The sequence below is a fragment of the Falsihalocynthiibacter sp. BN13B15 genome, assembly GCF_041205415.1.
GTDB lineage: Bacteria > Pseudomonadota > Alphaproteobacteria > Rhodobacterales > Rhodobacteraceae > Falsihalocynthiibacter > Falsihalocynthiibacter arcticus.
The window spans coordinates 1-57485 of the sequence record NZ_JBGFCE010000010.1 but is presented as its reverse complement, the minus strand read 5'-3'; the positions used below and the strand labels follow the sequence as shown (position 1 = coordinate 57485).

Sequence of the window (57485 nt, the reverse complement as noted above, 5' to 3'; positions counted from 1 at the left end):
ATGAGGCGTTGGAGGCCGCTGGTGCGATGCCATTGCCGCCCTATATTGCCGCGAAACGCCCCGCCGACGCGCAGGATCACTTGGATTATCAAACGGTTTTTGCCCGTCATAAGGGGGCTGTTGCCGCACCGACCGCGTCGCTGCATTTAACGACAGAGATGCTGGAGGCATTAGCGAAAAAGGGCGTGGATGTAACCTATGTGACGTTGCACGTTGGCGCAGGCACGTTTTTGCCCGTCAAGGTTGACGATATTTCCGATCATAAAATGCATGCGGAGTGGGGCGAAGTGACGGCGCAAGCCGTGGCGGAAATTGCGGCCACCAAGGCGGCGGGGCATCGGGTTATTCCGGTTGGTACCACGGCTTTGCGGTTGATCGAAACGGCGGCGCGCGCGGGGGAACTCTCGCCTTGGGTTGGCCCAACGGATATTTTCATCACGCCCGGATTTGAGTTTCGCGTGGCGGATGGGTTGATGACGAATTTCCACCTGCCGAAATCGACTTTGATGATGCTGGTGTCGGCGTTTTTAACCCCAAAAGCCATTCGCGACATCTATGAGCATGCAATCGCCGAGGGGTATCGCTTTTTCTCCTATGGCGACAGTTCGCTCTTGTGGCGCTGACGTTTCTCAACGAAGACGGATGCTTCATAGTTCGACCGTTCTAGACTCTCTAATGTCGTTTTTGTCGCACTAACTTCATTGGCTGCACATATACGTAGCCGAGATTAGAATAGGAGAAACGCATGTTTCAAGTCTTGGGTAGTAGCTGGGCGCTGCTTTTGGGGATGATGTTGTTGATGGTCGGCAACGGTCTTCAAGGCACCCTTTTGGGCGTGCGTGGCGGGATGGAAAATTTCTCGACCTTCTCGATGTCGATCATCATGTCCGCCTACTTCCTCGGCTTCTTGGGCGGGTCAAGAATGGCGCCGTGGATGATCCGTCGGGTTGGGCATGTGCGGGTTTTTGCGGCCTTGGGCTCGTTTATTTCTGCGGTTTTGATCCTGTATCCAACGGTGCCACATCCTGCGGCGTGGACCATCGGACGTGTGGTCATCGGTTTCTGTTTCTCGGGGGTTTATGTGACGGCGGAAAGCTGGCTCAACAATTCTGCCAGCAATGAAAACCGCGGCAAGGCCTTGAGCCTTTATATGATGGTGCAAATGTTCGGGATTGTCGCCGCGCAGGGCTTGCTCGCGTTTGGGGAGCCTTCAGGGTACATCCTTTTTGTGATCCCATCGGTGCTCGTTTCGATTTCGTTTGCGCCCATTCTTTTGTCAATCAGCCCAACCCCCGCTTTTGAGCGCACCAAGCCCTTGTCCCTCTTAGCTCTGTGGAATATTTCTCCCCTTGGCTGTGTCGGTATGTTTTTGTTGGGCGGCGTCTTTGCGGCGCAATTCGGGATGTCAGCGGTTTGGGGCTTTCAGGCCGGTCTAAGTATTAAAGAGATCTCGTTTTTCGTCGCTTCGGTCTATGTGGGGGCGTTGGTTTTGCAGTACCCCATTGGGTGGGTTTCCGACAAAATGGATCGTCGTCGCCTCATTTTGATTGTTGCCTTTATGGGCGGAACTGCGGCGGTTTGCGGGTATTTCTCAGGCGATAACTTCGTTCTATTGACCATCGCGGGCGCTTTGATCGGGGGAACTTCAAATCCGCTTTATGCGCTGCTGATCGCTTATACCAACGACTTTTTGGAGCACGAAGACATGGCCGCGGCCTCTGGCGGGCTGCTTTTTGTCAACGGAGTGGGGGCCATTTCTGGTCCGCTTATCGTGGGTTGGATCATGGGCGCGATTGGCCCGTCGGGGTATTTTGCCTATCTCGCAGTCCTGATGTTAGGCCTTTCTGCATACGCAGCTTGGCGGATGACGCGCCGTCCGAGTTCCCATTTGGAGGGCACGGGCCACTACACGCCGGTTTTCTACTCGGCAAGCCCTGTTGCGGTGGAATTAGCCCAAGAAGTGTTCATTGAGACAGCATTGCGCGAAGAAGAAGAGGCTGAACGCTCAGTATCGTAGTTTTGGCTTGCGTAATGTAGACAGGTTTGCAACGCTTAGGGCTCGGGGGACTGGTTCAAAGCAATGGAGGTTTTACCATGCTGAGCTCTGAAGAAGTACTGGCCTTTTGGCTTGACGACATTGGCCCAGAGGGCTGGTATGCGGGTGGCGATGAGTTGGATGTGAGCATTCGTGATTTCGCCCTTGAAGCTTGGGAGTCTGCGATGAACGGCGGACTTGGGCTTTGGCTTACCTATCCGACGGGCGCCTTGGCTTATGTCATTCTAACCGATCAGTTTTCGCGCAATATGTTTCGCGGAACGGCAAAGGCTTTTGCCTCGGATCGGTACGCGCATGCAGCAGCAAAACGTGCGATTGACCGCAAGTGGGATTTGAAAATTAACGAACCCGCGCGCCAGTTTATGTATATGCCCCTGATGCATTCGGAATGCCTGACTGATCAAGACCGCTGTGTGCGGTTGATGGCGGAACGGATGCCCGAAACGGGTGGCACACAATTGTTGCATGCAAAAGCACATCGTGAAGTCATTCGTCGCTTTGGCCGATTCCCATTCCGCAACCTCGCGTTGGACCGTCCAGAATTCAAACAGGAAGCAATCTTCCTTGAGCAGGGTGGTTATTCCTCGGCTGTGGAAGCGGTAAGCGCTTGATTTGACGGGGCTTTGATACAGTTAACCCTCTGCGTTTGTACGGCGCGGAGTTGGGAGTATTGATGTGTTTTGGAAAATAGTTTAGCGTTGAACTACATTTTAAAACGGAGTGACCCCACATGTCTTCTAAGTCTTTTGATATCGTTGTTATTGGCTCTGGTCCGGGTGGGTATGTCGCCGCAATCCGTGCCGCGCAACTTGGCCTCAATGTGGGACTTGTTGAACGTGAAAATCTCGGTGGGATTTGCCTGAACTGGGGCTGTATCCCGACAAAAGCTTTGCTGCGCTCAAGCGAGATTTTCCACCAAATGGAACGGGCCAAGGAATATGGCCTGTCCGCCGAGAAAATCGGCTTTGATCTTAAGGCAATAGTTAAACGCTCGCGTGGCGTGGCGGGCCAGATGGCTGCTGGCGTTAAAGGCTTGATGAAAAAGAACAAAATTACCGTTGTGATGGGCGAAGCGACGCTCTCCAAAGGTAAAGTCATCGTGAAAACCGAAGCGGGCAACGAAGAATTGGTCGCCAAAAATATCATCATTGCGACAGGCGCGCGGGCGCGTGAATTGCCAGGCTTAGAGGCTGACGGCGATCTGGTTTGGACCTACCGCCATGCCCTTGATCCGGTGCGGATGCCCAAGAAGCTTTTGGTCATTGGGTCGGGTGCGATCGGCATTGAGTTTGCAAGCTTTTACAACACGTTGGGCGCGGAAACTACGGTTGTCGAAGTGATGGATCGCGTGTTGCCCGTTGAAGATAAAGACATCTCGGCCTTTGCGAAAAAGCAATTCGTAAAGCAGGGCATGAACATCATGGAAAAAGCCATGGTCAAAAAACTTGATCGCGGCAAAGGCACCGTGACCGCCCATATCGAAGTCGGCGGCAAGATTGAGAAACACACGTTTGATACGGTGATTTCCGCGGTGGGTATCGTCGGAAACGTCGAAAACCTTGGTCTTGAAGACGCGGGCATCAAAGTTGATCGCACCCACATCGTGACCGACGAATATTGCCGTACCGGCGTTGAGGGCGTGTTCGCGATTGGCGATGTCGCAGGCGCCCCTTGGTTGGCGCATAAAGCGAGCCACGAAGGCGTTATGGTCGCCGAATTGATCGCGGGCAAAAAAGTGCATTCGATCAAACCCGAGAGCATCGCGGGCTGTACCTATTGCCATCCACAGGTCGCCAGCGTGGGTTATACCGAAGATAAGGCAAAAGAGCTTGGCTATGACGTCAAAGTTGGCAAATTCCCATTTGTTGGCAACGGTAAAGCGGTCGCATTGGGCGAGGCGCAAGGGCTGGTAAAAACCGTATTTGATGCGAAAACGGGCGAACTTCTGGGCGCGCATATGGTGGGGGCCGAGGTGACGGAACTGATCCAAGGCTATGTCATTGGACGCACGCTTGAGACCACGGAAGAAGAATTGATGAACACGGTCTTCCCGCATCCGACCCTAAGCGAAATGATGCACGAAAGTGTGCTCGCCGCCTATGGGCGTGCCATCCATATCTAGCGAGTGGTTTAAATTTTAAAGACAAAGGGCCGGGGGATTACCTCCGGCCTTTTGAGCTTTGTGGTGCAAATCCTATGTTTTTGCGAGTTTCGTTCGCCTTCTGTTCTCAAAGCCTCTTGGAACCGGCGCAACTTTGCCCTATCTCTTAAACAAGTCTTAAGAGGTGGATCATGGCCGAGCAGAAATACATCGAAGTTCGCGGTGCGCGCGAACATAATTTGAAGTCAATTGATGTCGACATCCCACGGGATCAACTGGTTGTAATTACTGGTCTTTCTGGGTCTGGAAAGTCGAGCCTCGCCTTTGATACGGTCTATGCTGAAGGGCAGCGCCGCTATGTCGAATCGCTCTCGGCCTATGCGCGGCAGTTCCTTGATATGATGGAAAAACCGGATGTGGATCACATTTCCGGACTGTCCCCCGCTATTTCCATTGAGCAAAAGACCACAAGTAAAAATCCGCGCTCCACTGTCGGGACCGTGACGGAAATTTACGACTATATGCGCCTGCTCTTTGCGCGCGCTGGGACACCGTATTCTCCAACAACTGGCCTGCCGATTGAAGCACAGCAAGTGCAAGATATGGTCGACCGTGTGATGACCATGGAAGAGGGGACGCGTGGCTATCTTTTGGCACCGATTGTGCGTGACCGTAAAGGCGAATATCGCAAAGAATTCCTCGACTTACGCAAGCAGGGCTTTCAACGCGTGAAGGTTGACGGCGAATTTTATGAACTCGATGAACCACCGAAGTTGGACAAGAAATATCGCCATGATATCGATGTGGTTGTCGACCGTTTGGTCGTGCGCGAAGGCATGGAAACCCGACTCGCAGACAGCCTGCGCACGGCCCTTGATTTGGCCGACGGCATCGCCATTTTGGAAACCGTGCCTGCCGAGGGGTTAGAGCCAGAGCGCCACACCTTTAGCGAGAAATTCGCCTGTCCCGTGTCGGGCTTCACCATTCCCGAGATAGAGCCACGGCTTTTTTCCTTCAACACGCCGTTTGGGGCCTGTCCGACCTGTGACGGGTTGGGGATGGAGCTGTTTTTTGACGAACGTTTGGTGGTGCCTGATAGCACGTTGAAGGTTTACGACGGCGCACTTGCCCCTTGGCGCAAAGGGAAATCGCCCTATTTCCTTCAAACGATCGAGGCCATCGCCAAACACTACGAGTTTGACAAAAACATCGCGTGGAAGAACCTGCCTGAGAAGGCGCAGCAGGTGTTTTTATTCGGCTCTGGCAAAGAGGAAATCCCCTTCCGCTATGACGAAGGTGGTCGCGTTTATGAGGTTACCCGTACTTTTGAGGGCGTGATTCCAAATATGGAACGCCGCTATCGCGAAACCGATTCCAACTGGATTCGTGAAGAATTTGAACGCTATCAAAACAATCGGCCTTGTGGGGCATGCGGGGGATTCCGCCTGCGGGAAGAGGCTCTGGCGGTCAAAATTGGGGGCGCACACATTGGGCAAGTCGTTCAGATGTCGATCCGCGAGGCCTTTGCATGGTGCGAGGACGTTCCTGCGTCTCTTTCGAAGCAGAAAAACGAGATCGCACGGGCGATCTTGAAGGAAGTGCGCGAACGGCTTGGGTTTCTCAACAATGTTGGGCTGGATTACCTCACTTTGAGCCGCAATTCCGGCACGTTAAGTGGCGGGGAAAGCCAGCGTATTCGCCTTGCCAGTCAGATCGGGAGTGGGTTGACTGGGGTGCTTTATGTGTTGGATGAGCCTTCAATTGGGCTGCATCAGCGCGACAACGGGCGCTTGCTAACGACGCTTAAAAACCTGCGAGATCAAGGGAATACCGTGATTGTCGTGGAGCATGACGAGGAAGCCGTGCGCGAGGCCGATTACGTGTTCGATATTGGTCCTGGGGCGGGGATTCACGGCGGACGTGTTGTGGCCGAAGGGACGCCTGCGGAGATCATCGCCAACGCAGCCTCTCTGACAGGGCAGTATCTTTCGGGAACGCGCGAAATTCCAATTCCAGCAGTCCGACGCAAGGGAAGTGGCAAGAAAATTAAGGTCGTTAAGGCCACGGGGAACAACCTCAAAAGTGTGACAGCCGAGTTCCCGTTGGGAATGTTTGTCTGTGTCACCGGCGTGTCGGGCGGCGGTAAATCGACACTGACGATCGAGACCTTGTTCAAGACGGCCAGCATGCGTTTGAATGGCGCGCGCCAGACGCCCGCACCTTGTGAAACGATCCAAGGGTTGGAGCATTTGGATAAGGTGATCGACATTGATCAACGGGCAATTGGCCGTACGCCGCGCTCAAATCCGGCGACTTATACGGGGGCGTTTACGCCGATCCGCGATTGGTTTGCGGGGCTGCCCGAGTCGAAAACACGTGGGTATAAGCCGGGACGGTTTAGCTTTAACGTGAAGGGTGGACGTTGTGAGGCCTGTCAGGGGGACGGGTTGATCAAGATCGAGATGCACTTTTTGCCCGATGTTTACGTCACCTGCGAGACCTGTCAGGGCGCGCGGTATAATCGCGAAACGCTGGAAGTTAAGTTTAAAGGCAAGAGCATAGCGGACGTTCTTGATATGACGGTTGAGGACGCGCAGACGTTTTTCCAAGCGGTTCCGCCCATTCGCGACAAGATGGATGCGCTGGTGCGTGTGGGGCTGGGCTATATCAAGGTCGGCCAGCAGGCGACGACTCTTTCGGGCGGCGAGGCGCAACGGGTGAAGCTATCTAAGGAACTGGCTAAACGCTCGACGGGACGCACGCTTTATATTCTGGATGAGCCGACGACGGGACTGCATTTTGAGGACGTGCGCAAACTGCTTGAAGTGCTGCATGAGTTGGTGGATCAGGGCAATTCGGTTGTGGTGATTGAGCATAATCTCGACGTGGTGAAAACGGCGGATTACATCATTGATATCGGGCCTGAAGGCGGCGATGGCGGGGGTGAAATTGTGGCCAAGGGGACGCCGGAGAAGGTTGCCCAAGTTGAGGCGAGTTATACGGGGCAGTACCTAAAGCCGATGCTTGAAAAGCGCAAAGTTGCAGCCGAATAGGCAAGGGGCCGATGACGAGGGCATCGAGCCCTCGACATCGGCGGCGCTTAGGCGAGGTTAGCTCGTGCGGCCACGTTTTTCAAAGCGCGGCAACATAGCGGAGAAATCTTGGCCGCGACCGCCTTCATTTTCGACGAATTCCGCATAGAGCGCCTTGGCGAGGGCGCCCATCGGGGTGTCGGCGTCGATATTTTCGGCGGCTTGTTGGGAGAGGCCCAAATCCTTGAGCATCAGTTCCGCTGCAAAGCCAGGTTTATAACCGTTGTCGGCGGGGCTTTGGGGGCCAATACCAGGCGCGGGGCAATAGGTGTTCATGGACCAACTTGAGCCGGAAGAAGTACTGACCACATCGAACATTTTTTGCCGATCGAGACCCAATTTGTCAGCCATTGCAAAGGCTTCGCAGGTGGCAATCATGGTCACGCCGAGGATCATGTTGTTGCAGATTTTGGCGGATTGACCCGCGCCTGACTCGCCACAATGCACCGCTTTTTGGCCCATGATATTAAAGAGGGGGGCTACCATTGCAAAGCCCTCGTCTGTGCCGCCAGCCATGAAGGTGAGCGTGCCCGCTGAGGCACCTCCGATGCCGCCGGAGACGGGTGCATCGACGGCCAAGAGGCCTGCCGCTTGGGCTTGATCGGCGACGGCGCGCGCACTTTCGACATCCACGGTGGAGCAATCAAGAAAGCAGCTGCCTTGGGCCATGGCGGGGATGATTTCCGCGGCAACAGAGCGCAGAATTGCGCCGTTGGGCAGCATGGTGATGACGACGTCGGCACCTTGAGCGGCGGCTAGCGCATTGTCAGCTTTTGCGACGCCTTCAGGGCAAGGGGTGACCAGATCAAAACCGGTAACGTCGTGGCCCGCTGCGGATAAATTGGCAGCCATGGGACCGCCCATGTTGCCTAGTCCGATAAATCCGATTTTCATAGGTTAGCCTCGCTATCTTTGGTGAATTTGTCGCGGCCCAGTGGCATCAAAAGCTGTGAAACGAGCATCGGGGGGACGGCTTGGGCGTCGGCGTGTTGCCACTTCGGGGCGTTGTCTTTGTCGATTATTCGGGCCCGCACGCCTTCGAGGAAATCGGAGTCTGTGATCGCGCGGTGGGTGAAGCGATATTCCAGTTCCAGCACGTTCCAAATTGTGTGATTGGTACGGCGCTGACGGTGGATCAGTTCGGTCGTGGCGCACATTGAGAGGGGCGAATTTCCTGCGATGATTTTGAAGGATTTCTGGGTGAATTCAGTGTCTTCGGATAAAAGGCTGCGGAGGATATCGCCCATGGTTTCGCCGCCAAAATGGGCATCGATATCGCGTGCCATCGCTTTGAATTTGCCTTCGGGGGCTGACTCAAATGCTGCCTCAACCAGTGTGTAGTCGCCGGATTCTGCGAGGCGTTCGATCAGGGCGGGCCAGTTTTTGCGCGGAATGTATCCATCGGCAAAGCCAGCGTAAATTGCGTCAGCGGGGCCCATACGTGCACCCGTTGCGCCGAGGTATTCGCCAAGGCGACCGGGGGCTTGGCCGAGGAGCCAGCTTCCGCCGACGTCAGGCACCAAACCGATGACGGATTCGGGCATGGAAATTTGGGTGGATTCGCAAACGACGCGGTGGGAGGCGTGGCAGCCAAGGCCGACGCCACCACCCATGACATAACCGTGCATGAGGCTGATCAGGGGTTTAGGGTATTCGAAAAGTTCGGCGTTTATTTGGTACTCATTGCGCCAGAAGGTTTGGGCCTTTTCGACTTGGTCGCTGGTGCCCCAGTTGTAGATTTCGGCGACGTCGCCGCCAGCACAGAAAGCCTTGTCGCCCGCAGCATCTAGAACCACCAGCGCGATACTGTCGTCCTTAGCCCATGCCCGCATGACGGGGGCGAATTCTGCGAGCATATCGGCAGAGAGGGCGTTCAAAGCTTCGGGTCGGTTCAGGGTGATGTGGCCGATTTTGCCCACCACGCGTGCATGAATGAGGCTCATGAGTTGCGCTCCGTCAGAAGGGCGCGGGCGACGATCATGCGCATAATTTCATTGGTCCCTTCGAGGATTTCATGCACGCGCAGGTCGCGCACAATTTTCTCGATGCCATAGTCGGAAAGATATCCATAGCCGCCGTGAAGTTGCAGACATTGGTTGGCGGTTTTGCTGCCTACTTCGGTTACAAACCGCTTGGCCATGGCGCAGAATTTCGTGGCATCGGGCGCGCCTTGGTCGAGTTTCCACGCGGCTTGGCGCAGGAAAATACGGGCTGCTTGCATCTCGATTTCCATGTCCGCGAGGCGAAATTGCAGGGCTTGAAATTGATCGATCGGTTTACCGAAAGCCTTGCGTTCGCCCATATATTGCAGGGTAGATGTAAGGGCAGTTTGCGCCGCGCCAAGGGAGCAGGCGGAAATGTTCAAACGACCACCATCAAGCCCCGCCATCGCATATGTGAAACCTTTGCCGCGCTCACCGAGCAGATTTTCGGCGGGAATGTTGCAATTGTCCAACTGCACTTGGCGGGTGGGTTGGCTTCTCCAGCCCATTTTTTCCTCTAGGGCACCGAAACTTAACCCCTCGGTGCCATCCTCAACAATCATTGCGGAAATGCCCTTGGGGCCGTCACCGTCGCTGCGGGCCATGACGATAAAGGCGTCGGCATAGCCACCGCCCGAAATGAAGGCTTTGGTGCCGGTGAGGGAAAATCCATCGGCGGTTTCGACCGCGCGGGTTTTGAGCGCGGCGGCGTCGGACCCTGAGGCGGGTTCTGTGAGGCAATAAGCGAACACGCGTTCCATGGAAATTGCGGAGGGGAGGTATTTTTCGCGCAGTTCTTCAGAGCCGAATTTGTCGATCATCGCGGCGCACATATTGTGGATCGAGAGCATCGCTGCAACTGAGGGGCAGGCCGCCGAAAGGGCCTCAAACACCAAGGTCGCGTCGAGGCGGGACAGGCCGGTGCCGTCGTTTTCTTCGCGAACGTACAAGCCACCAAAACCGAGTTCGGCCAGTTCGGGCCAAAGGGATTTCGGGATGTCTCCTGCGGCCTCCCATTCGCGCGCAAAGGGCGCGATGCGCTCTTGGCCAAAGGCATAGGCCATCTCAAATATTGTCGATTGCTCGTCCGTCAAAGCAAAATCCATGGGGTTTCCTCCGTACCGCTTGAATTGAACGCTTGTTTAGTTTTTCAATGTTGCAAGAGTATTGCAAGGTCAATCGTCGCAAGAAAAAGGCCGGCGATTGCGCGCCGGCCTCTGTGATTTAATCGAACGCTTTGAAGTTGAATTCGCCGCCTTCTTTGAGGCCTGAGGGCCAGCGCGAAGTCACCGTTTTGGTGCGCGTGTAGAACTTGAACGAGTCAGTCCCGTGTTGGTTCAAATCGCCAAAGCCGGATTTTTTCCAGCCGCCAAAGGTGTGGTAGGCGAGCGGCACAGGGATTGGCACGTTGATGCCGACCATGCCGATGTTGATGCGGTGCGCAAAGTCACGCGCCGTGTCGCCATCGCGGGTAAAGATCGCGGTGCCGTTGCCGTATTCGTGGTCCATGGCAAGGCCGAGAGCCTCTTCATAGGACGCCGCACGAACGGTGCAAAGCACGGGGCCGAAGATCTCTTTTTTGTAGATGTCCATGTCGGGTGTGACGTGGTCAAAGAGGTGGGGGCCGACGAAAAATCCGTTTTCGTAGCCTTGCAGCGAGAAGCCACGGCCATCAACCGCGAGGGTCGCGCCTTGGGCAATACCCGATTCCACGAGGGCTTCGATATTGGCTTTGGCGGCGGCAGTAACAACAGGACCGTAATCAACGTCATCGCCTGATGTGTAGGGTCCAACTTTGAGGGCCTCGATGCGGGGGATCAGTTTTTCGATGAGTTTATCTGCGGTTTCTTCGCCCACGGGAACAGCCACGGAAATCGCCATGCAGCGTTCGCCAGCCGCGCCAAAACCAGCGCCGATCAGGGCGTCGGCAGCTTGGTCAAGGTCAGCATCAGGCATGATGATCATGTGGTTTTTCGCGCCGCCAAAACACTGAACGCGTTTGCCGTTGGCACAGCCGCGCGAGTAGATGTAGGAGGCGATTGGGGTGGAACCAACGAAGCCAATGGCTTGGACGGTTTCATTGTCGAGGATAGCATCGACGGATTCTTTGTCGCCGTTGACGACCTGAAGGATGCCGTCAGGAAGGCCTGCTTCTTGGAATATTTCAGCAAGCATCAAAGGCACGGATGGGTCGCGCTCGGAAGGCTTGAGGATGAACGCATTCCCACACGCAAGGGCGGGGCCCATTTTCCAGAGCGGGATCATGGCGGGGAAGTTGAAAGGGGTGATGCCTGCAACAACACCAAGAGCTTGGCGCATGGAGTACATGTCGATACCAGGGCCAGCGGCGTCGGTGAAATCACCTTTGAGGAGGTGCGGTGCGCCGATGCAGAACTCGATAACTTCGAGGCCGCGTTGCACGTCGCCTTTGGCGTCAACGAAGGTTTTGCCGTGCTCGCGCGAAAGGGCTTCGGCGAGTTTATCCATGTCGCGGTTGATCAGGCCAACGGCCGCCATCATCACACGTGCGCGGCGTTGTGGGTTGGTCGCGGCCCATTTTGGCTGCGCGGCAGCGGCGGAAGCAACAGCGGCATCAAGTTCGGCTTTGGAGGCCAAAGGAACTTTGGCTTGAACTTCGCCAGTCGCAGGGTTGAAGACATCGGCAAAACGTCCTGATGTACCTTTGACGTGTTTGCCGTCGATGAAATGGGTGAGTTCGTTCATGGGGGCTCCTTGTTTTACGTTACCTGTAACTTAGTCTTGCATTAATGCGAAATATATAGGTATTTATCCAAAGAGGTTTTGCATTTTTATAGGTATCGGGGCGGCATGGAAATTAAGTGGGACGACTTGCGGATTTTCCTCTCAGTGGCGCGCAGCGAGAGCATTTCGGGGGCGGGGAAAAGCCTGCGGATTGATGCGGCGACGGTCGGACGCAGGATTGCGCGACTTGAGCGCGACCTCGAAACGCCGCTGTTTGCGAAATCCCCGCAAGGGTATGCGCTGACGGATGCGGGGCAACGTTTGGTGGACCACGCGGCGCAAGCAGAGCAATCCGTGGGGGCGGCGGTCGCGGACTTGCGCGGCGCGGCGCAGGGCTTGTCGGGGGTGATCCGCATTGGCGCGCCTGATGGCTGTGCGAATTATTTGTTACCCCAGATTTGTGCGCAGATATGTGCGGATCATCCGGGTTTGGATGTTCAAATCGTGGCTTTGCCGCGGGTGTTTAACCTTTCTAAACGCGAAGCGGATATGGCGATTACGGTAAGTCCCCCAACGGCGGGGCGGCTAACGGTTCAGAAACTTTCGGATTATCACCTGCATTTGGCGGGCAGTGAGACCTATCTTGCGGCCCATCCCAAGGTTGAAGAATTGAAGGATATCAAAGGGCATCGGATGATCGGCTATATTCCGGATATGATTTTTGACAAGGAACTCGACTATCTGGCCGAAGCAGGCGCCGAGCGCGTGACGCTGGGATCAAATTCGGTGTCGGTGCAGTTTAATTGGGTGCGCACGGGGGGCGGCCTTGGGATTGTGCATGATTTTGCCATCCCCTCGGCGCCGCATGTGCGAAAAATTCTCACCGATCATATTTCGTTAACGAGAAGTTTTTATTTGGTCCGCCATATTGATGATCGGCGCGTCACGCGGCTCAATACGTTTGCTGATTTACTGTCCCAAGGGGTGCGTCGAGAAATTGCGCATCTTGAAGCGCAATCTTGACAGCGCGTGAATTGGAAGCGAACGTGAGATTATATAATTTAACTTTAGGAGGTGCTGCCCATGCTCGTACAACAGATTTTGAAATCCAAGGCGACGGATGGCGTGATTACCCTCACTGTGGACGCTACATTGAGTGAGGCCGCAGCGCTTTTGTCGTCCAAGAAAATCGGGACGATTGTGGTTTCTAACGATGGTAAATCCGCCGATGGGATTCTTTCGGAGCGCGATATCGTGCGCGAATTGGGGCGGCGCGGTGCCGGATGTATGACGGACAAGCTCGAAGACGTGATGACCAAAAAGCTGGTGACCTGTACGTTGACGGATCGCGTTGACGATATTTTGCAAAGTATGACAGACGGGCGTTTTCGCCACATGCCAGTGTTGGAGAATGGCGAACTTGTAGGGCTTATTTCGATCGGTGACGTTGTAAAGGCCAAGCTCGCGGAGCTTTCGATGGAAAAAGACGCGCTTCAAGGGATGATTATGGGGCATTAGCCTTGCAAAGAAAAAGGGGTGCAAGTCGGTTGAGGGCTTGCATTCCGTGGCGCAATAATGTTGCGTGCCCAAAACATTGGCAATGGAGGGCCGCACATGCGGATTGGTCTTTACCCCGGAACTTTTGACCCGATTACCTATGGGCATATTGATATTATTCGACGTGCGAGTGCATTGGTTGATCGGCTGGTCATCGGGGTTGCAATCAACCGCGACAAGGGGCCGTTGTTTGACTTGAACGAACGGGTCGCGATGATCGAGGCGGAATGCGCGCCATTGGCCAAGGAGGTCGGCATCGAGATTGTGGTGCATCCGTTTGAAAATCTGTTGATTAAATGCGCAAATGACGTGAATGCGCAGATTATAGTGCGCGGCCTTCGCGCGGTGGCCGATTTTGAATATGAGTATCAAATGGTCGGGATGAACCGCGCCTTGGACAGCCGAATTGAAACGGTCTTCCTGATGGCAGACGCCAAACATCAAGCAATTGCCAGCAAGCTGGTGAAAGAGATCGCGCGGCTTGATGGCGATGTGAGCAAATTCGTAACCCCCGCCGTGAATGCGGCGTTGCTGGCGAAGTATTAAGTTTTAAATATTTGTTTTATAAAGAAAAAAAAGCCGCCCTTTAAGGCGGCTTTTTGTGTTTGGATTCTCAGCACGACGTGCTTAGATAAGTTTGCCCATCGCAACGGCCGTGTCTGCCATACGATTTGAGAAACCCCATTCGTTGTCATACCAAGTGAGGATGCGGCAGAGGTTGCCGTCCATAACTTTGGTTTGATCGGTCGCGAAGATCGAGGAACGTGGGTCGTGGTTGAAGTCCATCGACACGAGTTTCTCGTCGGTGACGCCAAGGATCCCTTTGAGGGGACCAGAGGCCGCCGCTGCGGAAATCGCGGCGTTGATTTCTTCGACCGTTGTGTCGCGTTTGGCTTCAAATGTGAGGTCAACAACCGAAACATTCGGCGTTGGAACACGGATCGCAACCCCATCAAGGATGCCGTTCAATTCTGGAAGCACGAGGCCCACAGCTTTGGCAGCGCCGGTCGACGTTGGGATCATGTTACAAGCTGCGGCGCGAGCGCGGTACAGATCGCTGTGCATCGTGTCGAGTGTGGGTTGATCGCCCGTATAGCTGTGGATCGTCGTCATGAAACCACGTTTAATGCCGATAGCATCGTTCAACACCTTCGCAACGGGCGCAAGACAGTTGGTCGTGCAGGACGCGTTGGAAACGATGATGTCGTCTGCGGTAAGAACACCATCGTTCACACCATAAACGATTGTTTTATCGGCACCTGCGGAGGGGGCGGAAACCAGAACGCGGCTCGCGCCGTTTTCAAGGTGTATCGCTGCTTTGTCGCGCGCGGTAAAGATACCGGTACATTCCAGAACGATATCCACGTGTCCCCACGGCAATTCGGCGGGGTTACGGATCGCGGTAACTTCAATCGGGCCACGGCCAACGTCGATGGTGGAGCCTGTGGTTTTTACGTCATGGGGGAAGCGTCCGTGAACCGTGTCGTAGCGCAAAAGATGGGCGTTTGTTTCGACAGGTCCAAGATCATTGATCGCGACAACTTCGATATCAGTGCGGCCGGATTCGATGATTGCGCGCAGGACATTGCGCCCAATCCGTCCAAAACCGTTGATCGCTACTTTTACAGACATGTGTGAGTCTCCTTGGACATCAAATCAAGTGAGTGGGGGCCACGTGTGTGTTAACGCTAACAAGCTTCTGTTGCAAGTGACGCCCTGCAAAATGCGGTGAGAATATTGTGATGTATACGCTGTCAGCGCCAGAAGGCGATGTAATCCGTTAATTCCCAAAATTTTTGGCAAAGCACAATCGTCATGGCCCAGTCGAAAAAAGTATAATCGACGGCCAGAAAAATAAAAATACAGACGCCGAGGCTGATTGCGAGGGTGTTGTTCATAGGTCTCCGGCTCGTCTGCGCCAGAAATGACGCCTGTTTAGTGCAACAGACGCCCCATTGCCGCCGCGACATCGGCCATACGGCAGGAGAATCCCCATTCGTTATCGTACCAAGCAAGCACACGCACAAGGCGTTTGCCCACTACTTTTGTTTGGTCTGGGGCAAAGATAGACGAATGTGGGGTGTGATTGAAGTCGATAGAAACTTTTTGTTCGGGGTCATAAGCGAGGACCGCGCCCATATGGCCATTGGCGGCGGCGGCGACGATTTCGTTGATATCGTCGGCGGTCACGTCTTTTTCCGCGACGAAAGTAAGGTCGATGGCGGAGACATTGGGCGTGGGTACGCGCATGGAGGTGCCGTCGAGTTTGCCGTCGAGTTCTGGGAGGACGAGGCCTAGGGCCTTTGCGGCACCCGTGGAGGTCGGAATCATCGACATGGCGGCGGCGCGGGCGCGATAAAGGTCGGGGTGGCGACGATCAAGGGTGGGTTGGTCGCCTGTGTAGCTGTGGATTGTGGTCATGATGCCGCTTTCGATTCCCACCGCGTCATTGAGGACTTTGGCGAGAGGGGCGAGGCAGTTGGTGGTGCAGGACCCGTTGGAAACAATCGTGTCTTGGGGCAGCAGGTCGCGATGGTTGACACCATACACAACCGTACGGGCGACGTTGGTGGCGGGGGCGGAAATTAGCACGCGTTTTGCGCCTTGTTTCAGGTGGATGGCGGATTTCTCGCCATCGTTGAAATTGCCGGTGCATTCCAGCACGACGTCGCATCCCGACCAGTCAAGCTCGCTTGGGTCATAGGAACTCATGACATCCATTGGGCCACGGCCTAAATCCATGGTCGAACCGTCAACGCGCACGTCATTGGCAAACCGTCCATGGACGGAGTCGTATTTGAGCAAGTGGGCGTTGGTTTCGATGGGGCCTGTGGCGTTGATTTTTACGACTTGGACATCGTTGCGTCCGCTTTCGGCAATATGGGCAAGAGTGCAGCGGCCAATGCGGCCAAATCCGTTAATCCCGAGTGTCACGGTCATAATATTATCCTCTGGCAGCGTCCTTCAGGGGCCTCTGACGGTTTGGCTGCTAGGGGAGTTATACAGGACGGGCTTGCCTCGGATAAAGCACTATAACGCTTTAATTGCAGCATGTTAGCGTTATCTTTTGGTGTTGGCGCTAACAGTTTTCGCGTTAAAATTGATGGTTGCGGTAACAGGGCGCGATAGGGTGAATCACCGCGTTCACATTTGATTGGCCACAAAAAAGCCCCGCCAACGGAAAGTCAGCGGGGCCAATTTGAACGGTTTCAGAGGGGGCTTAGTTGCCCAGAAGCTCTTTGACTTTCTTGACGGTTTCTTCTGCGGTGATGCCGAATTTTTCATAGAGCGTGGGGGCAGGGGCGGAAGCGCCAAAGCCTGTCATGCCAACAAACGCCGCTTTGGTGGATTTGCCGCGCTCGCCTGTGAGCCATTTATCCCAGCCCATTTGCACGCCTGCTTCAATAGCAACCCGAACTGGGCCACCAGGAAGAACGCGTTTGCGATAGGCGTCGTCTTGGGCTTCGAACAGTTCCATACAAGGCATGGAAACGACGCGTACGCCGATGCCTTCGCTTTCAAGAATATCCGCAGCTTTGAGCGCTATTTCAACTTCAGAACCCGTGGCCATCAGGATGGCCTCGCGTTTCGCAGTTGCGTCACGCAGGACGTAAGCGCCGAGGGCTGTGAGGTTTTTGTTTTTGTGCTCAAGGCGTACCGTTGGCAGGTTTTGACGTGAAAGCGCCATGACCGATGGGGTGTCTTTGACCGTAAGGGCCACTTCCCATGCTTCGGCGGTTTCTACGGTGTCCGCAGGGCGGAAGACGTAAGTGTTTGGCGTGGCACGCGAAATCGCGAGGTGCTCAACGGGCTGGTGGGTTGGGCCATCCTCGCCAAGGCCGATGCTGTCGTGGGTCATAACGAAAACCGTGGGGATTTTCATCAAGGCCGCGAGGCGCATTGCGGGGCGGGCATAGTCGGTGAAACACATGAATGTGCCGCCGTAGGGGCGTACACCGCCGTGCAGTACCATACCGTTCATTGCCGAACACATGCCATGCTCGCGGATGCCGTAATAGACATAGCGACCCTTGCGATCTTCGGGGGTAAAGACACCCAAATCAGGCGTTTTTGTATTGTTCGAACCGGTGAGGTCGGCAGAGCCGCCAACGGTTTCGGGCAACAAGGGGTTGAGGACTTCGAGGGTCATTTCAGAAGATTTCCGTGTGGCAACTTTGGGCTGCTCTTCGGAAATTTTCTTTTTCAAGGCTTTAACGGCGGCAGAGATTTTCTGAGGCGCATCAAGTGCATAGGCGCGGGTGAAGTCGGATTGTTTGCCACCAGGCATGGCTTCGAAACGGGCGGTCCATTCTGCAAATTCAGAGGCACCCTGGGCGCCAATCGCGGCCCAGCCTGCTTGAACGTCCGCAGGGATGACGAAGGGCGCGTGGTTCCAGCCGTAGACTTTGCGCGTGTCGGCAATGAGGGTCGCATCCGTCAAAGCGCCGTGGCCTTTGGAGGTGTCCTGCGCGGAGGAGCCAAGCGCGATATGGGTGGCGCAAGCGATCATCGAAGGCTTGTCGGTTTTTTTCGCGGCGGCAATGGCGGCGTCAATCGCAACAGGATCGTGGCCGTCGATTTCCTGCACATGCCAGCCGGACGCTTCAAAGCGCATGGGCTGGTTTGTACGGTCGGAGATTTCAACTTTGCCGTCGATTGTGATGCCGTTGTTGTCCCAGAACACGATGAGTTTCGAGAGTTCTTGGCGACCTGCAAGAGCGATGGCTTCGTGGGAAACGCCTTCCATCAGGCAACCGTCGCCCGCGATCACATAGGTATAGTGATCAACGACTTTCTTGCCGTAATGGGCGCGCTGGATTTCTTCGGCCATGGCGAAGCCGACGGAATTTGCGAGGCCTTGGCCAAGCGGGCCAGTTGTGGTTTCGATGCCTGTGGCGTGGCCGTATTCAGGGTGGCCCGCAGTGATCGCGCCCCATTGGCGGAAGTTTTTGATTTGGTCGATGGTCATATCTGCATAGCCCGTGAGATGGAGCAGCGAATAAAGCAGCATCGAGCCGTGACCCGCAGAGAGGATAAAACGGTCGCGGTCAGGCCATTGTGGGTTCTTTGGATCGAATTTTAGGTGCTTTTCAAACAAAACGGTCGCGACGTCGGCCATACCCATCGGCATGCCGGAGTGACCGGAATTGGCAGCAGCAACGGCATCTAGTGTCAGGACGCGAATTGCGGCGGCCTTGTTCCAGTGTTCAGGATGCTCTTTACGAAGGGTAGCAATATCCACGTTGTTTTCCTTTGGTTCGGGCCTAGAAGAGTTCATTGCGCGTTTGATAGCAGCCCAAGCGTGAAGATCAAGAAAGATCAGCCTATTGAGCCAAGCTATTGGTCCAAAAGGGGGCGCATTTCCGCAAATTCCGCTATAAACTAGCCTTGAGCCGCGCATGAGCGGCGATTCGCACAGCCTTTGGGACGCGCGGGTCGTTGACAGTTCGGGCAAGAATGACCCAAATGGGACCAAATGATCCCAAAACGAGCTTTCTTGTGGCGCACGAAGAGGAGACAGGCAAATGAGCGATATTGTTGAGTATGAGCGCCGAATTACGGCCGCCCTGACCAAAATTAGTGAACGACTGAATGCCGGTGGGGCGAGCGCCAGTACTGCAGATACCAGCGCCCTAGAAGCCGCACTGGAATCCGAGCGCACAGTCAATGCACAGCTTGAAGAGCGGGTGCGGGCGATCAAAACCAAACAAGAAGAAAAAATGGCGCAACTTGAAAAGCGCGTGACCACATTGCAAAGCGGATATGGTCAGCTTGAGGGCGACGTGAGCCGCCTCAAAGGCGTGAACGAGCAATTACGCGAGAGCATCCACGCGTTGCGTGAAGCCAATCAGTCGAATGTTGGCGAACCGCATTTGATCAATAAATCGATGTTGGTGGAGCTAGAGGCCTTGCGGGCCGTACACACCTCTGATCGCCACGAAATGGACAGTTTGCTTGGTGAACTCAACCAGATTATTGGGGAGGAAGCCTAATGCCCGAAGTTAAAATCACTATTGGTAGTCGCGAATTTGAAGTCAGTTGTCAGGAGGGCGAAGACCACTTCCTGCATTCAGCAGCAGCGCTATTGGATGCCGAGGCTTCGGTTTTGTCGTCGCAAATTGGCCGGATGCCCGAAGCGCGGATGTTGTTGATGGCGGGTCTGATGCTTGCGGATAAAACGGCGGGTCTTGAGGAACGTTTAGCGCAAGCAAACGAGAAATCCAAAGCCCAAGAACAGTTGATTGCTGAATTGCGCGACCGCCCCGCCGTAACAGAGCCAGTGGCGGTGATTCCGCAGCAGATTTTCGAGACGATGGCCGAATTGGCCGCGCGGGCCGAAGCGCTTGCGGACGAAGTCGAAGAAAAAATGAACGCCTAATATGAAAATGCCCGCCGAACCGAGGTTTGACGGGCATAAAACAGGGGTGTGAAATTTACGCGTTTGCGGCGCGAATTTTATCGGAAGCGTCTTTGTCGTATGTCACACCATTTTCAGCGAAAAGCGTGTCCAATTCGCCAGAAAGCGTCATCTCGGTGATGATGTCACAGCCGCCCACAAATTCACCTTTGACATAAAGCTGGGGGATTGTCGGCCAATCGGAATAATCTTTGATGCCTTGGCGGATTTCTTCGTCGGCCAGAACGTTCACGTCGCTAAATTCAACGCCCATGAAGTTCAAAACCCCAGCAACGCGGCTTGAAAAACCGCATTGTGGCGCGTCTTTTGTGCCCTTCATAAAGAGAACAACGTCGTTCGCGGTGACGGCTTCTTTGATCTTTGTGTCTGCACTCATCGGAGCATCCTTTACATTTTGGGAGGGGCGGTTGGGCCCGTTATTCTGGAACTTTGGTGGTCAAGGCGAGGGCGTGAAGTGCGCCCGCGTTGCCATCCATTGCGCCCTTTAGGCTCGCGTAAACGGCGCGTTGTTGTTGGACGCGGTTTTTGCCGCGAAAACTTTCGTCGGTCACTTCTGCCGCCCAGTGGTTTCCGTCGCCAGCCAAATCCGTAATGGAAATTTTGGCGTTCGGAAATTCCGCGCGGATCAGATCTTCGATATCGTGGGCTTGCATCGCCATAGGGAGGGTCCTCTTTCGTTGCCCAAGAGATAACGCCGTGTTCACTGTGATTCAAGAGGAGAGCCACAGTGATTGAACGGCGCGATGTCGCAAGGCGGTCAATGCTATTTTGTTTGTTGCGCCGTTAAGTGAGATTTAAGCGCAGCAAGGAAATCCATCACCTGTTTTTGGGTGTCACGGATTGGAAACGCATCAAACTCCGCGCGGGTCCAACCTGTTTGGGGAAAAAGCCATGCAATAAAGCTGTCACAGGTTTGTAATTGAGTGGGCGGGAGCGCAAGGGTCTGCGCGGTAAAGAGCAATTCGAGCAACGTATGGATTTTGCGCATTTTGGCAAAATCCTCGCTCATTTGTCCCAAGAGGCTTGGGTTTTGTTGCCAAGAAATCCCATCATAGAGACCCTGAACCACGCGTTGCCCCGCGCCAAGGCAATCATAGGCAATACAGCCCAAAAAGCCTTTATCCTTGAGCGTATCATGGATTTTGCAGAGCCCGGTTGGCGCGAGATTGGGACAGGCGACGCCTGCGGGTTTCTCAAGGGCGAACTTGGTGGATTGCTCGATATGCAGCGCCACACAACACAGTGCGGCGCAGTTCTGGCAGTCGGGCGCAAGGGCGTCGTGGCCCTTGGCCCTTTTTAGCGGATCAGTCGAATGTGTTGGCAAAGGTCGACCGGAAGGTTGCAGACAGCTCAGAAAGCGGGGCGGAGGAGGAGCCAAATTGCACGGTATCGCCGCCAAATTTGCCGACACTTTCGATATAGATGCCAGCGGCCCCAGCGGCACTCATAAGCGCTTCGGCTTGATCGAAGTTACAGGCCACAAGATAGCGGGCTTGGTCCTCGCCAAAGAGGGTTGGGGTTTCGTCGCTGGTGAGATGAACGCCAACGCCTGCGGCTTCGGCCAACTCAAAAGCGGCGAGTGCGAGGCCACCATCCGAGAGGTCGGTACAAACTTTGATCAAGTCGCGGTTTGCGAGGATGAAATCGCCGTGTTTGCGTTCGGCGGCGAGGTCTACGTGCGGCGCGTCGCCTTCTTCGCGGCTAAAGACTTCGGCGAGGAGGGCGGATTGGCCGAGGTGGCCGAAGGTTTCGCCGATGACCATGGCCACATGGCCGTCGCGAACTTCGCCCGAAATGGCTTCCTCGCCCGCCGCGATCAGGCCGACCGCGCCAATCGTTGGAGTAGGGAGGATACCTGTGCCGTCAGTTTCGTTATAAAGGCTAACGTTGCCCGAAACGATGGGCATATCCAAGGCGAGGACGGCTTCGGCGATGCCTTTGATGGCGCCGACGAATTGGCCCATGATCTCGGGCTTTTCGGGGTTGCCGAAATTCATATTGTCGGTGGTGGCAAGGCCACGCGCGCCGACGGCCACGAGGTTGCGATAGGCTTCGGCGACGGCTTGTTTGCCGCCTTCAAAGGGGTTGGCTTTGACGTAGCGCGGCGTCACGTCCGAGGTGAAGGCCAGCTGTTTGTCGGTGCCATGCACGCGCACAATGCCCGAACCGGCGCCCGGATTGCGGGAGGTGTCGGCCATAACCATCGTGTCGTATTGTTCATAGACCCATTGCTTGGAGGCATAGTTGGGGCAGGAAATTAGCGCTTTGAGGCCGTCGATAGGATCAATGCTGGGCACATCGCCGAGGGGTTCGGCAGCGGGTGTTTCGACCCAAGGGCGGTCATATTCAGGCGCGGAGCCCGAGAGCGTTGCCAAGGGCAAGTCGGCTTTGACTTCGCCATTGTGCAGAACAAGGAAGCGGTCCTCGGCAATTGTTTCGCCAACGATGGCAAAATCAAGGTCCCATTTTACAAAAACCGCTCGGGCTTCGGCTTCGAGTTCGGGTTTGAGGACCATCAACATGCGCTCTTGGCTTTCCGAGAGCATCATTTCATAGGCGGTCATGTTTTCTTCGCGTTGGGGCACGTCTTCGAGGTTGAGTTTGACACCCAAACCGCCCTTGTCGCCCATTTCAACGGCGGAACAGGTCAGGCCCGCAGCTCCCATGTCTTGGATCGAGATCACAGCGCCCGTGGCCATCAGCTCAAGCGTGGCTTCCATCAAGCGTTTTTCGGTGAAGGGGTCGCCGACCTGAACGGTGGGGCGTTTATCCTCAATGGTGTCGTCGAATTCCGCCGAGGCCATCGTCGCGCCGCCGACGCCATCACGGCCGGTTTTTGCGCCGAGATAAACGACGGGCATGCCGATGCCAGAGGCTGCGGAGTAGAAAATCTTGTCGGTATCCGCGAGGCCCGCCGCGAAGGCATTGACCAGACAGTTGCCGTTATAGGCCTCGTGGAAGCGCACTTCGCCACCCACGGTTGGGACGCCAAAACAGTTGCCATAGCCGCCAACGCCCGCAACCACGCCGTTGAGCACGGATTTGGTTTTCGGATGCGCAGGCACACCAAATGAGAGCGAATTCATTGCCGCAATCGGCCGTGCGCCCATGGTGAAGACATCGCGCAGAATGCCGCCAACACCCGTTGCCGCCCCTTGATAGGGCTCAATGTAGCTTGGGTGATTGTGGCTTTCCATTTTGAACACCACACATTGTCCATCGCCAATATCAACGATGCCCGCGTTTTCGCCAGGACCACAGATCACTTGCGGGCCTTCGGTGGGTAGTGTGCGGAGCCATTTTTTGGAGGACTTATAAGAGCAGTGCTCGTTCCACATGGCCGAGAAAATACCAAGCTCGGTGAAGGTGGGCGTGCGACCGATGATGTCGAGGATGCGCGCGTATTCATCGGGGCTTAGTCCGTGGCTCGCAATCAGGTCTTCGGTGATGGTTGGCTCTTGCATTTCAGTCCCCATTTTGAAGTTGGGCATTCAATAAGCAAATAACGGGCCAAGGGGAAGGGGGCGCGACGGTTGCGGCGCAATTAACAGGTGTTTTTCGCGGGACCTGTGTTTGGGGTGCCTTGCGCGGTGCTTAAATACCGTGCGGATTTCAAACTGCCCAAGGTTTCGGCATCTATTTCGCACCTGCAGAAAAAAGGCCGAAAAAAAAGGCCGAGACAATGCTCGGCCCAAGTACAACAGGGAGGTTGAAGTAATGTGAGTTGCCTCAGCATCAACTTCTAGCTTCATTTATGGGCACTAAAGCCGCGTTACAATAGTTTTTTCTGCTGCGATAGCGCAATCCCGCTATGCGTGTGGCGCATATCTCACATAAATATGCGTGAAATCGATCCAGAAAGGGCCTGTTTTTTAGGCGCGATCATCCTGTAACCTCTTGCGATGAGCGAATATTTCCTCGGTTACGAAGTCGCGGAAGGCCGCAATCCGCTTGGATTGCCGTAATTCCTCAGGATACGCCAGATAAACAGGCACTTCGTTGCTTTCGGCGTCCTGAACCACGCGCACCAGATTCGGGAAGTCTTCGATGACGTAATCAGGAAGCACACCGACGCCCAATCCAGACAGCACCGCTTGGAGCACGCCGAAGTAGTTGTTCACCGTCAGCGACAGCCGTGGCTCATAAGTCATAAGGTGTTGCACGAAGCCAGAACTGGCGGCAACTTGCGCACTTTTGGTGCTTTGACAGATGAGGCGATGCCCCTTGAGGCCGACCAAGTTTTCGGGCGCGCCGTATTCGTCAATATAGTCCTGAGTTGCATAGAGGCGCATTTTTACCGACATTAGGCGTTTGCGAATAAGGTCGGCTTGGCTTGGCTCTTTCATACGGATGGCCACGTCGGCCTCGCGCATGGGCAGGTCAAGCACGCTCTCCTCAAGCATCAGGTTGATCTTGAGGTCGGGGTATTTGTTGTAAAGGTGAGGCAGGCGCGGCGCGAGCCAGAGCGAGCCAAAGCCAATCGTCGTTGTCACACGCAATTCGCCAAACACCTCATCATCGCTATCGCGAATACGCGCGGAGGCCGCATCAAGCCGTTTGCTCATGGCGATAGTGGCTTCAAACAGGAATTGCCCCTGTTCGGTGAGAATCAGTCCGCGAGCGTGGCGGTGAAAAAGGGTGGCCGAGAGGCTGTCTTCAAGGGCGCGAATCTGTCTTGAAACCGCCGATTGCGACAGGTGGAGGGTCTCGCCAGCGGCCGTTAGGCTTCCTGCTGCGGCCACTGCGTGAAATATTCTTAGCTTATCCCAGTCCATCTTTGCGTATTCAATCTCTGTTTAGGGTCATTTCATGCGTTGGAATACAATTAACGCTAACATGTTTGCAAATCCCAAACTTATAAAAAAAACATTTTGTAGGTCAGTCTTTTTGACCTATTATCAAAATGTGATCGCTTTGAGGAGGATAAGCCCAATGTCTAAGCAGAAAATAACTTTGCATGACCGTTTTGATTTAGAGACGTCGACAGTCTTGTTGAATGGGACGCAGGCGCTTGTGCGTCTGATGATGATGCAACACGCGCGCGACGTGGCGGCAGGGCATAACACCGCTGGCTATTGCACGGGCTATCGTGGGTCGCCGCTTGGGGCCGTCGATTTGCAAATGCAAAAGGCCAAGAAAGACCTTGATGCGCATCAAATCACATTCCTGCCTGGATTGAACGAAGACCTCGCGGCGACCGCAATTTGGGGCAGCCAGCAGGCAGAATTGCGCGGCGAAGGCAAATACGATGGCGTGTTTGGCCTTTGGTACGGCAAGGGGCCTGGGGTGGATCGTTCGGGCGACGTGATGCGCCACGCCAATATGGCGGGGACCAGCGCGCTTGGCGGGGTTTTGATGGCGATGGGCGACGATCACACCGGCGAAAGCTCGACCACGTTGCACCAAAGCGATTGGGCGATGGTCGACGCCTATATGCCGATCGTTTCACCCGCGGGCGTGCAGGAAATCATGGACTTGGGCCTGTATGGCTGGGCGCTGAGCCGATTTGCGGGCGTTTGGGTTGGCTTGAAAACCATGAAAGACACCGTTGAGGCGACCTCGATTGTGAATGGCGATCCCTTTGCCAAAGAGTTTGTGACGCCGGAGTTTGACGGCCCTGAGGGGGGTATGAATATTCGTTTGGGCGACACGCCTGTGGCCCAAGAGGCCCGCATGATTGATTATAAACGCAAGGCTGCCGAAGCCTTTGCGCGCGCCAATCGGATCGACAAACGGGTTTGGGGCCAAGAGGGTGCGAAAATCGGATTTGTTGCGGCGGGGAAAAACTGGCTCGACCTGACCCATGCGCTGCAACTCCTTGGGTTGGACGCTGAGGAGGCCGAACGCCTTGGCATCACCACTTATAAAGTGGCGCAGGTTTGGCCGCTGGACATGCTCAGCTTCCATGAGTGGGCCGAAGGGTTGGACCTGATCGTTGTCGTGGAAGAAAAACGCAAATTGATCGAAGTTCAGGTCAAAGAGGCCATCTTTGATGACGTTCATGACCGGCGGGTTTATGGCTGGCGCAAGGGGGCGAGTAAGGAAGAACTCTTTCCAACACGCTTCGCACTCGACCCGATTATGATTGCGCAGAAGATTGGCAAAATCCTCATTGAGGAAGGGCGCGGAACAAAGGACGTCAAGCAAGGGCTTGAGATGTTGGATATCGCGCAACGTGCAGATAACGCAAAGGAAATTGCCGCTCGGTTGCCGTATTTCTGTTCTGGTTGCCCGCATAATACTTCGACCAAAGTGCCCGAAGGCCATCGCGCCTACGCAGGGATCGGCTGCCATTATATGGTGCAATGGATGGATCGCGAGACCACCGGATTTACCCAAATGGGCGGCGAGGGTGCGAATTGGGTTGGCGAGGCGCCATTCTCAAAAACTGCGCATGTTTTCCAGAACTTAGGCGATGGAACCTATAACCACTCGGGTATCCTCGCCATTCGTGCGGCCCTCGCGGCGGGCACCAATATCACCTATAAAATCCTCTATAACGACGCAGTTGCCATGACGGGTGGCCAAACCAACGAAGGCGGGCTTTCAGCGCATCGGATTGCGGCGGAACTCAAGGCGATGGGGGTGGAACATCTGTCCGTTGTATATGACGAAAAAGAGGACGTCGATTTTTCGAAGTTCCCTAAGGGGCTGGATATTTACCCGCGCGATGACTTGATGGATGTGCAGAAAAAATGCGCCGAAATCAAAGGTGTTTCGGCGATACTGTACATCCAAACCTGCGCTGCGGAAAAACGGCGTCGGCGCAAGCGCGGCACGTTCCCTGATATCGACAAAAGGGTTTTTATCAACACGGATGTTTGTGAAGGCTGCGGCGATTGCGGCGTGCAAAGTAACTGTGTATCGATTGTTCCTGTTGAGACCGAATTGGGCCGTAAACGCGGGATTGATCAGAGCAGTTGCAACAAGGATTTCTCCTGTGTGAATGGTTTTTGCCCATCTTTTGTGACACTGCAAGGCGCGCAAGTGCGCAAAGCGGCCACGGCGACCTTGGAATTACCAGCGCTTCCTTGCCCCGTTTTGCCGACGATTTCCGGCACCCATAATATCGTGATCACGGGCGTCGGCGGCACAGGTGTTGTCACCATCGGTGCGATCCTCGCTATGGCGGCCCATATGGACGGCAAAGGCGCTGGCATGATGGAAATGGCGGGGCTGGCGCAAAAGGGCGGAGCCGTGCATATCCATTGTCGTTTGGCAAACTCTCCCAGCGATATCAGTGCGATACGCGTGGCGACAGGCGAGGCGGATGCGGTGATTGGCGGCGATTTGGTCACAACCGCAGGGGCCAAAACGCTCGGCCTTATGAAGGTTGGAAAAACCGGCGCTGTGGTCAACAGTCACGAGATTATCACCGGCGATTTCACCCGCGACACGGGCTTCAAACTGCCAATGGATCAACTTGCGCTGGCTTTGGAGGCCCGCCTGCAAGATCGGTTGCAGATGTTCGATGCCTCGGCCCTAGCGAAGGCTTTGCTCGGAGACAGTATTTTCTCGAATATGATGATGCTTGGGGCTGCTTGGCAGCGTGGCCTTGTGCCGCTCACCTATGCTTCGATCATAGAGGCGATTGTGCTGAACAAGGCTGCAGTTGACGCGAATAAACGCGCGTTTGAGATCGGTCGTTGGGCGGCACTGTATCCTGAGAAAGCCCAAGAGGCCTGTGCGAAACCTGCTGAAGCTCCGCTGAGTTTGGACGCGTTGATCGACTATCGTGCGACGCACCTTGAGGCCTTCCAAGACGCGGATTTGGCGGCAAAATACCGTGCACGTTTAGACAGCATTAGTTATCCGGTTTTGAAAGAAGCCGTCGCCAAAGGCTATCACAAGTTGCTGGCATATAAGGACGAATATGAAGTCGGGCGCCTTCATTTGGAAACCGAAGCCAAGGCGCGGGCCGAGTTTGACGGCGATTTCAAAATGACGTTCCACTTGGCACCGCCAATGATCGGGGGAAAGAGCAGTGATGGACGCCCGAAAAAGCGCGAATTTGGTCCGTGGATTCGGCCCATGTTCACTGTTTTGGCGCGGTTGAAATTTCTGAGGGGGACGGCGTTTGATCCCTTTGGGCGGACTGCTGAGCGCAAAATGGAACGGGCTTTGATCGCACAATATGAGAACGATCTGGAAGCTGTTTTGCCGCTCTTTTCGTCGCAAACTGCGGGCCTTGTGGTCGCCCTTGCCGAACTCCCGTTAGATATTCGCGGGTATGGGCCAGTTAAGGCACAAAACGAAGTTAAGGCCATGAAACGACGCGAAGAATTGCTCTCGGGGATTCGCTCAGGCGGGACTCCAGCGGCAATGGCGGCGGAATAAGCTCAAAAAACACCTTCCCGCGCTGAAGTTTTTCTGGCGCGGGAGGTACAGACCCCGTATTGCGAAATTGAGCAATATCTGAGGACGTCGTGCGCAAAAATATAACACGGGACATTAGCTATGCGAGCTCTGCTCAATCGCGAAGTGGGCGAGCTGTTATTCGGCTTCTGGAAGGGGCGACAGGGCGCGGCAAAATCATCCGCCGTGCTGTTGGCTATGAAGCGGATTTGGCGCAGGGTGCCGACATATGGCAAGTCATGGTCGACCGTTTCGCAATAGACCTTCACTTAAATGGGGCTGTGTCAGAAATCCCCAAAACCGGCCCTGTCATTTTTGTTGCAAATCATCCTTACGGGATTTTAGACGGCTTGGTTTTAGGGCATTTCCTGTCGCGGAACCGCGCAGATTTTCGCATATTGGCCAATTCGGTTTTTGGGCAAGCGCCCGATATTGATCGGGTTATCCTTCCGATCAGCTTTTTGGGAACAAAAGAAGCGCTTAAGGTGAATTTGGACACCCGCAAGGAGGCGCTTCGCCATTTGGCGGATGGCGGTGTTATGGGGGTATTTCCCGGGGGAACTGTTTCAACTTCTGCGAAGCTCTTTTCTCCTGCGATGGACCCAAGCTGGCGAAATTTCACGGCCAAATTGATCCAAAAGTCCGGTGCAAAAGTGGTGCCTGTCTATTTCCACGGTCGAAATTCGCGGCTGTTTCAAATCGCCAGTCATTTGCATGCAAACCTGCGTCTTGGCCTCTTGATTTCGGAGTTTCGCGCCCGCATTTCAACGCGGGTCGACGTGACCGTTGGCGCACCCATCGCGCAACAGGATTTGGATTTATATGCGGGAGACCCCAAGGCAATGATGGGATTTTTGCGACATGCGACATACGATCTGTCGCCGATGCCCCTGAACGCGCTAGACTATGGGTATGAATTCGAAGACAAGTATCGTGTTTAAACTAAACGGCGCGAAAAATACGCACCGAAAGGGTACGTCATGGCAGTTGGCATTTTTGATTCTGGATTAGGTGGGCTGACGGTCTTGGATGCGGCTGAAAAGCGTATGCCAGATGTGCCGTTTGTTTACTTTGGTGACAACGCCCATACCCCCTATGGCGTGCGGGATGCCGATGATATTTATAACCTTACAACGCAAGGGGTTGAACGCCTTTGGGAGGCTGGATGCGATCTGGTTATCTTGGCCTGCAACACCGCTTCGGCGGCAGCTTTGCGGCGGATGCAGGAGAGCTGGCTTCCCGAGAATAAGCGGGTTCTGGGCGTATTCGTTCCCCTCATTGAGGCCCTAACAGAACGTGAGTGGGGCGATAATTCGCCGCCGCGCGAAGTTGCTGTGAAGCATGTCGCGCTTTTTGCGACTCCGGCGACGGTCTCGAGCCGTGCGTTTCAACGTGAATTGGCGTTTCGTGCGATCGGAGTTGATGTCGAGGCGCAGCCCTGTGGCGGAGTAGTTGACGCGATTGAGGACGGGGACGAAATTCTTGCCGAAGCCTTGGTGCGCAGCCATGTTGATGCCCTGAAACGGCGGATGCCAAAACCGGAGGCGGCAATCCTTGGGTGCACGCATTACCCCTTGATGGCAAAGCAATTTCAGGACGCATTGGGCGCGGATGTGAAAGTGTATTCACAGGCAGATTTGGTGGCAGAGAGCCTTGCTGATTACCTCACGCGTCGTCCCAACCTTAAAGGGTCCGGCACAGAATCCATGTTTTTGACGACGGGCGATCCCGCGCGGGTGAGCAGTCGGGCAACTCAGTTCTTGCGACGAAAGATCACGTTTGCGGCGGCATGAATTGCGCCCGGCCTGATTACACACTACATACATTCCGAACATACATAAGGTCCCTGAAATGACCCATAAAATCGCTATCCTTGGCGCATCCGGCTACACGGGCGCAGAGCTCGTCCGGTTGATCGCAAGTCATCCAAATATGGAAATCAAGGCTTTGACGGCCTCGCGCAAGGCTGGCCAGTCGATGGCGCAGGTTTTCCCGTTTTTGCGGCATCTGGATTTACCAGAGCTTGTCACAATCGAGGAAGTGGATTTCTCCGAGATCGATTTGTGCTTTTGTGCTTTACCACATGCGACAAGCCAAGCCGTGATCCGCGAATTGCCTAAGGACTTGAAAATAGTCGACCTTTCGGCGGATTTCCGGCTGCGGGACCCTGCGGAATATACCAAATGGTATGGCGGGGTGCATGACGCGTGGGAGCTTCAGGCAGAGGCGGTTTACGGGCTTACCGAATTTTATCGCGACGATATCCGTGGGGCGCGCTTGGTTGCGGGCACGGGATGTAATGCCGCGACGGGCCAATATGCGTTACGGCCTTTGATTGCGGATCGTGTTATTGCGTTGGACGATATTATCATTAACTTGATCACGGGCGTGTCTGGGGCTGGGCGCTCGCTCAAGGAAAACCTGTTGCATGCCGAGTTGTCCGAAGGGGCGCATGGTTATGCCGTTGGGGGTACGCATCGGCATTTGGGCGAGTTCGATCAAGAGTTTTCGGCGATTGCGGGCGAACCTGTACGCGTGCAATTCACGCCGCATTTGATCCCTGCCAATCGCGGGATTTTGGGTACGGTTTACGTTAAGGGTTCCCCGGAAGCGGTTTATCAATCCCTCGCGCAAGCCTATGAAAATGAACCGTTTATGGTAATGCTTCCCTTCGGAGAAACGCCAAGTACGCGCCACGTTCGGGGCAGCAATTTTTGCCACGTTGGTGTGACAGGTGACAGGATCGAAGGACGGGCCATTGTGATGGTTGCGCTAGACAACCTGACCAAGGGGTCGTCCGGACAAGCGTTGCAAAACGCCAACCTTATGCTCGGAGAGGACGAGACCGCAGGCCTGATGATGGCCCCTGTGTTCCCGTAAAAACCAATGAAAAGTCTTAAAAAAACCCGTAGAATCCAAGTCATTGCCCTCGCCATTGTTGCGCTCATTTTGGCGACGGGATTGATTGGCTATGCGATGCGCGATGGGATCAATTTCTTTCGCTCGCCTTCTCAAATTCTCGCGGAACCGCCCGCACCGAGCGAGGTGTTTCGCATTGGGGGATTGGTGCTTGAAGGTAGTATCGAACGCGGAGTCGGACAAGAAATTCGGTTCACTGTGACCGATGGTGGCGCGGATATTCCCGCCGCTTTCAACGGAGTGTTGCCGGATCTGTTTAGCGAAAATCAGGGAATGATTGGCACGGGTTCTTACGTGAGCGGCATCTTTCAAGCTACTGAAATCCTTGCGAAACACGACGAGACCTACATGCCGAAAGAGGTTATCGACGCCCTCAAGGAACAAGGCGTTTACCAAGGCGAATAGCGCACGCAACGTTCGCACCCCTGCCAGATTATAAACTGATTATTGCGAATCTCTCGGGTGAGGGACTGATCCCTCGGAGTTGGGGGTATCGTGCAAGCAGTCCAAGAAATCGCCAAAGAAATCGTTGCCCGTGAAGGCGGGTTCGTGAACGACCCTGATGATCCGGGGGGGGCGACGAAGTTTGGGGTCACCATCCACACGCTGAAACGTTTAGGCATGGATTTGACCCGTGATGGCATCGTAGATATCGCCGATGTCAAAGCGCTGACCCGTCAAGATGCGCAGTCTGTTTTCGTTGAGCACTACTTTGTGCGACCAAACTTATCCAACCTTCCTAGCGTGTTACAGGCTAGCGTGTTTGACATGTTTGTTAATGCGGGGAGCAATGCTGTGAAGGTATTGCAACGGCTGCTGCTTGAAATGGGCCTTGAAGTGGATGTTGATGGCGCGGTTGGGCCGCAGACGATTGCAGCGGCGAAAAAAGCCTATGAAATGGCACCAGATTACATTGCGGATGCCTATGGAATTGCGCGGCGCAATTATTATTACCGCCTCGCGGATGCCCGCCCAGCCAGTCGCAAATACGCCCGACGCAACGATGGTGGCAAAGGTGGATGGATTATCCGCGCGGAACATTTCATCGGAAAACAATATCACCTTTCGCCAGCCGAACACACAGCGAGGACATCGTCATGGGGTTGATAAATACTGTCTTTTCAATGCTTTTTGGCGGTGGTCGTAATATTGTCCGTGAAACCGCAGAAGTCTTTCGCGAGAATGCCGAGGCCGGTGCACAACGGGCCACCAATTTGCAAGGGCAGGCCCTTTCCCAACATGCAGCCGAGTTTGCGCAGCCAAGGCAAGGCGGCTTCGATCGTTTTATGGATGGGTTGAACCGACTCCCAAGACCCGCGATGGCGATTGGGGTTTTGGGATTGTTCGTGAGTTCGATGGTCGATCCCATTTGGTTTGCCAGTCGAATGCAGGGGCTTGTTTTAGTGCCAGAACCGCTTTGGTGGCTTCTTGGGGTGATTGTGTCGTTTTACTTTGGCGCCCGCCATCAAGTGAAATCGTATCAATTTCAACAGTCGTTAACGGATACGATGGTGCGGGTGCCGCAAGTCTTGAGCAACCTTGAGGAATTGCGCCACCTAACACCAACCAGTCCCGGTGTTGCTCACGCAAAGCCCGAAGAGGCGAGCGAAGCTTTAACTCCCGATGCAAATGCCGCGTTGAGTGCGTGGCGGATGGCAAAAGCCTAAACAGAACGTATCATTTAAATGTGACATTACGCGCGGGTGAAACCGTGCGTATTGCGTTGATCAAAGGGGAAAGAGTCGCCATATTCGCCGCATGATTATTGAACTTGGCCATGTCGCCCTCATCCTCGCCTTTTTGTTGTCACTTGTCCAAGCGACGGTTCCCCTTGTCGGGGCGCATAAAGGCTGGAGTGGGTGGATGGCCGTGGGGTCTGCCGCTGCAACAGCCCAGTTTTTGCTGATTTTCTATGCCTTTCTGGCTTTGACCTACGCATTTGTCACCTCCGATTTTTCGCTGAAACTGGTGATCGAGAATTCACACACCCTTAAGCCAATGTTGTATAAAGTCGCCGGTGTTTGGGGCAATCACGAAGGCTCCATGTTGCTTTGGGTGCTTATTTTGGCCGGCTTCGGGGCCTGTGCTGCATGGTTTGGTGACAATTTGCCCGCAACTTTGCGCGCGCGTGTTTTGGCAGTTCAGGGGGCGATTGGCGTTGGGTTTTACGCGTTTATCCTCTTTACGTCGAATCCCTTCACGCGAGTTGCCGTGCCGCCCTTTGATGGCGGAGACCTCAACCCACTGCTCCAAGACCCCGGACTCGCGTTTCACCCCCCGTTTTTATATCTCGGATATGTTGGCCTCAGCATGGCGTTTAGTTTTGCCGTTGCTGCGCTCATCGAAGGGCGGGTTGATGCGGCATGGGGTCGGTGGGTGCGCCCGTGGACTTTGGCGGCGTGGATATTTCTCACAATCGGCATCGCGCTTGGCTCTTGGTGGGCCTATTACGAACTCGGCTGGGGCGGCTATTGGTTCTGGGATCCTGTTGAAAACGCAAGCTTTATGCCTTGGTTGATTGCGGCGGCCCTGCTGCACTCTGCGGTGGTTGTTGAGAAACGCGAAAGCCTCAAGGCGTGGACAATTTTGCTGGCAATTCTGGCGTTTGGCTTCTCCCTGATCGGTACGTTTATCGTGCGCTCTGGTGTTTTGACGTCAGTGCATGCCTTTGCGACCGACCCTGAACGCGGAGTGTTTATCCTCGCATTGCTTGGGTTGTTTATGGGCGGGGCTCTCACGCTGTTTGCTGCGCGCGCCAATGTCCTTTCGAGCAAAGGCGTTTTTGGCGTCGTGAGCCGCGAAAGCGCCCTTGTTTTCAATAATATCCTGTTGGCTGTCGCCAGTTTCGTGGTGTTTGTCGGGACGATTTGGCCGCTGATTGCGGAGTTGTTCTTTGATCGCAAACTCTCGGTTGGGGCGCCGTTTTTTGACACGGCCTTTACCCCTTTTGTTATCGCGATTGCCTTGTTGCTGCCGATTGGGCCGCTCCTGCCGTGGAAACGTGCGAAGCTGTCCAAAGCCTTGCGCCCGCTACGCGCAGGGTTGCTGCTCGCTGTTGCCTTGGCGCTTTTGGTTTGGGCCATTCAATCAGAACGCAGCATTATGGCCCCCATCGGCGTGTTCCTTGGGTCGTGGGTCTTGGTTGGTGCCGCAACGGACCTTTGGCAACGTACGGGAAGCAAACGACAATCCATTCAAGAGCGCCTTGGGCGCATGCTTCGTCTCCCGCGCGGGGATTGGGGGCGTAGCGTTGCTCACTCGGGGTTTGGCGTTACGATTTTGGGGATTTCGATGCTGACGGCATGGGAGCAAGAAGACATCCGCGTCACCCAAGTTGGCGAACCCTTCACAGTGGGCGCCTATGAGATAACCTTGGCGGATGTCACGCAGGGGCAAGGCCCGAATTATTCCACAATCTTGGCGGAAATGCAGGTAAGTAAGGCTGGGAAGACGGTGGCTGTGCTGTACCCCGAAAAACGGGTATATCCTGTTCAAGGCATGCCCACGACCGAAGCCGCGATCGACAATGGCTTTTTGCGCGACATTTATGTTGTGATTGGCGATCCACAAATCGATGGTGGTTGGGCGGTTCGCACCTATATCAAACCCTTCGCGAATTGGATTTGGGCGGGGGCGATCATCATGGCGTTTGGCGGTGGATTGAGCCTGTCGGATCGACGGTATCGTGTGGGGGCTGTGTCACGGCGCAAGTTGATCCCTGTCGCACCGCAGGCTGCGGAGTAACCGATGAAAAAAATCATATTGGTCGTCATTCTTCTAATGCTTCCCGTTTTTCAAGCGGGGGCCGTTGAGCCCAACGAGATGCTAAGTGACCCCGTTTTGGAGGCGCGTGCACGGGAAATTTCCAAAGGGCTGCGCTGCATGCAATGCCAAAACGAGAACATCGACGTAAGCAGTGCCGACATCGCCCGCGATTTGCGCCTTGCTGTGCGGGAACGTTTGGTTGCAGGGGACACTGACGACCAAACCGTCGCCTATATCGTTGATCGTTATGGCGAATTTGCGCTCCTGAGCCCCACAAAAACGGGCATGAACCTGTTTTTGTGGTTTGCCGGACCGGCGATGTTTTTGTTGGCTTTTGGGGTTGCCGTGACTTTTTTGCGGCGCTCGGCGCGGCGGCAGGAAAACGGATCAAACCCGGCTGTCGACAACCTCTCCGAGGAAGAAACAGCCCGCTTGGACGATATTATTAACCGATAACGCCATTTTTAAAAGATTTACGCTAGGTTGCCCTTTTTCTGAACCCATTGGTTCACTACCTTTAGGGAAATCGGCAAGGGAGCCTGCAATGAACTATCAAATGATCCGAGTGAGCCTGCGGGATGGGCTGGCTGTTATTGCCATGAATCGCCCTGATGTTATGAATGCGCTCAACCCCCTCATGCGGGCTGAACTGACCCATGCCCTGTTAGATATGGGACGCAACGCGCGGGCTGTGGTTTTGACAGGGCAGGGGCGCGCCTTTTGCGCGGGGCAGGACCTTGGCGATAAAGTCTCAGCGGCAAATGCGGATTTAGAGCGGACGTTGCGCGACGAATATGAGCCCCTATTACGGGCGATTTACGAGTGCCCTGTGCCCACTTTGGCAGCTGTAAATGGTGCGGCGGCAGGCGCGGGTGCGAATATTGCGCTGGCCTGCGACGTGGTGATTGCAACGGAAAGTGCTGTGTTTCTGCAAGCTTTTGCGCGCATTGGTCTCATCCCAGACGCAGGGGGCACCTATTGGCTGCCTAAACAAATCGGCATTGCGAAGGCGATGGGGGCGGCGCTTTTTGCCGAGCCTATCACTGCCGAAGAGGCCAGCGACATGGGGATGATTTTTGAGGCCGTCGCAGATGAAGATTTTGCGGGGCACTGGAATGCACGGGCGCAAACCCTGGCCAAGGGTCCGACCCAAGCCTACGCGCACATCAAAGAAGCGCTACGGGCCAGTTTTGACAATACTTTGGACGAGCAGTTGTCGCTTGAAGCCAAGCTTCAGGGACGTGCGGGACAAAGCCGAGATTTCAAAGAAGGCGTCGTTGCCTTTCTGGAAAAACGCACAGCGAAATTTGAGGGTCGATAATCCCCGCTCAGAAAGTATCCATTGTTAGAAACAAAAAAAGCGCCCCACTTGGAGGCGCTTTTTTCTTTGTGACTGAAACTGCTTAGCGCGTTTCGACGTCGGTATAGTCCCGCCGTGTTGCACCAGTATAAAGCTGGCGCGGGCGACCGATTTTCAGCTGGGAATCGCCGATCATTTCTTTCCACTGCGAAATCCAACCAACGGTACGGCTGAGCGCAAAGATTGGTGTGAACATCGACGTTGGGAAACCCATCGCTTCGAGGATGATGCCAGAATAGAAATCCACATTTGGGAAGAGCTTTTTCTCGGTAAAATATGGGTCGTTCAAAGCTTGGCGTTCGAGTTCTTTGGCGACCTGCAGAGTTGGATTGTTTTCAACGCCCAGCAATTCAAGAACTTCATCCGCCGATTTCTTCATCACGGTCGCGCGGGGATCGAAGTTTTTGTATACGCGGTGGCCAAAGCCCATAAGGCGGAACGGATCGTTCTTGTCTTTGGCGCGCGCGATAAATTCTGGAATGCGATCGACGGTGCCAATTTCTTGTAGCATCTCAAGGCAAGCTTGGTTTGCGCCGCCGTGAGCTGGCCCCCAAAGACAGGCGATGCCCGCTGCAACACAAGCGAAAGGGTTGGCCCCAGAGGAACCGGCAAGACGCACGGTTGAAGTGGAGGCGTTTTGCTCGTGGTCAGCGTGGAGCGTGAAAATACGGTCCATAGCGCGGGCGAGAATGGGGTTCACTTCGTAGGATTCTGCGGGAACTGCAAAACACATGTGGAGGAAATTGGACGCGTAATCCAGATCATTGCGCGGATAAACGAACGGCTGACCAATGGAATACTTATAGGCCATCGCAGCAATAGTCGGCAGTTTGGCAATCATCCGCACCGATGCAATTTCGCGCTGCATCAGGTCGTTGATATCGGTTGAGTCGTGATAAAACGCCGACATCGCACCAACAACGCCCACCAAAGTCGCCATTGGGTGCGCGTCGCGACGGAACCCACGGAAGAAATTGTGCATTTGTTCGTGGACCATCGTGTGATTCGTCACGCGGCTCTCAAAGTCTTCCATTTCGGGGGCCGTTGGCAATTCACCATAAAGAAGCAGATAGCACACCTCGAGGTAATGAGATTTTTCGGCAAGCTGGTCAATGGGATAGCCACGGTGCAATAGTTCACCTTTGGCGCCATCAATGAAGGTGATGTCGGATTCGCAGGAGGCCGTCGACGTGAAGCCAGGGTCAAACGTGAACATGCCAGATTGGGCATATAATTTGCGAATATCGATAACGTCCGGCCCTGCGGTGGGGCTGTAAATCGGCAAATCATAGGATTTTCCGTCAATTGTCAGCGTCGCGCTTTTAGTGCTCTCTACCATTTTAGTTCCTCTCAAATCGGTCCCATGCGGATCATGCGGACCAAATGTTAACGTTCCAAAAGAGGGAGAAACCCACTCTTAGTTGGATGCTTGTATGAGTCTAGCGATGGTTTCATCGCGGCCCAACACGAGCATCATGTCAAATACACTGGGGGTTGCCGTCCGTCCCGCCAGAGCGGCGCGAAGGGGCGCTGCTATTTTACCTAGGCCAATTTCATGAGCCTCAGCGACCCCGGCCACGATGGCCTCTAGAGTCTCTCGGTCCCAAGTAGCATTTTGCAACTGCGGCGTCAATTCCATCAGTATACCACGGGATACATCATCAAGGTTTTTTGCCGATTTTTCATCGGGGATTATTGGTGTGTTCACGGTAATAAAGTGTGCTTTATCAACGAGATCACCGAACTTCTTCGCGCGATCCTTTAGGCAATACATCGCCGTCAAAAACATCGCGTTTGTTGTCTCATCAAAGGGAATTTCGCCCTGTACCGCGCGATATTCTGACATTTCTTGCAGCAGTGCAGCATCGTCCGCGACGGCAAAATGCTGGCCACTAATATTGTCGAGTTTCTTGAAATCCAAACGGGACGGTGATTTGCCAATCCCATTGGTGTCAAACCACTCCAAAGCTTGGGCATCGGTGAAAAACTCGTCGTTGCCGTGGCTCCAGCCAAGTCGTGCGAGATAGTTGCGCATGCCCGCCGCGAGGTAGCCCATTTCTTGGTATTCTTCGACGCCCGTCGCCCCGTGGCGTTTCGACAATTTCTTGCCGTCAGGGCCGTGAATAAGGGGAATATGCGCGTAAACGGGCAGGGACCATCCCATCGCGTGATAGATATGCGACTGACGTGCGGCATTGGCGAGGTGGTCGTCCCCCCGAATTACATGGGTCACGCCCATATCATAATCATCTACAACCACAGCCAGCATATAGGTCGGTGTACCGTCGGAACGTAAACAAATCATGTCGTCGAGATCGGCGTTTTGAAAGGTCACGTCGCCTTGAACTTCGTCGTGAATGACCGTCTGGCTATCACGCGGCGCCTTGAGGCGGATAACAAAGGGCAAATCGGGATGTTCGGAGGCGGGGATATCGCGCCAAGGGCTGTGAAAAAGGGTCGAGCGTTTGTCCGCCTGCGCTTCGGCGCGGAAAGCGGCAATCTCGTCCTGAGTCGAGAAACACTTATAAGCGGCACCTTTGGCCAGCATTTCAAGAGCAACTTCGCGGTGACGCGCGGCCTGCTCAAACTGGCTAACGGCCTCTCCATCAAAATCCAACCCAAGCCACGCCATGCCGCGCAGAATGGCCTCAGACGCCTCAGGGGTTGAGCGCGCGCGGTCCGTATCCTCGATCCTCAGCAGAAATTTTCCACCCCGTCCCCGCGCATAAAGCCAGTTAAACAACGCCGTGCGCGCCGTCCCGATATGCATATAGCCAGTGGGGGAAGGAGCGATGCGGGTGACGACGTGAGACATGGGGCATTAACTTTCTAGAAACCAAGATGTGGAAAGACTTAAGGCAGGTTTTAGGCCGCCATGGCCCGAAGGACAAGAAGGCAGAATCGTAACGTGCAGATTAACCTGCAGAGTTGGAAAACACAGCCTCTAATTGCGGGGCAGAGGGGGCACCTGTTCCCTTGGGTGCCTGTATTTTTAAGTATGGGGATCGGGCTATATTTTGCCCTAAGGTTTGAGCCCAATATCGCACATTATGGTTTGCTTGTCCTTGTGACTGTTGGATTATTTTTCACGGCTTCCACCATCCGCGAGAACTTAGCACCGTTTCTGTTGGCCATCGCGCTGGTATTCTCTGGCGTTTTACTCGCCGGTGTGCGCAGCCATGCCGTTTCAGAACCGGTGCTTACGTTTCGTTATTACGGCCCTATTCAAGGGCGGGTCATCAAGATCGATCGCTCCGCCTCAGAAGCGACCCGCCTGACGCTCGATCGCGTCATCCTCGACAATTTATCGCCTGAACGCACGCCAAGCAAGGTGCGCGTTAGCTTGCACGGCGATCAGGGGTTTATTGCTCTGGATCTTGGCTTGACAGTCATCCTCTCGGGCCATCTTTCGCCGCCCTCGGGAGCGGTGGAACCGGGCGGGTTTAACTTTCGCAAAATGGCATGGTTTCAAGGGCTTGGCGCGGTTGGCTATACCCGCAGCCCCGTTCTCGCCCTGACTGCTGCACGTCATGGGAAAGCGGGCCTCTTGATAAACCGTTTTCGGCGCAAAATTTCGACCGCCGTTCAAGCGGCCATCCCCGGCGAGGAAGGGACATTTGCCGCCGCGATTTTAACAGGGGATCGCTCCGATATGTCGCGCGCCACCCTCCAAAACCTGCGCAACAGTAACCTCGCACATCTGCTTGCCATTTCGGGCCTCCATATGGGGATGTTGACGGGGTTTGTTTTCGCGGCCGTGCGGATCATTTTTGCGTTTTTCCCAAGCGTTTCCATGCGTGTTCCAGTTAAAAAAGTTGCGGCGCTCGTCGCTCTGACCTTTGGGGCGGGTTATTTGGCGATGTCGGGCGGCAATGTGGCGACCATTCGCGCCTTCATTATGGTCTCGGTGATGCTGTCCGCGATCCTGCTCAATCGGCGGGCGCTGACGTTGCGTGCCGTCGCCATTGCCGCGATTATTATCCTTGTCCTTCAGCCTGAGAGCCTCACTGGTCCTGGATTTCAGATGAGTTTTGCGGCGACGGCAGCCTTGGTGGCCGTTTTTGGCGCGATGCGGGATTTTCCTTCCCTCCCGATTCCCAAATTCCTGCGTGGCGCGCTCGCCGTTGTGCTTTCATCCTTCATCGCAGGCCTCGCAACGGCCCCGATTGCGGCCGTGCATTTCAACCAAATCGCGCAATACGGGCTGATCGCCAATGTCATCACCGTTCCCCTTATGGGGGTTTTGGTCATGCCTGCCGCGGTGGTGGCGGTGTTGCTCGTGCCCTTTGGTTTGCAGGGGCTGGCGCTGGAGGTCATGCGCTGGGGTATTTGGTGGATTCTTGAAGTTGCCGAGCGCGTATCGCATCTCGAAGGGGCCTTGCGATTGGTGGTGACGCCCGATCCCATCGTCCTGCCCTTGCTTGCTTTGGGCGGTGTCATTTTGATCATTTGGCGGGGATATGGGCGTTTGTTGGGCGTGCCACTTCTTATTGGCGGATTTGCCATATGGAGCCAAACAACCCGTCCAGACATCCTGATTTCTGACACCGGCACGCTTGTGGGTGTGATGACACCACAGGGGCGCGCGTTAAGCAAAGCCAAAGGGGCGGGTTTTGTCGCCGACAGTTGGCTTGAAAACGACGGAGACGGGAGCGCGCAGTTGGTCGCGTCCGAGCGCGGAAAATTTGAGCGTGCGAAAGGTAAGGTTTCAACGGAATTTAACGGATATAGCATCCTCCAGCTTTCGGGTAAAAAGGCGAATGAACTGCTTGAGGCGGGGTGTCGAACCCATGATTTGGTTGTCACCAACGTCAAAAGCGAGCCGCTGGAGGGGTGTATGCTTATTGATCCCATAACGTTGCGCAAAACAGGGAGCATTGCTGTGTATCAAACTCCGTCGGGTCTTAAAATGATCACCGCACATCAACTCGAAGGGCAGCGCCTATGGTCGCCCGTTGAAAAGAAAAAGCGCCGCTCATTTAGAAAGAGCGACGCCAATAATTCCTCAAAAATAACGCAAAAAACTCAATAGGTTCTAATCAGCCCGACGAGCTTCCCTTGAACTTTCACGTGGCCTGCGGGCAAAACACGGGTCTCATAAGCGGGGTTCGCGGCCTCAAGGGCGATCATATCCCCTTTGCGGCGGAACCGTTTCAAAGTCGCCTCATAGCCTTCGACATGGGCCACAACGATATCGCCGTTTTCAGCGTCGCTGGTTTCGCGAATGACCACCACGTCGCCATTGTTGATCCCTGCGTCGATCATGGAATCCCCTTTGACTTCAAGGGCGTAGTGATGCCCAGAGCTTGAGATCATCTGGCCGGGAACGGCCACGCTGTGCGATTGTTCCGAAATGGCCTCAATGGGTGTCCCTGCTGCGATGCGTCCCATAACAGGCAATTCAATCGCATAGGATTGTTTGATGTCAATCGCCGCTGCGGGCGTCTCGGGGCGGTCGCCCTCAATAACACGCGGTGAAAAACTGCTCTGTCGCTGATTTTCAAGGATATTCGGACGTTTCACAATTTCGATGGCGCGGGCACGGTGGGCAAGTCGACGAATAAATCCACGCTGCTCAAGCGCCGTAATCAAGCGGTGAATGCCGGATTTGGAGCGAAGATTAAGGGCATCTTTCATTTCATCAAACGAGGGGGGAACGCCATCGCGCTCAACCCGTTTGTCGATGAAAGCCAATAATTCTAATTGTTTTTTCGTCAGCATCTGTCTCATCCTCTTGCCGTGGCCAACATTCAAAGGCCAATGTTACGAGCTTTGGGCGTGCGGGCGGCACAGCACGATGGGCATTCAATTGTTAACACACGCGAATTTCGCCTGTGTTCTCCAATGTTCTACCCATGTTCTTGTTTTGTGTCAACCGTGTGGCGCGTGTATTTAGACTGGCAAGTAAGAGACAATCGCGCCGGCATCGATTTTTCCCGCATGTGGAGCGCGGATTAGGAGGGCGTTCGCCGCCGATAATACTGTCAGCAGGCCGCTGTCTTGGCGGGCAAGCGGAGTGATGCCGTCTGCCGAAAAAATTGCGCGCATATAATGGGCGCGAGGTCCGTTTGCGGGCATGTCTTGGGTTAATTTGGCCGTTAACTCGCGCGGCAGCACATCAGGATGGCCCATCATTTTTCGGATCATTGGCACAAGGAAGATCTGTCCACAGACCATCGAGGATACCGGATTTCCAGGGAGGCCAACCATGGGCACGTCCAAAACGCACCCCGCCATTAAGGGTTTTCCGGGCCGCATGGCGATTTTGTAAAACGCGCGTTCCATGCCCAATTCCGCCGCGACATCCGCGACCAAATCATGGTCACCCACCGACGCACCACCAATGGTGACGACCAAATCGGCGGATTTTGCCAAGGTGAAGGCTTGGGTCAGGCTGGGTTTTGTATCGCGCGCGATGGGAAGCAGGCGAACCTGTGCGCCGACTTCCTCCAACATCGCTTTGAGGCCAAAACTGTTGCTCGCGATGATTTGGTCCGGTCCTGGGACTTCTCCGGGAATAACCAACTCGTCGCCTGTAGCGATAAGGGCCACGATCGGGCGGCGGTAAACTTGAAGTGTGGGGGCGTTCATCGAGGCGGCGAGGGCGATATCGCCTGCGCGTAAAACGCGCGGCGCTAGAATGCGGTCGCCAGTGGCGAAATCATCGCCAAGAGGACGGACGTAATCCTGATTTTCGATCTCGCTATCGAGGGTGATCAACTTGCCGCGCACGGCGACATCTTCTTGGATGATAACGTAATCTGCGCCTTTGGGGATCGGCGCGCCGGTGAAAATGCGGACCGCTTCGCCCGCGCCGACGGTGCCTGAAAATCCGTGCCCCGCTGCGGCCTCGCCTATCACGGAAAACATCGCATATGGCTCGACTTCGACACCCTTGACCGCATAGCCGTCCATGGCGCTGCTGGCGAAAGGGGGCTGGCTGCGGGTGGCGACAATATCGCGGGCCAAAACACGTCCTGCGGCTTCCTGAAGCGGGACGGATTCCACCTCAAGCTCGCTGACCAAATTCAATGTCTTTGCGAGCGCCTCTTCAACTGAAATCATGGGTTATTCCGCTTCAAAAAGGCCGGATTTACCACCGGATTTCATCACCAGACGAATGTCGCCGATGACCATGGTTTTTTCAACCGCTTTGACCATGTCATAGAGGGTGAGCGCGGTCACCGAGACCGCCGTGAGGGCTTCCATTTCGATGCCCGTTTGCCCCGTGGTTTTCACCGTCGCCGAGATTTGCACCCCTGGCAAAGCGGGGTCAGGCGTTAGTTCAACCGACACTTTGGTGATTGGGAGCGGATGGCACAGCGGGATCAAATCAGAGGTGCGCTTGGCCCCCATAATCCCCGCCAGCCGTGCAACGCCAAGGACATCGCCCTTTTTCGCGCGGCCCTCTGTGATTATGGCAAGGGTCTCAGGGAGCATTTTGACGTGACCCAGCGCCGTGGCAACGCGGCTGGTTACAGCCTTGTCGGAGACATCCACCATATGCGCATGTCCGTCTCCATCAAAATGCGTCAGACCCGCCATTAAAAACCCGAGGGCATGGGAGGGTTGGCGAGCAACGTCCGTGTCGCATGCTCGACATCTTTTTGGCGCATCAAAGCTTCGCCAATCAGGAATGTGCGCGCGCCGTAACGGGCCAAATCGGCCAAATCCTTGGCGTTGGACAAGCCGCTTTCGGAAACAATCGTGCGTCCCGCGGGCACCAATTTGGAAAGGTTGCGCGTGGTGTCGAGCGTTGTTTCGAAGGTTTTGAGGTCGCGGTTGTTGATGCCAATTAAGGGCGAGTCAAGGATGGCGGCGCGTTCCAACTCTTCTTGGTTGTGGACTTCGATTAGCACGTCCATGTCCCATTCCACGGCGGCCGCTTCGAGTTCGGCGGCTTGGGTATCGGAAACGGTAGCCATGATGATCAGAATGGCGTCGGCATGGAGCGCGCGGGCCTCGGCCACTTGATAGGTGTCATACATGAAGTCTTTGCGCAGCACGGGAAGTTCGGTTGCCGAACGTGCTTGGGTCAAAAACACCTTCTCGCCTTGGAAGCTCGGCGTGTCCGTCAGGACGGACAAACAGGTCGCGCCGCCTTTTTCATAGGCTTGCGCAAGGGCGGCAGGGTCAAAGTCTTCTCGGATCAACCCTTTGGAGGGGCTCGCTTTTTTGATCTCGGCAATCAGCGCATACCCTTGTTGGGTGGCGCGAAACAAGCTGGAGGCAAAACCGCGCGTTGGCGGCGCGGATTTGGCTTGGGCTTCGATCTCGGCGAGGGGTGTCGCGACCTTGTCGGCGGCGATTTCCTCAAGTTTATAGGCTTTGATTTTGTCTAATACTGTGCTCATAAATTCTATCTATTCCTTGGTAGGGCGGCGGGCAACTTTAAAGGTACATTCCCAAGATTTATTCGCGCAAAAACCAGGGAAAATGCGGCGGGAAAGCCTAGACCCCTGAAGTAATTTTAGCCAATTTTATCAGCTTCTTGATCGCTTTGCCACTGTCGATCGAATCCGCAGCCAAGGCTACACCGTCGCGCAATGCATTGCATTTTCCGGCGATGACCAAGGCGGCGGCCGAATTCAGCAAGACCGCATCACGATAGGCGGATTTATCTCCCGCCAAAAGGGCTGCGAGGGCATCGCCGTTTTCTTGCGGGGTGCCACCCGTGATCGCGGAAAATGGGTGGGTCGGCAGACCGGCATCTTCTGGCCGCACTTCGAATTCGAATATCCGGCCATCGCGCACTTCGGCAACCCAACTCACGCCCGTAATCGACAGCTCATCCGTGCCGTCGCACCCATGTACCAGCCACGCGCGTTTTGTGCCCAAGCGCAGCAGGGTTTCCGCCATAGGCCGGATCAAATCGCGGCTAAACGCGCCGGTTAATTGCAGTTTTACGCCCGCTGGGTTGGTCAAAGGGCCAAGGATGTTGAAGATGGTGCGGGTGCCCAATTCCGAGCGGGTGGGCATGACGTGTTTGGTGGCGGGGTGGTGCATCGGTGCCATCATAAAGGCAATGCCCGCTTCCTTGAGGGCGCGCTCGACAACCGCGGGGCCGACCATCACTTCAACGCCATTTTGCGTCAGGGAATCCGCAGCTCCAGAGTTTGAGGATAATTTGCGATTGCCATGTTTGGCCACAACGACCCCCGCGCCCGCAACAACGAACGCGCTGGCGGTGGAGATTTGCAAGGTTGGCTTGCCGGTTCCGCCGGTTCCCACGATATCAATCGCCCCATCGGGCGCGGTCACGGGGTTACATTTTTCGCGCATGACCGTGGCGGCGGCGGCGTATTCGGTGACCGTCTCGCCGCGTGTGCGCAGCGCCATTAGGAAGCCGCCGATTTGGCTTGGGGTGGCTTCGCCCGTGAACAGGATTTCAAAAGCTGCGCGCGCTTCTTCAGGGTTCAAGGACCGTTCGGCAGCGGCAGCAATCAAGGGCTTCATGGCTTCACTCATGCGACTGCGCGCTCCTGTGTGGAGGGTAACAGGTTAAGGAAGTTTTTCAGCAGAGCATGACCATGTTCGCTGGCAATACTCTCGGGGTGGAATTGAACACCGTGGATCGGCAAGGTTGCGTGATGCAGCCCCATAATTGTGCCATCCTCAAGCCGCGCGTTGGCGACGAGTGTGGCGGGCAGGGTGGTCGGATCGACCACCAATGAGTGATAGCGCGTGGCTTTAAACGGGCTTGGCAACCCCGCGAAAACGCCCGTGTTGTCGTGGTGCATCGCGCCCATTTTGCCATGCACTATTTCATGGCAGCGGATCACATCACCGCCAAAGGCCTCGCCAATCGCTTGATGCCCTAAACAGACACCCATCAGAGGCATTTCCACGTCGGCGGCGGCCTTGACCATATCCAAACAAATGCCCGCCTTATCAGGGGTGCGCGGACCGGGCGAAAGCAAGATCGCTTCGGGACGCAGGGCCATGGCCTCCACCGCACTCATGTCATCATTGCGAATAACTTTAACATTTGCGCCTAATTCGCCCAAATAATGGACCAAATTATAGGTAAAGCTGTCATAATTATCAATCAACAGGAGCATTTTGTCACCTTTAGGAATAGGGGGTGGTTCCCCGCAATCATCGCGGTATAGTTGTTCAGAGAGCCGCCCAAGGGTCAAGGGCTTAACCGTGGAATTCGGTGAGTAATTGATGTTTGAACCATTGTAAACTTGGGGAAATTGGCCGATAGAGCATGCCGATACTGGCAAAAGGACGGGACCTATGGGTGGAGTGTTAAAGGGTGCATTGCTGGGGTTGGCCTGTGCATTTGCTTTGATTGTGGTGGCAGTAGTTGTTGCGCCTGATGTTGATCCTGCGAAATATTCCGAGGCGCCCATTGTGGGCCAAGAAGACGCGCCCGAAGTTGCGGCGCCAGAAGTGCCCGCTGAGGTTGAGGCCGCGCAATCCGAAAGCCCCGTTCAAACTCAAGATGCACCGCAGACGCCTGCCGTTGAAGAAACACCCGCAGAGCCTGATCTTGTCACCACCACGCCCGCGATTGTGGTGGATCCCGCTTTGCCCAAACCCGTGCAAACACCGCTTGAAACACCCCCAGCTGAAATCGTCATCCTTGCGGATCCCACCGTGGATGTGGGCGAGGGGGCAACCGGCCTTCCCGCGCCGCAGAGCGAAGAACTGTCAGATGTTTTGACCCAGAATGCAGCGCCCATCGAAGCCCAACAAACCCAACCTGCGTCACCCGCTGCCCGCACGCTTGAGCCGTCCGCAGAATCGACCGCAGTTTTGCCACAGGAAAACCAGCCCCAACCCCAATCTAAACCCGAACGCACCCAGTCCAACGCCGAATCTGAGGACGGGCCGCCGAGCGTTCAGTTTGAAAGCCCGCAACCCCCACGAGCCACCGAGCGTCCTGTCGTTACCGAGGGATTTGGCACGCCCGTAGGGACCTTCAACGACCAAGAAAACGCCCTTGTAAATCGCGCCCCTAGTGTGCGCGTCAACCGTCTTCCCAGCGTATCACAAGACGGCGAACAAGAGGTCGCAAGCGACACGATCGAAATCCCCCCGCCCAGTGCTTTGCGCGACAATCGAGCATCCTTTCAAGCCACTGGAAAACCCCTGATCGGCATCCTTCTTTTGGAAGGCGATGATCGCAGCGAAGACGCCGACCGCTTGGCCCTGATTGCCGATTTCGGCGTGCCCCTCAGCATTGGGATCGACCCCACCTCGGAAGGCGCTTCCGAGCGCGCTTATGAGTATTATGACGCCGGAGCGGAAATTATTGTGCTGTCCAGCTTGCCTGAAAACGCATCGCCGCAGGACGTCGAAGTGACCCTCGCTCAGTATCAAGTGAGCTTGCCAATGGCCGTCGCGATGATGGAATTGCCCTCCGAGACTGCCTCCCGTACAAGCCGCAGCCTGTGGCAACATGTTATCGCGATTTTGCACGATCGGGGCTATGGACTGGTGGCCGAGAATGTTGGCCTAAACACCGCCGTACAATTGGCGAGTAAAACGGGCGTGCCGCATGTGCAGGTTTTCTATGGGATCACCCCAGAAGAAACCCAAGACCGTCTGCGGACGATTTTCAATCGGGCAATATTCAGGGCGACGCAAAAAGGCGCGGCAGTTGTAACTGCACCCAGCGATGTGACCGCCCTGACGGCGCTCAAAGCCTGGGCCTTGGTGGACCGTCCGTCCTCGGTTCAAATCGCGCCAATCTCGGCTGTTTTGCTTGAGGTCGCGCCGCAGTAAATTTAGCGGTAAATCTAGGAGTTTCCCGAACGTGTGAACAGGCCAGCCCCTTCGGCTGCGGCCCGTATCGCTTTGGATTTATTGACAGTTTCAATATATTCGGCCTCAGGGTCGCTATCATAGACAACGCCGCCACCGGCCTGAATATAGAGCTTCTGATCCTTAAGCACCGCGGTGCGCAGGGCGATACACATATCCATGTCACCATTGGCCGCAAAGTACCCACAACCGCCGCCGTAAACCCCGCGTTTTTCCGGTTCTAGCTCGTCGATAATCTCCATCGCGCGGACCTTCGGCGCGCCGGAAACTGTGCCCGCAGGCATGCCCGCAAAGAACGCCGAGAGCGCATCTTGGTCGTCGGCCAACTCGCCAACAACGTTGGAAACGATATGCATCACGTGGCTATAATGCTCGACGATAAATTGCTCGGTCGGCTTAACTGTGCCGATTTTTGAAACCTTGCCCGTGTCGTTTCGACCCAAATCAAGTAGCATCAAATGCTCGGCGAGTTCTTTTTTGTCGGCCAGCAAATCGGCCTCAAGTTCGCGATCTTCTTGCGGAGTTTTGCCACGGGGACGGGTGCCAGCAATGGGGCGAATGGTGACCTGTTTGTCAAACACCCGCACCAGAATTTCGGGACTGGCGCCGATGACTTGAAAATCGCCAAAGTTGAAGTAAAACATGAAGGGCGACGGGTTGGTGCGGCGCAAGCTGCGGTACAGCGCGAAAGGCGGCAGGGGGAAATCTTGGGTCCAGCGTTGGCTTGGTACAACTTGGAAAATATCACCCGCGCGGATGTATTCTTTGGCCTTCTCGACCGCCTCTAAATACCCCTCGTGGGTGAAGTTCGATGTCAAATCACCAAGCTCGGCCTGCGTGCCCAAATCCCGTGTTTCATCCGGCATCTGGCGTTCCAAATCGCGCACGGCATCCATCACCCGTTCGGCGGCTTGGGCATAGGCGGCGCGGGCGGATTGCCCCGAATTGGCCCATGCGGGCGACACGACAATGACCTCGCCCTTCACCCCGTCCAAAACCACCACCACAGACGGGCGGATCATCACGGCGTCGGGCAGGCCAAGCGTATCAGGATTGACGTCGGGCAAGTGCTCCACAAGGCGGATCATGTCGTAGCCAAGATAGCCAAACAGCCCCGCGGCCGCACTTGGCAATTCGGGCGGCATGTCGATGCGGCTCTCTTCGATAATTTGGCGCAGCGCGGTCAGTGGCTCTGCAGAACAGGCCGCAAACGCCTCGCGATCAAAACGCGCTTCGCGGTTCAAGCGGCTGGTTTTTCCGTCACATTCCCAGATCAAATCAGGCTTCATGCCGATGATGGAATAGCGGCCACGGGTCTCGCCACCGGTTACACTTTCCAAAACGAAGCTGTCCTTGCGACCCTGTGTCAGCTTGAGCATGAGCGACACAGGTGTGTCCAAATCGGCCGCTAATCGCGTGAAAACCACTTGGTTACGGCCCGCTTTATAGCCCGTTTCAAAACTGTCAAAAGATGGCGTAAGGGACACGGGGAACTCCATAGAAAGAAAAAACGGCCCCGCAAAACAGGGCCGTTATCTGGTGGTGTTATTATTGTGGAAAGTTTGCATGTACAGAGTTGATCACAGCCTGGTTGATCGTCAATCCGGCCTCGGTGGTCAATTTTGCCGACAGGGAAATCAATACGTCACTGGCCATGGATTGAGCCATCTGTTGTTCCAAACTCTCCCGCAATGCGACGATTTCGGGGTCTTCCATGTCTGGACCACTGCGCCCGTCCACCCGCACCAAAATAACGCTGTCTTCATGGGGGAAGGACGCAACTTCACCATCCGCAAGCGCAAATACACGCTGCAAGAAATCGTCCGGCGTGCCGTCGATAAAGGCGGTGCGCGTCAAGCCGGTTTCAATGGTGATGTCCATGCCCATGGTTTCAGGGGCCTCATTGGCTTCGAACTCGGCCAAGAATGTGGTTGCCATTTCGGTGAGAGCGGCACGAATTTGCGCGTCGCGCCATGCGGCGGTAACCTCGGGACGCACGTCAGCCAAGTCCTGCAAGCGGGGCGCAAGGACTTCGTCGAGACGCATGGCAAATACACCGCCATCATCCAGCAGGATCGCCTTTTCAAAGTCGCCCGCATTCAGCTCTGCCGCAGCTGTGCGGAAGGCGTCATAGCTCGCCAAACCTTCGGTGACATCCTCAGACCAGTCGATGGTGCCCAACGTAAGATTGGTTTCATTCGCAAGATCTTCGAGGGAGTTTCCGCCAGCCAAAAGGTCGTCCAAATCTTCAAGACTGTCTTCAATTGAGCGCCGCGCCGCGTCTTCCACCAATTCTGTGCGCAACTCGTCGTTGGCGTCCTCAAAGGAGGTTTCGCGTGACGTCAAAATGGCGTTCATGCGGTACAAAGCGGGGCCGCGGCTGGTTTTCAAGGGTCCTAAAATGCCCGGTTCGGTCATAGCAAAAACGGCGTCTGCAGCATCGCCAAGATCGGCTCGAGTTGCATCGCCCAAGTCGATATCCGTGAGGGTCAGCCCGCGTTCAGTGACCAAATCACCAAAGGTCGCGGCGCCATCATCTAGACGGGTTTTTGCGGCCTCGGCGGCTGGGAGGTCAGGATAGGCAAGACGCTCGACCATCCGACGCTCAGGAACGATATAAATTTCCGCGCGGTCGTCATAAAGGGCGCGCAGGTCTTCCTCTGGCACCACAATCGTGTCGATCAAATCGGCGGGAGACACCCAAGCGTATGTGATGCGTTTCTTCTCAGGAAGGGTGAAATCCGCTGGGTTTTCAGCATGATAAGCGGTTAACTCTTCAGGGGTCGGCTCTGGAATGTCTTCTGCGAGGTTTGTTTCGTTCAAAACACCCCATGCAAAATCGCGGCGTCCGGCAATATATTCCATCGACAGATCGGCCAGCGATTCAGGAACCACAATACCCGTCGCCATGGCTTGCTGGTACAATGTACGCGCAGTTTCAACCCGCAGCGTATTTTCGAATTGCTTCTCTGAAAGGCCATTGCGCTGAAGGAAAAAATCGTAACCCGCACGGTCAAAATTGCCATCAATGCCTTGAAATTCTGGCTGGTCAAGCAACTCAAGCGCCACCTGTTCATCGCCGACGGAAAGGCCAAGGTTTTTCACCTCATTGTCGATGGCGGCCGTGGCGTAAAGCTGTTGGCGCAGGTTCTGGTCAATTCCGAATTGGTTGGCCATTGAAAGGGTCACTTGCGTGCCAAATTGCTCAGTATACCGGTTCAATTCACTGTTGAGGGCGCGGTAATACTCATCGGCGGTGACTTCGGTTTTGCCCACTTTGGCAACGGGGGTAGATCCACCGCCGAAATTCGTAATGCTAAAGCCCGCAAGCCCGACAATAAGCCCGAGAATTAGGATCCACACAAAGAACTGTGAGATGCCACGTTTGCCGCCAATAGCCATATTTTCCTACCCTTTTTCGCTTGTTGCAGAATGTTTAAGGGTTTGGTTCTACGGGAGCAAGGGCGTAAGGTCGCGGGAGCGTAAAAGGTTAGGGTTTTTGTGCCGTTAAACGTTCAAACAGCGACGTTATTCCGGCACGATCAACATTGGCGAAGGCCACGCGTACTTCGCGCGCTCCGTTTGGGTCGTTCGCAGGGCGGAACATCGTGCCCGGAAGCAAGAGAACGCCCGCTGTACTAACCAAGTTTTTGGCCAATTCGTTCGACGGTATTTGAAACGGATGGCGCAAATAGGCAAAATACGCACCAGCCCCCATGAGCTCCCAACCTTGTGCTTTTAACGCGGGGAAACCTTCGATGATCGCGGCGCGTCGATCCAAAATTTCAAGGCGTTCACCTGCGAGCCAATCGTCAAGGTTTTCGATCCCCCAGAGCGCGCCGATCTGGCCGAGTTGGTTGGGGCAAATAGCGACGGTGTCGAGGAATTTCTCGACCTCAACTAGAAAGCGCGGTGCGGCGATGATTGCGCCAACGCGATGGCCCGTGAGGCGGTAGGATTTGGAGAACGAATAGAGCGAAATGACCGTGTCGTCCCAATCGGGATCGTTCAGAAGGGTGTGCGGCGCGCCGGTTTTGCTGTGAAAATCGCGATAGGTTTCGTCGATAATCAGGGCGATGCCGTTTTCACGTGCGAGGTCGCGGAAACTGGCGATCAGCTCGGCAGGGTATTCGACGCCACCGGGGTTGTTGGGGCTGACTAGAACGATGGCTTTTGTGCGGGGCGTAAGCAGCGCGCGGGCCTCGTCGGGGTCGGGCAAAAGATCAGATTGCGCTGGCAGGGGCACGGCACGCACCCCCTGCATATCGCACCACATTTGATGGTTGAAATACCACGGAGTCGGGATGACGACCTCATCACCTTTGCCCGCCAAACAGGCGATCACTGCTGCAAAGGCCTGATTGCAACCCGATGTAATTGCGACATTTTCTGCGGCAACTTCGCCGCCATAAGCCTTGGCCCATCGCGCGGCAAGGGCGGCACGTAAATCCTGACGGCCCAAAACGGCACCATAGAGATGCGAGTCGGCTTGCGTCAAAATTGCCTCGGACATCGCGGCGCGCATTTCGGCGGGCGGGGTGTCCACGGGAGCGGCTTGGCTGACGTTGATCAACGGCTGGTCGGCGGGGAAGGAAACCCCGTCAAGCCAACGTCGCGCTTCCATTACCGGAGGCACAGCAGTGGATTCCATCAAAGGATTGAGGGTAAATTTCATGCTGTACCTTAAAAATTAATCTTTGCCGCGATAGGGTTGGACGTATTGCAATGCCATGTCCCACGGAAAGAAAATCCATGTGTCTTGGGAAACTTCGGTGATGAACGTGTCCACCATCGCGCGGCCTTTTGGCTTGGCATATACTGTGGCGAAATGGGCCTTGGGGTAGAGTGCGCGGACCAACTCAAGGGTGCGGCCAGAATCGACCAAATCGTCGACAATCAGAATGCCTTCGCCATCGCCCATCAGGGCCGCGTCGGGCGCTTTGAGGATTTCCGCCTTGCTTTGGTCTTGGTGGTCATAGGATTTGACCGAAATTGTATCCACGGTGCGGATGTCCAATTCGCGCGCCATGATCATTGCGGGGGCCATGCCGCCGCGTGTGATCGCAACAACAGCTCGCCAAGACCCGTCCACAGACCCCTTGCCGTCAAGCCGCCACGCCAAAGCGCGCGAGTCACGGTGGATTTGATCCCAGCTAATGTGGAAGCCTTTTTCATGTGGCAAACGATCGGTCATGGCAGCTCTTTCATGGTTGCAGGCAGATAAGGTAACTTATGTAAGGGCAATTTTTAGCCCTAAAGCCCCCAAGAGGCCACCGAAAATGCGATCAATGGTGCCTTTGAGGTTGAGATAATTGCGCCGCGTGCGTTCGAGAGAGAAAATCCGCCCCACAAGGATATTCCAAACAGTCTCGTTAAAGAAGACAATTGCGAGCAAAGCAGCGATGACAGTTGCGCCTGCGTCCGAAGGCACTGTCCCCAAAAAGATGGCTGCAAAAAGGATCGCGGGTTTGGGATTTGCCAACTGTGTGATCAACCCCAAAAGGACGCCGCGACCCAGACTTGGTGCCGTCACAGAGGTGCCTGTATTGAGGGGGGTATCGGCCTGTTTAAACAGTTTAATCGCCATATAAACGAGGAAAGCGCCGCCCGCGAGTTTGAAAACAGTCAATAAAATTGGTGCATACGCGAAAAGCAGCGACAGGCCGAATAAGGCCGCCGCCGCCCAAATAACGCCGCCGATTCCGATGCCGATGGCCACACCCGTTGCTGCGCGAAAGCCATGCGTGACTCCCGTGCGCGCCGCCATCAGGACCGAGGGGCCCGGACTGATAGCAGCCATAAGGTGCAGAAGCGCGACAGCGATAAAGGCGGCGAGTGTCATGGTTTAGCTGCCTTTTGTCGCGTCGATATCGGGCGCATCGACGGCTTTCATGCCGACCACGTGATAGCCCGCGTCAACGTGCAGATTCTCGCCCGTTGTTCCAGATCCAAGATCCGAAAGCAGATAGAGTGCTGCCTTACCGACTTCTTCTTGGGTGACATTGCGGCGCAGGGGCGAGTTCAATTCGTTCCATTTCATGATGTAACGGAAATCGCCAATCCCAGAAGCGGCCAGTGTTTTGATAGGGCCTGCAGAGATTGCATTCACGCGGATGCCATCTTTGCCAAGGTCTTCGGCGAGGTATTTCACCGAGGCTTCAAGTGCAGCCTTTGCGACACCCATGACATTATAATGTGGCATGACTTGCTCGGCACCGTAGTAGGTGAGCGTCAACATGGAACCACCTGATTTCATAAGTTTTTCTGCGCGTTGTGCAACGGCAGTAAACGTGTAAACCGAGATATCCATCGTCATGCGGAAGTTTGCCGCCGACGTGTCAACATAGCGGCCACGCAATTCGTTTTTATCCGAGAAACCGATGGCATGGACGACGAAATCGATTTCGCCCCATGCTTCTTCGATGCCTGCGAACATCGCGTCCAACGACTCGGCGTTTGAGGCGTCGCAATCAAAAAGCTGGGTCACACCCAAGGTCGCGGCCAGTGGCTCTACGCGCTTTTTAAAAGCATCCCCCATATAAGAGAATGCCAGCTCGGCCCCATGTTCAGCACAGGTCTTTGCGATGCCCCAAGCGATAGATTTGTCATTGGCGAGCCCCATAATAAGGCCACGTTTACCGTCCATCAGTTTCATGTGTTATCCTACGTTTATACGCCCCAAATTATACCTGCCATAAGCGATAGTCAGTGTTGCATCAAGTCTGTTGGCGTGCTCCAACCAATAGACCAGTCAGAAAACTTTGAGGCGACCATGAGCGAGACAAGAGATATTTTTGCGGGTGACGACCCTTTTGTGATTGCCCAAAGGTGGCTTTCCGAGGCGGAAACTAGCGAGCCGAACGATCCGAACGCCATTGCTTTGGCGACTGTGGATTCCCAAGGCATGCCCAATGTGCGCATGGTTTTGCTCAAAGAAATAGAGTCCGCTGGGTTCGTTTTCTATACGAATTACAACAGCGCAAAGGGGCAGGAAATCGCCCAAAGCGGTACCGCTAGTTTTGTGATGCATTGGAAGAGCTTGCGGCGGCAAATCCGTGTGCGGGGAAATGTAGAGCGGGAGGAGGGGCCACAGGCGGACGCCTATTTTACCAGCCGTTCCCTGAAAAGCCGACTCGGCGCATGGGCGTCGGATCAATCACAACCTTTGAGTTCACGATCCGCATTGGTCGCGAAAGTAGCAAAAATCACCCTCGCCAAGGGGACAGCCCCCGCGCGGCCCCCGTTTTGGGGGGGATTCCGCATTAAACCAACAGAGATCGAGTTTTGGGCGGATGGCGAATTTCGCCTCCATGATCGGTTCCGTTGGACTCGGGAAGACACTGATTCCGATTGGAAAATTGTGCGTCTCAACCCATAGTTTAGTTGACGTAGGGTTAACTTCTTCTAGACTACATCTCAAATTACCTCTTGTAACCTTGGCGGTGTTTGCCGAAAAGGACCGCGGGCAGGACATAATAAAAGGCGCCAAATAGGCGTATTGGGATGACAATAGAATTAGCAATAGGACGTATCGTTCATGGGTACGTGAAGTGGTTTGATCCTGTAAAAGGGTTTGGCTTTGTCGTCTGCGACGACGACGGGCCGGATATCCTTTTGCATGCAAACGTGCTGCGTAATTTCGGGCAAAGCTCTATCTCAGAAGGGGCTGAAGTCGAAATCGAGATCCATGATACCAGCCGCGGCATACAGGCCACGCGGGTTTTAGCCATCAAACCGCCCCAAAAAAACAGTGATACGGGCGAAGGGGATTCTGATTCGGTTGCAAGAGAAGCCGGTCCCTTACTTCCGGCGCGGATAAAATGGTTTGATCGCACTAAAGGATTTGGATTTGCCAATGTGTTTGGCTATCCTGAAGATGTTTTTGTACACGTGGAAGTGTTGCACCTTGCGGGGCTTGCAGACCTTCAACCCGGAGAAGCGGTTGCTATGCGGGTCGTGGACGGCGAGCGGGGCCAAATGGCCGCGTCCGTGACATCTTGGGAGGCTGTGTTATCCAGCGATTTAGAAACCTAACAACGTCTCGCATGTTTACACATGTTTTGCGCTTTACGGCGCCTTTTGTTCTGTCGGGGTTTATAGCTTCGGCGGGACTAGCCGATTGCAGCCCCACCACCGCCGAATTGCGCGGCCCATGGGGGCAGGCCCAGTTTCAAATCGAAATCGCTGATACCAACGAATCCCGTGCGCAAGGTCTGATGCACCGTACCGAAATGCCACGGATGTCGGGCATGCTTTTCCTGTATGATTCGCCGCGTCCCATGGCCTTTTGGATGCGAAACACATTGATTCCACTCGATTTGCTTTTTATCGCCCCCAATGGCGAAGTCTTGGCCATTCACGAGCGCGCAAAACCCTTGGACGAGACGCATATTCCCGGACCAGACGGATCAATCGCCGTTCTTGAAATAAACGGCGGCATGGCCGAAACCCTTGGAATTAAAGCAGGAAGCCAAATTCGTCACAGTTTTTTTGATCAATTTTCAACTTCTTGGCCCTGCAACGCGTCTTAGGGCTTTTCATTCCCGCGACTGGTGGTTAATAAGCCCTCAGTCGGGGCGTAGCGCAGCCTGGTAGCGCGACGGTTTTGGGTACCGTAGGTCGAAGGTTCGAATCCTTCCGTCCCGACCAATAAAAGCAATGACTTACATTGCTTTTCAACACACCCATAAAAATATTTTACAGAGTCTTTTACAGTTCTCTCCCTGTTTTGTTCTGTTATTTAACCAGATATTCGCAGCAGAGTGACTTTGGTATGAGAGGCTATTCACCAGCATATGTGCCGATGGCGGCTATGCGGAGAGGCTGTGTGAAAACTCCCCCATTTTGATCCAGATGCTGCTATAATTTCCGTATTCGGTATGGAGGTTGTTCATGACGCATTTCATCGAAGGTTTAGACCGGCAGCGGACGATGTTACTGCCTGAACACCTCGACGATTATGTTGATGAGAATAGCCACGTCCGCGCGATTGATGCTTTCGCGGACATGCTTGATTTGGCGGTTCTTGGCTTCAGCGCGCAACCTGCCGCGACGGGTCGGCCCGGTTGTCATCCGGGGTTGATGCTGCGGATTTAACTGTATGGATATCTGAATCAAGTTCAATCATCACGACGGTTGGAACGTGCGTGCGGGCGCGATCTGGAGCTCATTTGGCTGACGGGTCGCTTGAAGCCCGCATGGAACGCACCCTGCGAAAGCTGGAACCTCTGCAAAAGGAGGCCTTGCGTTACAGATCAATTGAACAGCGGATGGATGAGACTGGAGAAACACAGGTCTCATTCAGCGATCCAGACGCCAGATCAATGGCAACAACAGCGCGCATGCCCCGTATTGTTGGCTATAATGTCCAAACGGCTGTCGAAGCCGATCACCACCTGATCG

53 protein-coding genes, 1 tRNA gene and 1 pseudogene (1 of these 55 running past the window's edge) are annotated in these 57485 nt (G+C 54.9%); 29 read left to right on the top strand and 26 right to left on the bottom strand.

What is annotated here, in order from left to right; all coding sequences use genetic code 11:
• The 5 genes from queA to uvrA all read left to right on the top strand — a co-directional run.
• Nucleotides 1-623 carry the 3' portion of a tRNA preQ1(34) S-adenosylmethionine ribosyltransferase-isomerase QueA gene (gene queA / locus AB9F26_RS15780; protein WP_369757909.1) on the top strand. Its footprint begins 424 nt before the window's first position, so the window shows 623 of its 1047 coding nt (coding positions 425-1047); its start codon lies off the left edge, out of view; its stop codon occupies nt 621-623.
• Nucleotides 624-745: 122 nt separating this feature from the next.
• Nucleotides 746-2017 (top strand): MFS transporter, encoded by a 1272-nt coding sequence (locus AB9F26_RS15775; protein ID WP_039002097.1) that lies wholly within the window; start codon nt 746-748, stop codon nt 2015-2017.
• Nucleotides 2018-2094: 77 nt separating this feature from the next.
• On the top strand, nt 2095-2667 hold the full coding sequence (locus tag AB9F26_RS15770; protein ID WP_335584222.1) for a DUF924 family protein: 573 nt from the start codon (nt 2095-2097) through the stop codon (nt 2665-2667).
• A gap of 119 nt (nt 2668-2786) precedes the next feature.
• A complete protein-coding gene (lpdA, locus tag AB9F26_RS15765) occupies nt 2787-4178 on the top strand; it encodes a dihydrolipoyl dehydrogenase (RefSeq protein ID WP_335584221.1) in 1392 nt (463 codons plus the stop codon).
• A 170-nt stretch (nt 4179-4348) separates the two neighbouring features.
• The gene (gene uvrA, locus AB9F26_RS15760; protein WP_335584220.1) at nt 4349-7210 is read left to right on the top strand and encodes an excinuclease ABC subunit UvrA; all 2862 of its coding nucleotides are present in this window, start codon (nt 4349-4351) and stop codon (nt 7208-7210) included.
• A gap of 57 nt (nt 7211-7267) precedes the next feature.
• Here the strand turns inward: uvrA and mmsB are convergent, their stop codons facing one another.
• From mmsB to AB9F26_RS15740, 4 genes are all read right to left on the bottom strand, one after another.
• A complete protein-coding gene (mmsB, locus tag AB9F26_RS15755; protein WP_335584219.1) occupies nt 7268-8143 on the bottom strand; it encodes a 3-hydroxyisobutyrate dehydrogenase in 876 nt (291 codons plus the stop codon).
• Nucleotides 8140-9192: an enoyl-CoA hydratase/isomerase family protein gene (locus tag AB9F26_RS15750; protein ID WP_369756029.1), complete on the bottom strand. Its 1053-nt coding sequence runs from the start codon at nt 9190-9192 to the stop codon at nt 8140-8142. The genes mmsB and AB9F26_RS15750 overlap by 4 nt, the downstream gene beginning before the upstream one ends.
• Nucleotides 9189-10337: an acyl-CoA dehydrogenase family protein gene (locus AB9F26_RS15745; RefSeq protein WP_369768433.1), complete on the bottom strand. Its 1149-nt coding sequence runs from the start codon at nt 10335-10337 to the stop codon at nt 9189-9191. The genes AB9F26_RS15750 and AB9F26_RS15745 overlap by 4 nt, the downstream gene beginning before the upstream one ends.
• 118 nt (nt 10338-10455) lie before the next feature.
• A complete protein-coding gene (locus tag AB9F26_RS15740; protein WP_369768431.1) occupies nt 10456-11955 on the bottom strand; it encodes a CoA-acylating methylmalonate-semialdehyde dehydrogenase in 1500 nt (499 codons plus the stop codon).
• A gap of 111 nt (nt 11956-12066) precedes the next feature.
• On the opposite strand from AB9F26_RS15740, the gene AB9F26_RS15735 reads away from it, so the two are divergent.
• From AB9F26_RS15735 to coaD, 3 genes are all read left to right on the top strand, one after another.
• Complete coding sequence (locus tag AB9F26_RS15735) at nt 12067-12957, top strand: LysR family transcriptional regulator (protein ID WP_369768497.1); 891 nt, start codon at nt 12067-12069, stop codon at nt 12955-12957.
• A gap of 60 nt (nt 12958-13017) precedes the next feature.
• Nucleotides 13018-13452, top strand: coding sequence for a CBS domain-containing protein (locus AB9F26_RS15730; protein WP_335584215.1), 435 nt, complete (start codon nt 13018-13020; stop codon nt 13450-13452).
• A gap of 96 nt (nt 13453-13548) precedes the next feature.
• Nucleotides 13549-14037, top strand: coding sequence for a pantetheine-phosphate adenylyltransferase (coaD, locus tag AB9F26_RS15725; RefSeq protein ID WP_039002106.1), 489 nt, complete (start codon nt 13549-13551; stop codon nt 14035-14037).
• Between the two features lie 81 nt (nt 14038-14118).
• Here coaD and gap (AB9F26_RS15720) read toward each other — a convergent pair whose 3' ends face one another.
• From gap (AB9F26_RS15720) to tkt, 3 genes are all read right to left on the bottom strand, one after another.
• Nucleotides 14119-15123 (bottom strand): type I glyceraldehyde-3-phosphate dehydrogenase, encoded by a 1005-nt coding sequence (gene gap, locus AB9F26_RS15720; protein WP_335584214.1) that lies wholly within the window; start codon nt 15121-15123, stop codon nt 14119-14121.
• A 303-nt stretch (nt 15124-15426) separates the two neighbouring features.
• Nucleotides 15427-16431: a type I glyceraldehyde-3-phosphate dehydrogenase gene (gene gap / locus AB9F26_RS15715; RefSeq protein WP_335584213.1), complete on the bottom strand. Its 1005-nt coding sequence runs from the start codon at nt 16429-16431 to the stop codon at nt 15427-15429.
• 280 nt (nt 16432-16711) lie between these two features.
• Complete coding sequence (gene tkt / locus AB9F26_RS15710) at nt 16712-18733, bottom strand: transketolase (RefSeq protein ID WP_369768429.1); 2022 nt, start codon at nt 18731-18733, stop codon at nt 16712-16714.
• Between the two features lie 283 nt (nt 18734-19016).
• Between tkt and AB9F26_RS15705 the strand changes: the two genes are divergently transcribed.
• Nucleotides 19017-19484: a hypothetical protein gene (locus AB9F26_RS15705; RefSeq protein WP_369768428.1), complete on the top strand. Its 468-nt coding sequence runs from the start codon at nt 19017-19019 to the stop codon at nt 19482-19484.
• Nucleotides 19484-19870: a cell division protein ZapA gene (locus tag AB9F26_RS15700; RefSeq protein WP_335584208.1), complete on the top strand. Its 387-nt coding sequence runs from the start codon at nt 19484-19486 to the stop codon at nt 19868-19870. The genes AB9F26_RS15705 and AB9F26_RS15700 overlap by 1 nt, the downstream gene beginning before the upstream one ends.
• Before the next feature lie 55 nt (nt 19871-19925).
• On the opposite strand, the gene grxD is transcribed toward AB9F26_RS15700, so the two are convergent.
• From grxD to AB9F26_RS15685, 3 genes are all read right to left on the bottom strand, one after another.
• A complete protein-coding gene (grxD, locus tag AB9F26_RS15695) occupies nt 19926-20285 on the bottom strand; it encodes a Grx4 family monothiol glutaredoxin (protein ID WP_039002112.1) in 360 nt (119 codons plus the stop codon).
• Nucleotides 20286-20325: 40 nt separating this feature from the next.
• The gene (locus AB9F26_RS15690; protein ID WP_039002113.1) at nt 20326-20568 is read right to left on the bottom strand and encodes a BolA/IbaG family iron-sulfur metabolism protein; all 243 of its coding nucleotides are present in this window, start codon (nt 20566-20568) and stop codon (nt 20326-20328) included.
• A 104-nt stretch (nt 20569-20672) separates the two neighbouring features.
• Nucleotides 20673-20897, bottom strand: coding sequence for a hypothetical protein (locus AB9F26_RS15685; RefSeq protein ID WP_369768427.1), 225 nt, complete (start codon nt 20895-20897; stop codon nt 20673-20675).
• Between AB9F26_RS15685 and AB9F26_RS15680 the strand changes: the two genes are divergently transcribed.
• Nucleotides 20883-21209 carry a hypothetical protein gene (locus AB9F26_RS15680; RefSeq protein ID WP_369768426.1) on the top strand — a complete coding sequence of 109 codons (327 nt, stop codon included), beginning with the start codon at nt 20883-20885 and terminating at the stop codon, nt 21207-21209. The two genes, AB9F26_RS15685 and AB9F26_RS15680, sit on opposite strands and share 15 nt — an antisense overlap.
• A gap of 4 nt (nt 21210-21213) precedes the next feature.
• Here the strand turns inward: AB9F26_RS15680 and purL are convergent, their stop codons facing one another.
• Nucleotides 21214-23373: a phosphoribosylformylglycinamidine synthase subunit PurL gene (gene purL / locus AB9F26_RS15675; protein WP_335584205.1), complete on the bottom strand. Its 2160-nt coding sequence runs from the start codon at nt 23371-23373 to the stop codon at nt 21214-21216.
• Between the two features lie 408 nt (nt 23374-23781).
• On the bottom strand, nt 23782-24684 hold the full coding sequence (locus AB9F26_RS15670) for a LysR family transcriptional regulator (protein ID WP_335584204.1): 903 nt from the start codon (nt 24682-24684) through the stop codon (nt 23782-23784).
• Nucleotides 24685-24841: 157 nt separating this feature from the next.
• Between AB9F26_RS15670 and AB9F26_RS15665 the strand changes: the two genes are divergently transcribed.
• The 10 genes from AB9F26_RS15665 (at nt 24842) to AB9F26_RS15620 (ending at nt 36269) form a co-directional block, all read left to right on the top strand.
• Nucleotides 24842-28246 carry an indolepyruvate ferredoxin oxidoreductase family protein gene (locus tag AB9F26_RS15665; protein ID WP_369768424.1) on the top strand — a complete coding sequence of 1135 codons (3405 nt, stop codon included), beginning with the start codon at nt 24842-24844 and terminating at the stop codon, nt 28244-28246.
• An 89-nt stretch (nt 28247-28335) separates the two neighbouring features.
• On the top strand, nt 28336-29205 hold the full coding sequence (locus AB9F26_RS15660) for a lysophospholipid acyltransferase family protein (RefSeq protein WP_335584201.1): 870 nt from the start codon (nt 28336-28338) through the stop codon (nt 29203-29205).
• A gap of 39 nt (nt 29206-29244) precedes the next feature.
• Nucleotides 29245-30057, top strand: a complete 813-nt coding sequence (locus AB9F26_RS15655; RefSeq protein ID WP_369756020.1) for a glutamate racemase — start codon at nt 29245-29247, stop codon at nt 30055-30057.
• A gap of 58 nt (nt 30058-30115) precedes the next feature.
• The gene (gene argC, locus AB9F26_RS15650; RefSeq protein ID WP_369768423.1) at nt 30116-31144 is read left to right on the top strand and encodes an N-acetyl-gamma-glutamyl-phosphate reductase; all 1029 of its coding nucleotides are present in this window, start codon (nt 30116-30118) and stop codon (nt 31142-31144) included.
• A 6-nt stretch (nt 31145-31150) separates the two neighbouring features.
• Nucleotides 31151-31588, top strand: coding sequence for a cytochrome c maturation protein CcmE (gene ccmE / locus AB9F26_RS15645; protein ID WP_039002122.1), 438 nt, complete (start codon nt 31151-31153; stop codon nt 31586-31588).
• A gap of 90 nt (nt 31589-31678) precedes the next feature.
• On the top strand, nt 31679-32290 hold the full coding sequence (locus tag AB9F26_RS15640; RefSeq protein ID WP_369768422.1) for a holin-associated N-acetylmuramidase: 612 nt from the start codon (nt 31679-31681) through the stop codon (nt 32288-32290).
• Complete coding sequence (locus AB9F26_RS15635) at nt 32281-32850, top strand: holin family protein (RefSeq protein ID WP_369768421.1); 570 nt, start codon at nt 32281-32283, stop codon at nt 32848-32850. Before AB9F26_RS15640 ends, AB9F26_RS15635 begins: the two co-directional genes overlap by 10 nt.
• 91 nt (nt 32851-32941) lie before the next feature.
• Nucleotides 32942-34927, top strand: a complete 1986-nt coding sequence (locus AB9F26_RS15630) for a heme lyase CcmF/NrfE family subunit (protein ID WP_369768420.1) — start codon at nt 32942-32944, stop codon at nt 34925-34927.
• A 3-nt stretch (nt 34928-34930) separates the two neighbouring features.
• The gene (locus tag AB9F26_RS15625; protein WP_335584195.1) at nt 34931-35404 is read left to right on the top strand and encodes a cytochrome c-type biogenesis protein; all 474 of its coding nucleotides are present in this window, start codon (nt 34931-34933) and stop codon (nt 35402-35404) included.
• 88 nt (nt 35405-35492) lie between these two features.
• Entirely contained in the window at nt 35493-36269 is a 777-nt protein-coding gene (locus AB9F26_RS15620) for an enoyl-CoA hydratase-related protein (protein ID WP_039002127.1), read from the top strand.
• Between the two features lie 82 nt (nt 36270-36351).
• Here the strand turns inward: AB9F26_RS15620 and gltA are convergent, their stop codons facing one another.
• Nucleotides 36352-37647: a citrate synthase gene (gene gltA, locus AB9F26_RS15615; protein ID WP_039002128.1), complete on the bottom strand. Its 1296-nt coding sequence runs from the start codon at nt 37645-37647 to the stop codon at nt 36352-36354.
• A 78-nt stretch (nt 37648-37725) separates the two neighbouring features.
• Nucleotides 37726-39123 carry a glutamate--tRNA ligase gene (gltX, locus tag AB9F26_RS15610; protein ID WP_369768418.1) on the bottom strand — a complete coding sequence of 466 codons (1398 nt, stop codon included), beginning with the start codon at nt 39121-39123 and terminating at the stop codon, nt 37726-37728.
• 93 nt (nt 39124-39216) lie between these two features.
• Here gltX and AB9F26_RS15605 point away from each other — a divergent pair, with 93 nt between their 5' ends.
• Nucleotides 39217-41340 carry a ComEC/Rec2 family competence protein gene (locus AB9F26_RS15605; RefSeq protein ID WP_335584193.1) on the top strand — a complete coding sequence of 708 codons (2124 nt, stop codon included), beginning with the start codon at nt 39217-39219 and terminating at the stop codon, nt 41338-41340.
• Here the strand turns inward: AB9F26_RS15605 and lexA are convergent.
• From lexA to AB9F26_RS15575, 6 genes are all read right to left on the bottom strand, one after another.
• Nucleotides 41334-42029 carry a transcriptional repressor LexA gene (lexA, locus tag AB9F26_RS15600; protein WP_335584192.1) on the bottom strand — a complete coding sequence of 232 codons (696 nt, stop codon included), beginning with the start codon at nt 42027-42029 and terminating at the stop codon, nt 41334-41336. The genes AB9F26_RS15605 and lexA overlap by 7 nt on opposite strands.
• 171 nt (nt 42030-42200) lie before the next feature.
• Entirely contained in the window at nt 42201-43373 is a 1173-nt protein-coding gene (gene glp / locus AB9F26_RS15595) for a gephyrin-like molybdotransferase Glp (protein WP_369768417.1), read from the bottom strand.
• Between the two features lie 3 nt (nt 43374-43376).
• Entirely contained in the window at nt 43377-43853 is a 477-nt protein-coding gene (gene moaC, locus AB9F26_RS15590) for a cyclic pyranopterin monophosphate synthase MoaC (RefSeq protein ID WP_039002132.1), read from the bottom strand.
• The gene (gene trpC / locus AB9F26_RS15585; protein WP_335584189.1) at nt 43853-44662 is read right to left on the bottom strand and encodes an indole-3-glycerol phosphate synthase TrpC; all 810 of its coding nucleotides are present in this window, start codon (nt 44660-44662) and stop codon (nt 43853-43855) included. The genes moaC and trpC overlap by 1 nt, the downstream gene beginning before the upstream one ends.
• Before the next feature lie 97 nt (nt 44663-44759).
• Nucleotides 44760-45776 (bottom strand): anthranilate phosphoribosyltransferase, encoded by a 1017-nt coding sequence (gene trpD, locus AB9F26_RS15580; RefSeq protein WP_335584188.1) that lies wholly within the window; start codon nt 45774-45776, stop codon nt 44760-44762.
• Nucleotides 45773-46369, bottom strand: a complete 597-nt coding sequence (locus tag AB9F26_RS15575; RefSeq protein WP_039002135.1) for an aminodeoxychorismate/anthranilate synthase component II — start codon at nt 46367-46369, stop codon at nt 45773-45775. Before AB9F26_RS15575 ends, trpD begins: the two co-directional genes overlap by 4 nt.
• A 181-nt stretch (nt 46370-46550) precedes the next feature.
• Between AB9F26_RS15575 and AB9F26_RS15570 the strand changes: the two genes are divergently transcribed.
• Complete coding sequence (locus AB9F26_RS15570) at nt 46551-48044, top strand: divergent polysaccharide deacetylase family protein (protein ID WP_369768415.1); 1494 nt, start codon at nt 46551-46553, stop codon at nt 48042-48044.
• Between the two features lie 14 nt (nt 48045-48058).
• On the opposite strand, the gene trpE is transcribed toward AB9F26_RS15570, so the two are convergent.
• The 6 genes from trpE to fabI all read right to left on the bottom strand — a co-directional run bounded on the left by trpE (nt 48059) and on the right by fabI (nt 54738).
• Nucleotides 48059-49570: an anthranilate synthase component I gene (trpE, locus tag AB9F26_RS15565; RefSeq protein ID WP_369768413.1), complete on the bottom strand. Its 1512-nt coding sequence runs from the start codon at nt 49568-49570 to the stop codon at nt 48059-48061.
• Between the two features lie 61 nt (nt 49571-49631).
• On the bottom strand, nt 49632-51485 hold the full coding sequence (locus AB9F26_RS15560; protein ID WP_369768412.1) for a SurA N-terminal domain-containing protein: 1854 nt from the start codon (nt 51483-51485) through the stop codon (nt 49632-49634).
• Between the two features lie 88 nt (nt 51486-51573).
• Nucleotides 51574-52758, bottom strand: coding sequence for an aminotransferase (locus tag AB9F26_RS15555; protein ID WP_369768411.1), 1185 nt, complete (start codon nt 52756-52758; stop codon nt 51574-51576).
• A 15-nt stretch (nt 52759-52773) separates the two neighbouring features.
• A complete protein-coding gene (gene gpt / locus AB9F26_RS15550) occupies nt 52774-53277 on the bottom strand; it encodes a xanthine phosphoribosyltransferase (protein WP_039002139.1) in 504 nt (167 codons plus the stop codon).
• A gap of 36 nt (nt 53278-53313) precedes the next feature.
• Nucleotides 53314-53925 (bottom strand): LysE family translocator, encoded by a 612-nt coding sequence (locus tag AB9F26_RS15545; RefSeq protein ID WP_369757912.1) that lies wholly within the window; start codon nt 53923-53925, stop codon nt 53314-53316.
• 3 nt (nt 53926-53928) lie between these two features.
• Entirely contained in the window at nt 53929-54738 is an 810-nt protein-coding gene (fabI, locus tag AB9F26_RS15540; RefSeq protein WP_039002141.1) for an enoyl-ACP reductase FabI, read from the bottom strand.
• 117 nt (nt 54739-54855) lie between these two features.
• Here fabI and pdxH point away from each other — a divergent pair, with 117 nt between their 5' ends.
• From pdxH to AB9F26_RS15510, 6 genes and pseudogenes are all read left to right on the top strand, one after another.
• The gene (gene pdxH / locus AB9F26_RS15535; protein WP_335586975.1) at nt 54856-55461 is read left to right on the top strand and encodes a pyridoxamine 5'-phosphate oxidase; all 606 of its coding nucleotides are present in this window, start codon (nt 54856-54858) and stop codon (nt 55459-55461) included.
• A gap of 125 nt (nt 55462-55586) precedes the next feature.
• Nucleotides 55587-56117, top strand: coding sequence for a cold shock domain-containing protein (locus AB9F26_RS15530; protein WP_335586976.1), 531 nt, complete (start codon nt 55587-55589; stop codon nt 56115-56117).
• 11 nt (nt 56118-56128) lie between these two features.
• Nucleotides 56129-56614: a DUF192 domain-containing protein gene (locus AB9F26_RS15525; protein WP_335586977.1), complete on the top strand. Its 486-nt coding sequence runs from the start codon at nt 56129-56131 to the stop codon at nt 56612-56614.
• A gap of 41 nt (nt 56615-56655) precedes the next feature.
• Nucleotides 56656-56732: transfer RNA gene (locus AB9F26_RS15520), tRNA-Pro, on the top strand.
• A 243-nt stretch (nt 56733-56975) separates the two neighbouring features.
• The gene (locus AB9F26_RS15515; protein WP_369768410.1) at nt 56976-57179 is read left to right on the top strand and encodes a hypothetical protein; all 204 of its coding nucleotides are present in this window, start codon (nt 56976-56978) and stop codon (nt 57177-57179) included.
• Between the two features lie 74 nt (nt 57180-57253).
• Nucleotides 57254-57485 (top strand): annotated as a pseudogene (locus tag AB9F26_RS15510) (IS5/IS1182 family transposase); the annotation flags it as partial.

Coding starts and splice junctions, on each gene's coding strand:
- AB9F26_RS15775 (WP_039002097.1), top strand. CDS start 746: ATGTTTCAAGTCTTGGGTAGTAGCTGGGCGCTGCTTTTGGGGATGATG.
- AB9F26_RS15770 (WP_335584222.1), top strand. CDS start 2,095: ATGCTGAGCTCTGAAGAAGTACTGGCCTTTTGGCTTGACGACATTGGC.
- lpdA (WP_335584221.1), top strand. CDS start 2,787: ATGTCTTCTAAGTCTTTTGATATCGTTGTTATTGGCTCTGGTCCGGGT.
- uvrA (WP_335584220.1), top strand. CDS start 4,349: ATGGCCGAGCAGAAATACATCGAAGTTCGCGGTGCGCGCGAACATAAT.
- mmsB (WP_335584219.1), bottom strand. CDS start 8,143: ATGAAAATCGGATTTATCGGACTAGGCAACATGGGCGGTCCCATGGCT.
- AB9F26_RS15750 (WP_369756029.1), bottom strand. CDS start 9,192: ATGAGCCTCATTCATGCACGCGTGGTGGGCAAAATCGGCCACATCACC.
- AB9F26_RS15745 (WP_369768433.1), bottom strand. CDS start 10,337: ATGGATTTTGCTTTGACGGACGAGCAATCGACAATATTTGAGATGGCC.
- AB9F26_RS15740 (WP_369768431.1), bottom strand. CDS start 11,955: ATGAACGAACTCACCCATTTCATCGACGGCAAACACGTCAAAGGTACA.
- AB9F26_RS15730 (WP_335584215.1), top strand. CDS start 13,018: ATGCTCGTACAACAGATTTTGAAATCCAAGGCGACGGATGGCGTGATT.
- coaD (WP_039002106.1), top strand. CDS start 13,549: ATGCGGATTGGTCTTTACCCCGGAACTTTTGACCCGATTACCTATGGG.
- gap (WP_335584214.1), bottom strand. CDS start 15,123: ATGTCTGTAAAAGTAGCGATCAACGGTTTTGGACGGATTGGGCGCAAT.
- gap (WP_335584213.1), bottom strand. CDS start 16,431: ATGACCGTGACACTCGGGATTAACGGATTTGGCCGCATTGGCCGCTGC.
- AB9F26_RS15705 (WP_369768428.1), top strand. CDS start 19,017: ATGAGCGATATTGTTGAGTATGAGCGCCGAATTACGGCCGCCCTGACC.
- AB9F26_RS15700 (WP_335584208.1), top strand. CDS start 19,484: ATGCCCGAAGTTAAAATCACTATTGGTAGTCGCGAATTTGAAGTCAGT.
- grxD (WP_039002112.1), bottom strand. CDS start 20,285: ATGAGTGCAGACACAAAGATCAAAGAAGCCGTCACCGCGAACGACGTT.
- AB9F26_RS15690 (WP_039002113.1), bottom strand. CDS start 20,568: ATGGCGATGCAAGCCCACGATATCGAAGATCTGATCCGCGCGGAATTT.
- AB9F26_RS15680 (WP_369768426.1), top strand. CDS start 20,883: ATGGATTTTGCGCATTTTGGCAAAATCCTCGCTCATTTGTCCCAAGAG.
- AB9F26_RS15685 (WP_369768427.1), bottom strand. CDS start 20,897: ATGCGCAAAATCCATACGTTGCTCGAATTGCTCTTTACCGCGCAGACC.
- purL (WP_335584205.1), bottom strand. CDS start 23,373: ATGCAAGAGCCAACCATCACCGAAGACCTGATTGCGAGCCACGGACTA.
- AB9F26_RS15670 (WP_335584204.1), bottom strand. CDS start 24,684: ATGGACTGGGATAAGCTAAGAATATTTCACGCAGTGGCCGCAGCAGGA.
- AB9F26_RS15665 (WP_369768424.1), top strand. CDS start 24,842: ATGTCTAAGCAGAAAATAACTTTGCATGACCGTTTTGATTTAGAGACG.
- AB9F26_RS15655 (WP_369756020.1), top strand. CDS start 29,245: ATGGCAGTTGGCATTTTTGATTCTGGATTAGGTGGGCTGACGGTCTTG.
- argC (WP_369768423.1), top strand. CDS start 30,116: ATGACCCATAAAATCGCTATCCTTGGCGCATCCGGCTACACGGGCGCA.
- ccmE (WP_039002122.1), top strand. CDS start 31,151: ATGAAAAGTCTTAAAAAAACCCGTAGAATCCAAGTCATTGCCCTCGCC.
- AB9F26_RS15635 (WP_369768421.1), top strand. CDS start 32,281: ATGGGGTTGATAAATACTGTCTTTTCAATGCTTTTTGGCGGTGGTCGT.
- AB9F26_RS15630 (WP_369768420.1), top strand. CDS start 32,942: ATGATTATTGAACTTGGCCATGTCGCCCTCATCCTCGCCTTTTTGTTG.
- AB9F26_RS15625 (WP_335584195.1), top strand. CDS start 34,931: ATGAAAAAAATCATATTGGTCGTCATTCTTCTAATGCTTCCCGTTTTT.
- AB9F26_RS15620 (WP_039002127.1), top strand. CDS start 35,493: ATGAACTATCAAATGATCCGAGTGAGCCTGCGGGATGGGCTGGCTGTT.
- gltA (WP_039002128.1), bottom strand. CDS start 37,647: ATGGTAGAGAGCACTAAAAGCGCGACGCTGACAATTGACGGAAAATCC.
- gltX (WP_369768418.1), bottom strand. CDS start 39,123: ATGTCTCACGTCGTCACCCGCATCGCTCCTTCCCCCACTGGCTATATG.
- lexA (WP_335584192.1), bottom strand. CDS start 42,029: ATGCTGACGAAAAAACAATTAGAATTATTGGCTTTCATCGACAAACGG.
- glp (WP_369768417.1), bottom strand. CDS start 43,373: ATGATTTCAGTTGAAGAGGCGCTCGCAAAGACATTGAATTTGGTCAGC.
- moaC (WP_039002132.1), bottom strand. CDS start 43,853: ATGGCGGGTCTGACGCATTTTGATGGAGACGGACATGCGCATATGGTG.
- trpC (WP_335584189.1), bottom strand. CDS start 44,662: ATGAGCACAGTATTAGACAAAATCAAAGCCTATAAACTTGAGGAAATC.
- trpD (WP_335584188.1), bottom strand. CDS start 45,776: ATGAGTGAAGCCATGAAGCCCTTGATTGCTGCCGCTGCCGAACGGTCC.
- AB9F26_RS15575 (WP_039002135.1), bottom strand. CDS start 46,369: ATGCTCCTGTTGATTGATAATTATGACAGCTTTACCTATAATTTGGTC.
- AB9F26_RS15570 (WP_369768415.1), top strand. CDS start 46,551: ATGGGTGGAGTGTTAAAGGGTGCATTGCTGGGGTTGGCCTGTGCATTT.
- AB9F26_RS15560 (WP_369768412.1), bottom strand. CDS start 51,485: ATGGCTATTGGCGGCAAACGTGGCATCTCACAGTTCTTTGTGTGGATC.
- AB9F26_RS15555 (WP_369768411.1), bottom strand. CDS start 52,758: ATGAAATTTACCCTCAATCCTTTGATGGAATCCACTGCTGTGCCTCCG.
- gpt (WP_039002139.1), bottom strand. CDS start 53,277: ATGACCGATCGTTTGCCACATGAAAAAGGCTTCCACATTAGCTGGGAT.
- AB9F26_RS15545 (WP_369757912.1), bottom strand. CDS start 53,925: ATGACACTCGCCGCCTTTATCGCTGTCGCGCTTCTGCACCTTATGGCT.
- fabI (WP_039002141.1), bottom strand. CDS start 54,738: ATGAAACTGATGGACGGTAAACGTGGCCTTATTATGGGGCTCGCCAAT.
- pdxH (WP_335586975.1), top strand. CDS start 54,856: ATGAGCGAGACAAGAGATATTTTTGCGGGTGACGACCCTTTTGTGATT.
- AB9F26_RS15530 (WP_335586976.1), top strand. CDS start 55,587: ATGACAATAGAATTAGCAATAGGACGTATCGTTCATGGGTACGTGAAG.
- AB9F26_RS15525 (WP_335586977.1), top strand. CDS start 56,129: ATGTTTACACATGTTTTGCGCTTTACGGCGCCTTTTGTTCTGTCGGGG.
- AB9F26_RS15515 (WP_369768410.1), top strand. CDS start 56,976: ATGACGCATTTCATCGAAGGTTTAGACCGGCAGCGGACGATGTTACTG.